The following is a 57,671-nucleotide window of genomic DNA, read 5'->3' as shown; positions in this document are numbered from 1 at the left end:
TACCGGAAGCACGACGCTGTCGGAAGATAATATCATTGCCGTTGTCGATCGCTTCTTGTTCGGCAATACACATATGTATCACGATTACCTGGCAGACGGAACGCGTATCTCGTTCGATCCGGAAGGATTTTTAAGTTGCCTGGGAAGTATCGGGCACGTCCTCCTGGGATTCTATGCCGGTAAAATCATTCTGGACAGCAAAAAAAATAACGAACTCATCATCCGTAACCTATTCCTGTTCGGATCGATTATCCTATTCCTGGGATTCCTGCTCAGTTACGGTTGTCCGATCAATAAAAAATTATGGAGCAGCACATTCGTATTAACCACCTGCGGATTCGGATCGCTGTTTCTTGCCTTGCTGATCTGGATTATCGATATCAACGGAAAAAAGAAATGGTCGTTATTTTTTGAATCTTTCGGGATCAATCCGTTATACCTTTATGTACAGGGAGATGTCTTTGCTGTCGTACTCGATAAATGCGGAGTGACTTCTTATGTTTATTCGGATGTACTGGCACCGTTGTTCGGTAACTTCGGAGGTTCATTGGCATGGGCAATCCTCTTTGTCATACTGAACTGGATACCGGGATATTGGTTATATAAAAAACGTATTTACATCAAACTATAATGAATCGGAACAAGCTATTCAGAGATTGCATTTATATATTTCTTTTTCTCTTCCTGCTGCATGCCGGTGAAGTGAAATCGCAGATAAGCGAAGGAGGAAAACCGGTCAGCTTCAACTATACAAACCGATTGAAAAGCGATCTGCCGGTTGTCCGGATACCTGTAAATTTCAGTGTGGAAGATTTGATTGCTGTCGACGAATGGCGGGTAAGTCAGGGAGCTCCTCTGACAGTTTCCACTTTGATAGATACGAATTTAGATATGGACAATGCCGGACAATGGGTAACCTTGCCCGACGACGGAAAAATATGGCAATTACGCCTGCAGGCAAAAGATGCTATTGCATTAATGTTATATTATGATGCGTTTTACATTCCGGAAGGTGGCAAACTGTTTATATACAATGCCGAAAAGACCCATTTGCTGGGAGCTTATACTTCACAGACCAATCCGAAAGGAGAAGCGTTTGCCACAGAATTTGTGGCAGGCGACGATATTACGCTTGAATACGAACCGGCTGCTTCCGGTGAAAAAGCCAGGATAACAATTAGCCAGGTGGGATACGGATATAATCATCTGACAGTATCCGGTAATTTGCGAAGCACAGGACCGGGAACTTCCAGTTCCTGTATGGTAAATATCAATTGTGAAGAAGGAGAGGAATGGCAGAATGAAAAGAACGGGGTCTGCCAAATGATTGAAAAGGTAGGTGATGCCGGACTTCTCTGTTCCGGTTCGCTGATAAACAATACGGCTAAGGATATGAAACCTTATATCTTATCCGCTTACCATTGCACGAAAGATTATGACAACGATCAAATAGCATCGGAAGAAGACTTCAAGCAATGGGTGTTTTATTTTCATTTTGAACAGATCGGATGCGAGACTTCTTCCCCCGTTGCCGGGTATAAAACGATGTCCGGTTGCAGCCGCATCGTCAGTATTCCGATAGAAGGTGGTTCCGACGGATTATTATTATTGCTGAACGATAAAATCCCGGAAAGCTATAACGTTTATTTTAACGGGTGGAACAGGAGTGAGGTCGCTCCCTCATCGGGAGTTAATATCCATCATCCTTCAGGCGATTACATGAAAATATCCACATACGGAGACCGTCCGGTAAGGACAACGACCTGGATAGACAATACGTTCACGACCGGAGCTGCCAACGGGCACTGGAATGTGATCTTCGACAAAACCTCAAATGGACATGGTGTCACGGAAGGCGGTTCCTCCGGTTCACCTCTTTTCAACGAGAATAAACAGATAGTCGGAACATTGAGCGGAGGCAATTCTACCTGTCGCCTGACAAATGGCAATAACTTGTACGGCAAGTTTTCTTATCACTGGAACCAATACAGCAAAGCCGATACCGGCCGTATGGATATCTGGCTGGATCCGTTGAATACTGGTACCACCGAGCTCCCCGGCTTGTCACAAACCGGAGAGGAGGGAAGTTTGATTACTTACAAATCGCCGACAGACGTTACCGCTGAAGTTTCTTCTTCCAACCATGTCCTGATACAATGGAATGCTCCTTTATATACAAAAACGATCGGATGGGGAACACAAAATGCCTATGCACATTTGGGATATCAGGGTACTCCTTTCTATTTCGGCCAGCGTTGGGAGCCTGAGGAGCTGATCAATATCCACAATAAGCTCCTGACGAATGTGAAATTCATTCCTGCTGTTAATGTAAATTATGCTATATATATCAAACAAGGAGAGCGTACTTATCAACAGGAGATTGGTTCTGTGACGGCTAACAGGTCGAATACGATTGAATTAAAAACTCCGTACGAAATCAATGCAGGTCAGGATCTGATCATTTCCATCTATGCAAGGAAATATAGCAGAAGCAACGGACCGGCTTACGTAGACAACGGACCGGCTGTTCATGGAAAAGGAAATCTAATATCGTTCGACGGAAATCAGTGGGAGTATTTGAAAGATGAAGAAAATGATAATAATTTTATCATATCTGCTACTGTCACTTCAAAGGATGGCAAATTAGCGGATCTCCGTTCTGCATCAACAGAACCCATTGCAGCTTTCCCTGTCATTACAGGATATAACATTTATAAAAATCAGAAAAAACTCGTTACCGTTTCAGCTTCTACACGCCAGTTTACAGACAGGGATGTCACTGCAGGCACACATAGTTATAGTGTTTCAGCGCTTTATGATTTAAATGAGAGTAATGCGACCAAGGCTGTATCAGAAGTAACAGTAAGTTCTGAAAACATATCGGTAGAAGAGGATATCAATGTTTATCCAACCCTATTCAAAGACCGGATACAGGTAAAGAACCATCGGAGAATAAAAAACATAGAGATTTATTCAGCCGATGGAAAAATGGTTCGGAAAGTAAATGATCCGACAGAATGGATAAATACTGGAACGATGCCACAAGGAGTTTATTTCTTTAAACTGATTACCGGCAAGGTTGTTAAAACGGTTCGGGGTATCAAGCAATAGTCTCAGTAAGAAACCGTTACGTCAAAGCCTTCTTTCCGTGCCCGGTCGGCTATTGCATCCAATGCTTCTTTGGAAACCTTCTGAAGACCTTTCAAAGGCGTTTCACGGTCGATGGTATAGATCATGACCTGTTTCGGCTTTATTTTCTTCAATGCTTCGAGCCAGCCGCTGATTTCTGCTTCCGTTGTGTTATCGACCGATTCACCATTCAGTTCACCCCTCAGAAACATGGTTTGGATAATCAGGTTTCCTTTGAAACGACATAACTGTTCCAGTAGTTTATCGAATGTAAAAGAAGGAGAATTCGGAACATTCAGTTGCCGGATCCGGCTATCGAGCACGGAATCGAGTTTCATTATATTATCCTCGATCTTATTCAATGCCCGGAACACACCCTCTTTATGGAGCATTGTCGAATTAGATAGGACAGCGATCTTGGCATTCGGGAAGAAACGGTTGCGGGTAGCGATCGTATCTTCAATGATACCTTCAAACTCCGGATGCATGGTCGGTTCACCGTTACCGGCAAAAGTGATTACATCAGGAGCAATACCTTCCTGTTGCATAGCCGATAACTTTTCTTCCAAGGCCTTTTTTACTTCTTCACGGACCGGTAGTTTGGTATGTGTACGACGTTCACCATTCAGACCGCATTCGCAATAAATACAGTCGAAAGAACAAAGTTTACCATCCACAGGAAGCAGGTTCATACCCAAAGAAACACCCAGACGCCGACTGTGTATCGGACCGAATACTATTTTATCAAAAAGAATTGTTGACATAGCTATATCTATTTTATCTGTTCGGTTTAATCCTAAAGAATATTGTTACAAAGCTACAAAAGCTCTTATAATAGCCCTATTTATTTCGACAGCTTTAGGACTATTTAGCACACTTAAAAGCATGACAGCCTATCACTATAATCTTGAGGTCGCAAACTATGACCTCAAGATTTAAAACTTATACCGCAAAAGTACATATATATCCGTTTTATTATGCCCTTCTATCTCTTCCTGCTCCGTACCGATTATATTCCGGTCAGCATAATAGGTATGTCCCAGTTTGGCGGAAAGGGATAATTTGTCCAGTATATTCCATCGGAAGGAAAGGGACAGGCGGATTCCTTTTCCGTAAAAAGAAGGCATACTGAATGCATAAAGGATATTTTTCTCGTACGAACTGATACGGCTGGAATAATCGTCCGTATGAAAATAAGCAATATAAATATCCGACTGAAAGGGAAAAGAAGATGGTTTCCAACCTGCTCCCTGAGATATCATCCAACCGAGGCTGTGATTTCCTTTTTGTTCATCATTATAAACACCGTCAGCTGCCGTTTTCAACATCCATGCCGATCCGATCCCATACAGTAGCTGTAGTCTGAGACGTTGCTGGGAGTAAGGCAGGATACTTACTGTCGACTCATTATCCACAGTTTGGTTCTTCTCTTTTTTCCTGTACTTGTAACGTATATATCCAGACAAATTCTTTCCCTGATTATAATCCAACCGAACCATATATTCCTGCCCCGAAGAAGGAGAATCGACACCATATTTCAACCAGGGGAAACGAAACAGATCGGCATACATGGATAGTTTGAAACGGGCAAAAGGTGTCCATTGCATACCGGCATAAACACCTTGTTCATTCTGTGCAGAAGAGTTCTGACCGAACGCATTTCCGAAAAATGCCTGATACCGCTTGTCATAATAACGGTGCAATAATAACAAAGACAGATAGGAAACAGGCGTTAACTGAAAAGCATTCAATGTGGCAATTGCTTTGTTGGAAGATATCGCCGTTTCGCCGTAAAACTTCACTTTCTTAGTTTTCAACATATAATCAACGCTCATGTTCATATTATTACTTCCACTGAAATAGAACAAGTTATAAGGTTTCGGGTCAGGCTGTATCCTGTATTTCCCGAAAGAGTAGGAGAGCGCTGTAATCCCGACTGAAAGATTGGAAGTCGCATAGCGCACATTTCCTCCAAACGTCTGCATAGAAACCGTATGTTTCTTTTCCCAATCACGTTCCAGCCGATGTAAACCATCTGTTTTAAATGAGCTTACTTCCCGGTTATTAACACCGGCATCCAACTTTCTGTAAGAATATAACATACTGATATTGAACTGTTTCAGAGCAATGGTCGATGCTATTCCACGAAAGTAATCCTGTTCGTTTGTTGAAAAGTGGCGACGAAAACCGTTCGTTCGCCTTTCCGCCTGTGCTACTATTGCACTGCGTCCCGGTGTAAAGTCATTACTGATAACCAAGCCCTGCCCAAAAGATACTTTATAATCGCCTATTGCCAGACTTTTCAACCATTTATTCATATCCCTGAAAAAGAGATGTACCGAATAGAAATCATATCCTTTATGATAAGCGTTCCAGAAAGGTTCACCGGCATCTTTCTCTGCTACAAGTCCCAATTGCAACCTGTCGTCGAAAGTATATGAATAACGCAATGAATGGTAGAACGGTTCGCCCCGATATTTCCGGTTAGGATATTGCTCCAGAATACTGTCCGGATATGAACGATATCCCTTTTTCTGTTGAAAACATCGATCATATCTGATTTGCAATTCATTAGAATTATACTTCAACAGGTTCTTAACAGTAAATGGACGTTTATCAACCGATATATCCCCGATATAAACAAATGGAAGTAGTAGGGAAATCGTCTCAAAATCCATTCCTTCCATATTCTTTAATTCATAAAGAGTAACCAGTTTTCCATATTTTACACGGTAAGTCAACAGGCTGTTTATTTGTTGATCGGAGAGGAAAGGCAGACGTTTCAGCTCGTTTTCAGTGACGGTATTCAATTCAAAAGGATGTTCCGCCAGGTAAGAAAGGTCAGAATACAGATTTTCGATCCGAGCCTCATCTTCCGTTTGTGAAGCCATTTCTTCCATATATTCCATCCACTTATCAACAGAATATATAGTCTGACTACTAAGGTTATAACTGCTTATTAACAGGTATACTAACAGGGTTGTCAACAATCTTTTCATAGTTACAATTTTATTAGAAACAATACTTTAAACCAATACCTGTACTTATTCCCAACACCGGATGATAATGGACAGCTACATCGACTACAAAACCGGATAACCGGTATCCGACTCCCAAAGTAGGTAGGAGAGGAGTTGTCCTTATTCCCGTGCGTACATAAAAATGATCGATCAATTGATACTCTATCCCGATACGTCCCGACACAGCAGTCTGTTTATCCGTTTCCGCATTTCCTACTATCAACAGGTTGTTAATTACTTCCCATTGAAAACCTATTTGCAATGAATAATAGATAATAGATTCTATATCAGCATTCTTTTTTAGAATTTCGACAGAGGGAAAATCCTGTATCAACATTCCAATCAACAGCTTTTCAACCGGAGTAAACAGGATACCGACATCGGCGGACAAGTACTGAGGACTTTCCTCCATCAGTTTTGTCTGCAGAAGTGTATACTGCAAACTGATACCGATACTCCATCTTTCACCAAGTGGTTTACCCAGGAACAACCGGAACATACTTTCACGATACTGGTCATAACCGAAAGAAGAGATATCAACACCGGCAGAAAGGAAGTCATTCGGATAGCTGAACGCCACATTTACAGTTCCCAGTTCTTTTAACCCATAATAATTAAAGTAATTGATATCAACCGATTTAGAATTTTCCCGACTAACCAGAGCCGGATTGAACAAGGAAGAATTCGTTACGCCGCACATTCCCATCCCCATGCAACGGATATCCGGCAAACGGAGATTATTAACAGCATGCAAACAGGGAGAAATCCCCAGCAGGAAGCAGACAAAAAAGAATTGTTTCATAGATAAGAATATTTGGTTGTTAATTAAAATGCTATTCTGATGCAAAAAGGATATACACTATTCACAGCTACCGGTTTTGTACCTATCAGAATCGAAGCAAATATAATGATTCTTATTGAGTTCACAACTTATTAACAACTAAATTATCATTTTAGCCTGATTAGTCAAATTCTGTAAAAGCAGCACAGGCTATTGGGAAATCACCTACTTTTGTAAACTATGACAAAGAAGAGATGGTATAAAATCCTCATTTTATTTCTCTTCTGTGCAATTGGAAGCCAGGCACAGAAGCTGAGAATAAATACACTTCCCGAAGGTGTGCAGCGGGCATACGTCGACGGGAAAGATACCATTCCTGTCGTTAACTTGCAGGAAGTCTTTGTCTTTCCGCAAATGCGTTTTAAAAATAAACGTGAACAGGAGAAATATAATAAACTAGTACGGGATGTCAAACGCACACTACCTTACGCCAAGATGGTGTATGAAACCTTGATCGAAACCTATGAATATATGGAAACGCTTCCCGATGACAAAGCCCGGCAAGCTCATTTGAAACGGATGGAAAAAGACCTGTTCAAAGAATATAAACCAGAGTTGAAAAAGCTGACTTTCTCGCAGGGCAAACTACTTATCAAACTGATCGACAGAGAATGTAATCAATCCAGTTATAATCTGCTGAAAGCTTACCTGGGAGGTTTCAGGGCAGGCTTCTGGAATTTGTTTGCCGGTATGTTCGGAGCCAGCCTGAAATCGGAATACGACCCGAAAGGGAAAGATGCCATGACGGAACGGGTCGTTATCCTGGTTGAAAGAGGATTACTCTGACAACTGTTTAAAGAAATCCCAGATAATAATACCGGTCGTTACCGACACGTTCAATGAATGTTTGGTACCGTATTGGGGGATTTCAATACACATATCACAGTTATCAACAATGGATTGTTGAACACCTTTCACTTCGTTTCCCATGATTATGGCATACTTTTTATCCTTGTTTAACAGCAGTTTATCCAACATTATACTACCTACTGTCTGTTCAACAGCACAAACGATATACCCTTGTTGCTTCAGTTTATCAACAGCTTCCTGTGTATCTTTAAAATATTCCCAATCTACAGTTTCTTCAGCCCCCAAAGCTGTCTTATGGATCTCCGCATGGGGAGGACAAGCCGTGATGCCACATAAATAAATAGCTTCTACCCGAAACGCATCGGACGTACGAAAAACAGAACCTACGTTGTTCAGACTCCTAACATGGTCAAGCACAACAATTAAAGGTATCTTCTTACTCTCTTTAAAAGCCTCCGGGGTGAGGCGGTTCATTTCTGTTATTTTCAGTTTACGCATAGCTCTTTTCTTTGTCTGCAAAAGTAGCTAATTAATGTGGATATGCCGTTGAAAAGGTATTGATAAGTAGTGAACACAAAATGAAAAAAAGTTCTTGCTTTATTCAAATACTTACTTATACTCCTCCCCATTTCAAACATGCAACATTTATAACCCATTATTTATTACGAGCTATTAACAGCAGTTATACACGTATCAACACCCATCAACAGGAACAAACTTTTTCACACAACCAGTTATCAACATAAAACTAATAAAGTCTATAAACAAAAGGAAAACAGAAGTAAAGCTATATTTTATACTGTTAGTATCGTCTTGATAAGCGGTTCATATACTTTAATAACTCCTCAAACAAATATTGTAACGAAAATGTATTAACTGTTTCAACAGGATATCATATACATCATATTTTATTTTTAAATTAAAGATTAATATTAATATAATATATAATTGTGGATAACTAAGAAGGGGGATTAGGGAAGGATACGGTTACAAAGGATTATCTTTGCAATAACGTTTCACCTGTCACAGCTTTCACCTACTTGAATATAATTCCTTTATGGTGACACGTCTTTACAAAGGTTCCATAAGCACCGGGCGGTAAACCGATAGGCACTGCTTTTAGATTCGGTAAGCACCGGCTGAAAAAGACAGGTCTTTTGTTTTTAAATCTCCTGTCTTTTAAAGACAAAAGTCCTGTCTTAACATTTGAAAAGACCTGTCTTTTAAATGTGAAACGTCTGCCGTCACAACAACTGTCTGTGTGCCAATGTGCTGCACGTCTGTGACAGGTGAAACGTATGTGTGTGAATCTCGTGTGGATATCCTGTGAACAGGTGGTTGGTAAGTGCTGATAAAAAACACTTGCTTTTTTCGATTGAGATATCGGATAGGAGAATTATTATGACGGCCAATAAATAGGGAAGCTTCTTTCCCCTTTCTTTTAAAGATTGTTTTGCACTGCTTTAGATGGCTGAAATAAATAAAGTTTTTACCTTTGCACATTATCAACATAGAGTTGATAAGTATAGTAAAATAAAGATTATCAGCTATAAAAGTAGATGATAACTTTGTTGATATACTATTTATATCCTCATAAGGAGGAAAGGACGATTAAAATATGAACCATTTTAACAGGATATTATATACATCCTATAATCTTTAGAATTAAAAAATAAGAATAATATAATAGATAAACTATGTTGACAAATCAATCGATCGGATATATGGATGCACCGGTACCTAAAGACATAGATCTGAAGGAAGCCATTGATAAACTCCGTAAGGAAAAGAATGCCGTTATCCTTGCGCATTATTATCAGACCGGCGATATACAGGATATAGCAGATTTCGTAGGAGACAGTCTGGCGTTGGCTCAATGGGCTGCTAAAACAACAGCGGATATTATTGTTCTCTGTGGTGTTCATTTTATGGGTGAAACGGCTAAGATCCTATGTCCGGACAAGAAAGTATTGGTTCCTGATCTGAATGCCGGTTGTTCACTGGCCGATAGTTGTCCGGCTCCTGAGTTTGCCGAATTTGTAAAACAACATCCGGATCATGTGGTTATTTCTTATGTCAATACAACAGCTGCGGTAAAAGCGGTAACAGATGTGGTGGTGACTTCCACCAATGCCCGTCAGATCGTTGAAAGTTTTCCGGAAGGAACAAAAATGATCTTCGGTCCGGACCGGAACCTGGGTAATTACATAAACAGTATTACCGGACGTAATATGTTACTCTGGAATGGTGCCTGCCACGTGCATGAACAATTTTCACTGGAAAAGATACTGGATTTAAAGAAACAGTATCCGGATGCGGAAGTGATCACTCACCCGGAGTGTAAACAACCCGTTATACAGGTATCAGACTTCGTAGGTTCGACTGCCGCTCTTTTGAAACACACTATCAAGTCAGACAAGAAACAGTTCATTGTAGCGACGGAAAGCGGCGTTATTCACGAAATGCGGAAAAAGAGCCCGGAGAAAGAGTTTATTCCGGCTCCTCCCAACGACAGTACATGTGCTTGCAACGAATGTAATTTCATGCGGCTGAATACGATGGAAAAGTTATATAACTGTTTGAAATTTGAAATGCCGGAGATATTTGTCGACGAGGAAGTACAGAAGAAGGCTATTAAACCGATTCGTAAGATGTTGGAAATATCTGAAAAGTTAGGTTTATAAAAATAAAAGAGGCTGCGATTACAGCCTCTTTTATTTTATTTCACTACCATGATTTTGGTTACAACACTTTCTTTGGCTTCCGGGGTAGCAGATAATACCAGATAGATTCCGGTTGCTACACGTCCTCCGCCTCTCTTGCGGCAATCCCAGGTGAATGTCCCGCCGGCGGATTTTCCCTGATAAACGATATTGCCTTTCATATCCGTTATTTTGACATTTGAATCGGCCATAAGTCCGACGATAGTTACACGGTCATTGTGTTCGGGACGGACGGGATTAGGATAGGCGTATATGTCCGAATAGTCTTCACTTCCTTCGGTAGCATCTCCCATATAAGATACCAGTCCTTTCTCTGTACCTATGAATACTTCTCCGGTGATCTGGTTAATAGCTAATGAATTAATCTGATTAGACGGAAGAGGGGAGTTGGCTGTTGTAAAGTTTGCTATTGTTTCCATGCCATCCTCACTGACCAGGAATACGCCGGAACTGTTTGTAGCAATCCATTTGCGGTTACCTCCGTCGACAGCGATAGCGTTGATTTGCTCTCCGTCCAACAGATAGTACGGTTCTCCGTCTTCGTTTGTCCGAATGATACGGGTACATCTTAGGTTATTGATATCCCGATAGTTTGTACAGATGATAGGTCCTCTGTTCGTACCGATCCAGACTTGTCCGTTTTTGTCCTCAGTTACACAGAAATAACCGCTAACATCTATATTGCCGTTTGAGTCGACAAATATATCATAGTAACGATATTCGTCATCACTAGTATCATCAATGGTGCCTTTGTCATCGAAAACTAAAATGCCTCGTATCGAACCGTAAGGACTATTGATCCATTTGTATCCGTTTGATGTAATGGTTACCTTATCGACCATAGATACGTTTTTATAATTATCGAATTGGAAACTTTTCCAGCTTCCATCTGCTTTTAGTACTTTTAGTACGGATTCAACTTCACAATTGGTCATCCATAAATTTCCTTCTTTATCAAAAGTTACACCGCCTACACGTATATAATCATAGGGATTAATATCTTTTTTTACATAATCCAGTAAACTATTTGTATGGTTATATAATTGTATAGGTTCTTTATTTTTCAGTTCGACTATACCTTCTCCATAAGATGAAATAAAATAACGATCAGGATCTTTAGGGTCGATAGCAATTCCTGTATAATCCCAGAAATACCTGAATTGATTTTCTTTATTTGCATTTTTGTTTTGGTTTATAGTATTCTCATCGAAGTTGAACCATTTATTGTCTTCATATTCCATAAATGTACCGGGTCTATTCCAACGATCTGCCCAACGTCCTCCTCCAATAACAAGTAATTTATTATTGTAGGTCGTCATATAATAGTTGAAATTCCGTTTGGGATATTCAGTATCGTTATTGGTATTTTCTAAAGTTGTTTCGTATTTATTATTTTTCTTCTGTATGCCTTTTATTCCGTTTATACCTGCAGCTATCCAATAAGCATTGGGATCTTTTAGTGAAGAAACATTATTAATGATTCCTACGTTAACAACGTCTTTATCAGTTAGAGATGAGTAAATATATAATTCAGAATCAGTATAAGGCATTAATTTATTGTTCTGAAGAACCATATTCTTTAATTTATTGTTTTTCAATAAATTTCTTATTGTTCCGTCTGTAGTTTGATAATAAATACCTTTTTCATCATTATTGACAAACAGGCAAAGATTCTGTTGGAAAAAACATATTTGAGTAATATTATCCGTATCAAATTCAGATGAAGATAACGAATAAGTTTCCCATTCGTTATAATCAAGTAAATTACTATCCAATGAGGCATATAGTAAACCGGTAGAAGTTGCAGCATAAATATATTCGTTATCCATGGTAACGGAATATACTTTTTTATTTAGTTTGTAGGTGTCTTTAATTTCTTTTTTATCCATATTCAGAAGGATAATGCCAAAGTCGGTAGATAAATAGGCAAACTCTTTATATAGATAAATATTATTAATAGTCTTATTCGTTATATTGGAATTGTCTAGCAGATAAGACAAATTATAAATACCATTTTCTCCTAATAAGTCAATATTTCCGTTACTATAAGTGATAAGTAATGTATTGACTTCCGGATTAAAGCTTATATAGCTTATATCACTGTCACTTAATCCGGTTTGCCTGGAATAATGAGTGATACTTTTATCTTCTTTATTATAACTGTAAAGAGAACCGTCGGCTACGGCATACACATGATTATTAGCTTCGGCTATCTGGCTTGTCGTATAATAAGCTAGATAACTACTCCATTCCCCTACACTTTTCTGTGCAGTCGTGTAGGATATTGCCATGCATAAAAACAGAAGAGTATATAGTATTCTTTTCATAATTTATTCTGATAATGTAGATAAGAAAGCACTCAATTTCTTTACAGCTTCAGCCCGGTGGCTGATCGTATTCTTTATATCATTACCCATTTCGGCGAATGTTTCCGCATAGTTATCCGGCATAAAGATTGGATCGTATCCGAATCCGCTGGCTCCGCGCTTTTCCTTCGTTATCTGACCGTTGACGATGCCTTCGAACAGATACTCCTTGCCGTTCAGGATAAGTGCTATGACGGTACGGAAACGGGCTTTCCGGTTTTCCTTATCGTTCATTTCCAAAAGAAGCTTTTGCATGTTTGCTTCCGAATTGTGTCCCGGACCGGCATAACGTGCAGAATATACACCGGGAGCATTGTTTAGGGCTTCCACTTCAAGACCGGTATCGTCGGCAAAACAGTCATAACCGAATTTTTCTTTGATATAGCGGGCTTTCTGAAGAGCATTTCCTTCCAGGGTATCGGCTGTTTCCGGTATATCGTCATGGCAATCGATGGCAGCCAGGCTTACTATCTCTGTATGACCGGCTGTTATTTTTTGTACTTCATCCAACTTATGTTGGTTATTTGTAGCGAATACGAGTTTCATATGCGTGAATATCTAAATAAAAAAGCACTTCTGTACGAAATATATAACGTATGGAAGTGCTTTTAATTGTTTGAATAATATTTTAAGTTTTTATCTGGTCAAATCCTTCTCCGTAAACTCCACGGACAATACTTTGGGAAATAAAAGCCTGGTGGTCTATCTGTTTTACCAGACGGAAGATGGATACTGATTCCGATTTTTTAGCCAGTAGTACAACCACTTTGACCGGTTTACGGGAATAACCTCCTACACCGTCCAGTATGGTACATCCTCTGTCCAGGTCGTGAATGATCCGCTCGGCTATTTCATCATACTTCTGCGAGAAGATGAGGAACTGCACCGATTGGCGGTTTCCGTTCAGCACCATGTCGAGGACATAGTTACTGATGATCATTTCAACAAAACCAAAGACGATCTTATCCACGTTATGGAAGAGGAAAAAAGAGGAACTGATAATGAAGAAGTCACAAAATAACAGTGCGCGTCCGATAGATATATTCTTATATTTATTGACAATCGCTCCGATAATATCTGTTCCACCCGTACTTCCGTTCGCTGAAAATACCAATCCTAACCCGGCTCCGCAAAGGAGTGCACCGATCATGATCGCCATAAATGGCTGATCGTGTAATATGGGATTACCTTTCAGCAGCCATTCAAAGAATGACAGGGATGCGGAAAGTGAGAATACTCCAAAGATTGTTTTTATAAGGAATTTGAATCCCAAAATCTTCAGAGCGGCTAATAGTAAGACTACATTGATAACAAAGTATGAAACCGACACCGGTATTGCACCGCCGGTGGCAAAGAATATCAGTGCGCAGATACCGCTTACACCACCGGTGACAATTTCATTAGACAGGATAAAAGCGTTGAACCCGAAACCATATAGTATGGTTCCCAGGAAAATCGTCAGATAATCCTTTATAAAATAATAAATAGCATAAGATTTACTTGTTTTCATCAGATTACGATATTAACGATCTTACCCGGAACGACAATGATCTTTTTAGGAGTCTTGCCTTCCGTCCACTTAGCAGAGCTTTCATGACTAAGAGCGGCTTTTTCAACCTCTTCACGGGGCATGTCAGCCGGAAACTCCATACTGAAACGGGCTTTTCCGTTGAATGAGATAGCGTAAGTAACTGAATTTTCTTTCAGGTACTCTTCGTTGTGCTGAGGCCATTGAGCATCGCAGACCGTAGTCGTATGACCACATTCATGCCATAACTCTTCTGCAGTATGAGGTGCGAACGGAGCCAACAGGATAACCAGTTGCTCCAGGATAGCACGCTTATTACATTTCAGGCTGCCTAATTCGTTAATACAGATCATGAAAGCACTGATAGAAGTATTAAAAGAGAAATGCTCGATATCGAATGTTACTTTCTTGATCAGTTTATGTAATGATTTTAATTCTTCAGCTGTAGGTTCAGCGTCTGTGATCTGCAAACTTTCAGTGTTACCATAGAACAAAGCCCACAGTTTCTTCAGGAAGCGATGAACACCGTCAATACCATTTGTATCCCAGGGTTTAGATTGTTCCAACGGGCCTAAGAACATTTCATACAGACGTAAAGTGTCCGCACCGTATTTGTCTACGATCATATCCGGATTTACAACGTTGAACATCGATTTAGACATCTTTTCAACAGCCCATCCGCAGATATATTTACCGTCTTCCAGTATAAATTCTGCATTATGATATTCCGGACGCCAGTTTTTGAAAGCTTCGATATCCAGTATATCATTGGATACGATGTTAACGTCTACGTGAATAGGAGTTACTTCATACTGGTCTTTCAGGTTCAGGGATACGAATGTATTTGTATCTTTAATACGATACACGAAGTTTGAACGTCCCTGAATCATACCTTGGTTGATCAGCTTGCGGAACGGTTCTTCTTCGCAGATTGTTCCCATATCATACAGGAATTTATTCCAGAAGCGGCTGTAAATGAGGTGACCGGTAGCATGTTCCGTTCCACCGATATACAGGTCTACATTACGCCAGTATTCATTCACTTGTTTATCTACCAGGCCTTCATTATTATGAGGATCCATGTAACGCAGATAATAAGCGGAAGAACCGGCAAAGCCAGGCATAGTACAAAGTTCCAGCGGGAAGATTGTTTTATTGTCTATTTTGGATGTTTCTACAACCTTTTTGTTTACAGAATCCCAAGCCCATTTAGTTGCATGTCCCAATGGAGGTTCGCCTGTGGCTGTCGGCAGGAATTTATCCACTTCCGGCAGTTGTAACGGTAATGCTTCGAATGGTAACATCTGAGGCATTCCGTCGGCATTGTAATAAACAGGGAACGGTTCGCCCCAATAACGTTGGCGGCTGAAGATGGCATCGCGCAGACGATAGTTAATCTTTACACGTCCCAGTTGATGTTCGGATACATATTTTTTGGTAGCAGCGATTGCTTCTTTTACAGTTAAGCCGTTTAATGACAAGTCGCAATAAGGAGTTACATCCGGTCTCGGTGAATTGCAGACAATACCTTCTTTGGCATCGAAGCTTTCTTCGCTTATATCGCAGCCTTCGATCAACGGAATGATAGGCAGGTTGAAATGTTTTGCAAATGCATAGTCGCGACTATCGTGTGCCGGAACTGCCATGATAGCACCTGTTCCATAGCCGGCCAATACATAGTCGCTGATCCAAACGGGTACTGCATCACCCGTGAACGGATTGATAGCATACGAACCACTGAATACACCGGTTACAGAACGATCGGCAATACGTTCACGTTCCGTACGTTTCTTGGTACGATCCAGATAAGCATCTACTTCCTGCTTTTGTTCAGCTGTCGTCAACTGAGCAACCAGTTCGCTTTCGGGAGCCAATACCATGAAAGTTACACCGAACATAGTATCTGCACGGGTTGTAAAGATGGTAAATTCTATATCACTATCTTTCACTTTGAATTGGATTTCGGCACCTTCGCTACGACCTATCCAGTTACGCTGTGTTTCTTTCAGTGAATCCGTCCAGTCGATCGTATCCAGTCCGTCCAGCAAACGTTGTGCATAAGCAGATACACGCAAACACCACTGGCGCATCATTTTCTGTTCAACAGGGAAACCACCGCGTTCGGAAACACCATTCACGACTTCATCGTTAGCCAGTACGGTTCCTAGTTCGGAACACCAGTTAACCATTGTATCACCCAGGTAAGCGATACGGTAGTTCAGCAATATAGCTTGTTTTTCTTTATCGCTTTTAGATTTCCATTCTTCAGCGGTAAATTGCATTTCTTCACCACAAGCAACATTCAGGCCTTCCGTACCTACTGTTTCAAATGCTTTGATCAGGCTTTCGATAGGTAATGCTTTCTTTGCGTCGTTACAGTAATAGCTGTTGAACATTTTAATAAATGCCCATTGTGTCCAGTGATAATACTCCTTATCACATGTGCGGATTTCACGGCTCCAGTCGTAGCTGAAACCTATTTTGTCCATTTGCTCGCGATAACGGGCAATGTTTTGTTTGGTTGTTACTTCGGGATGTTGTCCGGTTTGGATAGCATATTGTTCTGCAGGCAGACCGTAAGCATCATATCCCATTGGGTGTAATACGTTAAATCCCTGTAACCGTTTGAAACGGGAATAAATATCAGAAGCGATATAACCGAGCGGATGTCCAACATGTAGTCCTGCACCGGATGGGTAAGGGAACATATCCAACACGTAGTATTTGGGTTTATCTTTGTTTTCTTTCACTTTATAAACCCCGTTGGCAATCCAGTATTCTTGCCATTTTTTCTCGATTTCTCTGAAATTGTACTCCATAATATCTAATCGTTTTTTATCGTTTTCAGTTTAAAGCCACAAAGTTAGTCAATTTATTTTGTTTTACTTCACATAACCTATTTTCGGTCTGGAGTTACCAGGCTTTTCTTTATTTTTAGAGGCAAGTTCTGCCAGGGCAAGATAGATATCGTCAAAATGTTGCTCATAGTTTTCATGATCTTTACTGAGACTTTCAATGTCTTCCTGAAGAAATTTGACTTGCTGCTCCAGTTCTGATAGCTTCTTATTAGTAGACAGTTTATCACAATTTGAGATAAACTGTTTTCTCATTTGAACAAAGGCACGCATGATGTTAATATTTACTTCAATAGCAATGTCACTATTAAGTATTCCGGAAAGCATGGCAAGTCCGGGTTCAGAAAAAGCGTAAGGAAGTAGTCTCCTTCCACCTCTACCATTTTTTGGTATCACAAATTGTGATACCAAAGAAAATTCTTCTTCATTAAGTTGGAACATGAAATCTGGAGGAAAACGTTTTATATTACGTTTGACAGACTGATTAAGTATTCTGGTTTCTACTTGATAAAGTTCAGCTAAGTCAAAATCCAACATAACTTGTATACCTCTGATCTCATAAATCTTGTTTTGTATTACCTGTAAATTCATAGTTTATAAATTTTGGTGATTAATAAGTGGCTAAATGTATGAATAATATTTATTTGTCAGAAGATTTCGATATACTTATTTTAATGATCTATGCATTCTCACTCAAATAAAGTGGCAAGTGAAACTATTTTTCTCCTTTCTTTGTTATAAGAACATCTTTATTAATGAATTAAGTAAAAACGCCATTAATACCCTTCAACCAAACCTCTGATAAGCGCAAACTAAGTTTAAACTAAAAAATGACGAGTATGAGAAGATGTACTTTTATTTTCTTTATCGCCTTGTTGACAATGTCGATAAGTGCTGCACCTATTGATGTAAAACAGGCAAAGAGCGTAGCCCTCAGTTTCCTGAAAAGTAATTCTCCGCAGACAAAAGCTTCGGAGTCGGGAGTGACACTGGTCTGGTCGGATGCCGGAGCGGCTACCAAATCAGCCGGTTCCGTACAGGATGCTACCTTTTACGTATTTAACCGCGAAGATACCGACGGCTTTGTCGTTGTGGCCGGTGATGATGCCGTATATCCTATTCTAGGTTACGGTATGCAGCAACTGTTTGAAAAAGACTCCATGCCGTCCAACCTGCGTGGATGGTTTGAAAGTTACCAGCGCCAGATCAACTGGATACGTGAAAACAAACCGGAGGTTTCGAAGGATGTCACAGCCGCCTGGAACGAAGTTCGCCAGGGCAAGATGCAGTTGAAATCGACCGGAACGTTGTTAAAAACTGTCCTTTGGGATCAGATGACACCTTATAATAACTTGTGCCCGGTAGTAAACAGCCAGCGTACGCCGACCGGATGTGTTGCCACCTCGACAGCTATCGCCATGCAATATCATAAATGGCCGGACGTAGGACAGGGGAGTCATTCTTATACTTCGCAGACTTATAATCTGTCTCTTTCCGCTACTTTCGACACTCCATACCAGTGGGATAACATGCCTTCTACCTACACGGCAGGGCAATATACTACTGAGCAGGCCCAAAACATAGCCACTCTGATGTACGATTGCGGTGTTTTCTCAGAAATGAATTATGCTCCCGGTAACAGCGGTGCCTTAACATTGACAGCAGCCCAGGGGCTTGTCAATTATATGAAATACGATAAATCTCTCCATGTCCTGCAACGCGATAATTATCAGAAAGACGAATGGGAAGCTATTATCAAAGGTGAACTGGATGATAACCGTCCTGTTGTCTATGGTGGTGAGAATGATCAGAAAGAAGGTCATCAATTTATCATCGACGGTTACAACGATGCCGATTATTATCATGTGAACTGGGGATGGAGCGGACTGGCTAACGGGTATTACCTGTTATCTGTCCTCGAACCCGAAGTGCAGGGAACCGGTGGTAATAGCGGAGGTGGTTTCTCGCTTGGTCAGGATGCTATTATCAGTATGAAAAAGCCGGTGGAAGGTTCTACCTATCAGGATGTATTAGCCTTTTTCTATGGGGAAAATCAGGGAACAGTCTTTGCCGGCCTTGAAGCCACCACAGAAGATTTTGAAGAAAATCAGCTTTTCGGTGTTCAGTATGGTTATGTAGGCAACATGAGTATCCGTGATTTTTCAGGTAACCTGGTTGTCGCTCTTGTAGACAAAAACGGGAATACAAAAGAATTTATCTCCAGTGAAGAGCCTGTTACTATCCAGATCGAACGTGGAGTAGGACAGGAAGTTCCTTGTACGATCACAAAAACGATTGCTCCCGGTGACCGTATCCGTTTGTTATATAAAAGTAGTGACGGGAGTGAATGGAAATGGGTGAGAGGCAATAATAATACGACCGGTGAGATCGTGGTAGCTGCCGATCCTTCTACTTCAACGGAAAATATAACAGCCGAAACAGGTGTTTCCGTTTCTTATGACGTAGCCGGAACGGTTCAGATAACTGCCCCTATTGCAATTAAAGAAGTGGTCTTGTATGATATGAACGGACGATTGATGAAAAAACAATCAGCCAGTAATAATACTCAATTATCACTTTCTTATGATAGCTATCCGGACGGAGTTTATGTATTGGAAGTTATGACTGTGGAAGGACGAAGTAGCCATAAACTGGTAAAGAAATAATTAGGTATTATAAATAAAAGCAGGCTGGATTATTTTATTAATTAATCCAGCCTGCTTTTATATTTATCTTCAATCATATCGTTGAAGCCAACGAAATGGTTTTTACTTTTTCAGCAATGGCCAGTTAGGATCTTCAATATGTTCGCGTACCATGATCTCTTTCAGCTCGGCCACCTTTTCCGGATATTTATCCAACAGGTTGTATTTTTCCGAAGGATCGGCTGCTAAGTTATAAAGTTCATAATACGGTTTATCTCCACGGATATTCATGTGTACCAGTTTCCATGAACCCTGGCGTACAGCCTGACGGCCATTCATTTCCTGAAATTCGAAGTACAGAAATTCATGTTCCTTCTGTCCTTTGCGGTTTTGCAACAACGGCAGCATGCTTACGCCGTCCATTTCTTTCTGTTTCGCTTTCGGATGGATGATCTCTTCGAAAGTAGGCAATACGTCCCAGAAAGAACACATGAAATTCGTTTCTGTTCCCGGCTGTATGTGTCCCGGCCATGAAATGATCATCGGCACACGGATACCGCCTTCATACAGGTCACGTTTGTAACCACGGTAGATGCCATTGCTGTTGAAGAAATCAGGATCGGCGCCACCTTCCATGTGAGGGCCGTTATCGCTGGCGAATATAATAATCGTGTTATCATATAATCCTTTGTCTTTCAGTTTCTGTACGATCTGTCCCACATATACGTCCAGGCGATAGATCATCGCTGCGAATGTAGCATGCGGATAAAGCTGTGTGCAGTAACCCCCTTTACGGAATCCCGGATTGCCCGGTTCTGTTCCTTTATAAGCTTTTTCCGGATACATACCACGGAACTTTTTGATGATGCTGTCTTCCGGCACGATCAGTTCGGCGTGAGGTAGAATAGTCGGATACCACATGAAGAACGGTTCGTCTTCTTTTAGATTATCCAGGTAATCGAGTGCTTTGGAGTGGATCAGGTCTTGCGAATAGGTTCCTTTTCCATATTCAACATCCAATACGTTATCTTTCAGTTCGACACGTTGGTCGTTATCCCACAGATGGTCAGGATAATAGCTGTGAGCCAATAGCTGGCAGTTATATCCGAAGAATGTTTCGCAACCCTGGTTTTTAGGATCACCGGTAGTGCCAATGTAACCTAATCCCCATTTACCGAAGGCAGAAGTCTTGTATCCTGCATCCTGCATGACATGGAAGATAGTACGTGCATCAGCAGGTAATGGGAATTGTCCTTCCGGATCCAGTTCCTTGTTTCCACGGATAGGAGTATGTCCGCTGTGTGTACCTGTCAACAGGCAGGAGCGGGAAGGGGCACTGACAGTTGTTCCTGAGTAACACTGGGTGAAACGCATACCGTTTTGTGCCAGTTGGTCGATGTTGGGAGTGCTGAACTTTTCCTGTCCGTAACAACTCAAATCGCCGTATCCCAGGTCATCTGCCAGGATGAATACGACATTCGGTTTTTTGTCTTTGTTTTTTTGTGCATGCACAAAAGGGATGGCCGCAATCAGGCCGGAAGCGAGTAAAATAGTTTTTTTCATGAATCTAAGATGTTTCTTATCAGACATGCTGGCAAAGTTATATTTTTTTTCTGAAATAAATAGAGAAGGGGACACGTTTCAAATATAACTTTGACGTATCCCCTCTGACTAGTAAACTCTATCGGTTTTGGCTATTTTTTTATCCCTTTGACTAAGGAAGCATTATTTACTAAATAATTACTTTAAACTGTTCATTATTAATACGAATTATGTAGAATCCTTCCGGTAGCGGGATGGTTACCGTTTCGCCTGTTATAACAGGTTGCTTCTTTTGCAGTTTGCCCTCAACCGTATAGATGTACAGTTGTCCGGTGGTTGCAGATATAATATGTAGACATCCTCCCTCCGTCCATACTTTCGATTGGTCGGTTTTAATCGTTTCATTAGCTACCGGGTCGGGGTTCTTAACGATATTATCTATATAGATTTCAACCGGCTGGCGAATGTATTTTATTATATATGCTCCGTCGCTATTTCGGGGAGTGATGGTTTCACCGCGATCGGTGGTCACAACAGGTTCGGACAGATCATATTCTTTATCAAGCGTAAGATAGAAACGGAAACTACTCCATGCCTCCACTTCATAAATACCGGCTATCGGATCGGTTGTTGCACCTTCCACTTGTGGTAGTGTAACCGAATGGAAAACCGTGGGTGTAGGATCTGGATCAGGTATTACAGGGTCGGGATCGGGTGGAGTCGGTTTGACATCGAAAGAGGCACTGATTTTAACATCACCAGTTACAATATAAGTATCGCCGGATTTAAAAGGGTTATCGTTTACATTGAGACTGGTCAGTTCATACCCATCGTTAGGTGTTGCGGAAATGATTAATTCGGTTCCTCCGGCAATAGGTGCACCGGATTGTATGGAATTTTCGGTAGAAGAGGATACAGTTATCGTACCGTTCTGTGGTATGTCATACTTGACGGTAAAAGTAAGGAAGTCGGACTTCGGAATGTTCGGTTGTACTGGTTTACCTGCAGAATTTTCACCAAATACTTTTAATATTGGCAGATTTATACCGTCAGGGTCGAACGACCAGACATCCGTGTCGTCCCATCCGTCAAAGGCGTTTCCGTTACCTTGTGTGAAATTAGTGGAAGTAAGGTCGTCACCGTCTTTGCCGGAGGCTTCATCTGTCCAATCTCCGGGAATAAGTGGACTGGCAAAATTCGAGGTGAGCGTACCCTGTTTATCTGCTGTTATGCGACCCAAGGATACTTCGGGAGAGGCTTTCAGAGAAAGTTTGTCTTTAGCAATTTCGCTTATTCCCTCTATGTTTAGTGCAACGCAATGGGTTATACTTCCAGCATCACTCCGGTTTAGGCCGGCGATACCTCCTGCTGCGTAATTTGAACTTATTTTGCCTGTAGCATAACAGTTTTGGATGGATGTTCCTTGGTAACTGCTATATTTGAGACCCACTCCGACAATCCCTCCGGCAAAAGAGTCTTCCTCTTCTTCGCTTTCTGCTACTACATTTGCCGTCGAAGAACAATTTTTGATGATTTCTGATCCAGCATATGCGGCAATTCCTCCGGCATAATTTCCCGTTATATTTCCGGATGTATAGCATTCTTCAATAGAGCCAAAACCTATATAGCCAGCTATGCCACCAACTACGGGAGCAGTAATGTCACCTGAACTCCAGCATTTTGATATAGTAAAAAGAGAAGTGGTATATTCATATCCGACAATTCCTCCGGCAGCCTCTGAAGCAGTAACAGAAGCCCAATTATAACATTCTGTAACTTTTCCTCCATATTTATTGTGTCCTACGATACCCCCAGCCTGACCTTCAGTTTCTTTTGTAGAGATAACACCTTTGACCCAGCACTTTTCTATAGTCCCTTCTGAAAAATCTCCTACAATGCCTCCGGCATAAGCACCTGCAGATATATTTACACAGGCGGTACATTGGGATATTGTACTGGCTTTAGACTCAAGACCAACAGGTGATAAATCGCTTGTACCGGTAATTCCTCCGGCATAACTGTTAGGAGAAGCATCCTTTCGTTCATCGACTGCCATAACAGAACCCGAATAGTGGCAGTTTGTGAAAGATGAATGTGCATTGATTCCGGTAATACCTCCAACCATAAGGCCTGATCCACCTGTAAGAGTAGCTTTCACGTTCACAGAACTACGGCAATCAGTTATGTAGCTAGTTATTATGTGTCTGATCAAGCCACCTACGGTTAGTTGGCTAGAGAGTTTAATGTCTACTTCGCTTGTTATATCTCCTCCTTTTACACTGCAATTTGTTATTGGGCTATCCTCAACATAACCAGCTAGTGCTCCAACATATCCTGCACTAGTTGTATGCAGCCCTGCTTCTGCGATTTCAATATGTAAATTCTGTATGGAACCGTTCTCTATGTATCCGAATAAACCTGCATAATTAATATCATCAGATTCAGTTATATTAGCCAGGTTGCTTATCGTTTTATTATTGCCATCAAAATAGCCTTTGAATGGAACATCGGCACTGCAACCTATCAGTACTTTTTATTATTCAAATCTATATCCTCTGTTAGCTGGAAATACAGGTCTTGAAAGTTTGTATATTCACTTATTTTATCTCCGTTTGTCAACTCTAGTTCCTTTCCGCCGGCATTTGTTTGTTGCGCTAGATAAGCCAGTTCTTCAGCCGTAGCTATTAGAATAGGTTGATTGACATCCTGTCCATTCCCCCCTTCTTCATTAGCGATGGCTTTGGCTATTCCTCCATCCCAGGGAGTATTTTCTGCATGAACTAGCCCACAAATAAGACAGAAAAACACGAATATAGGCAGTCTCTTAATTGATAGATGTAGTGAATTATTTATTTCCATGTTCATTAATGTAATTTTTAAGTATTTCGACGATGATCATCGATGATAAGGTTATTCGATTACTGGGCGATCTACGGTAGAAACTGAGTATAATTCTTCCTTGGCTACCTCCTTTAAATCGGTATAAGCACTCAATAATTCGGATGCCGAGAATTTACTTTTTCCATTTGCTGCGATTTTACACAGGTCTTCAATCGATCGGTTTGCTACGTAAGTTACATTAAAAGTGAAGTCGTCTTCACGCTCTGTCAGCATGTTAGCAACAAGATTGCCGGTAATGCTGCGCTTTTTGGGTTCATTTGAGGCCATAGTGAGTAGATTTTAATTTAGTTCAGTAAGAACTTTGTCTGATATGCTGATTTATAGCTACTCTCTTTTGCGAATGCTTTTATTAATTAGGATAAATCATTTTTTTGAGGGGATGATATCATGACGGTTAATTCCCGTATTGGTACTTAATCAGTATTTTTTTATTGGCATAAATAATATCAAATACAGTTGTATTTAGGAGAAGCATTGATTATTAAACTTAGATATAAGGTGTGGAAAGTAATATTTACTATATTTGCATCCAGTATTAACAAAGTTCTTACTGGACTATGTTATTTTTCCTACCTTCATACTTTCGTAAAAAATTGTACCTTTGTACGGTTTAAATTTAATGACAAAAGCATATATCCCGTGGCAAAAATAGTTGAAACCCCATTGATGAAGCAGTATTTCGATATTAAAGCGAAACATCCGGATGCTGTTCTTCTGTTCCGTGTAGGAGACTTTTACGAAATGTATGGCGAAGATGCCGTAGTAGGTGCCGAAATACTGGGGATCGTACAGACTAAGAAAGCCAACGGACCGGGACAGTTTATCGAAATGGCAGGTTTTCCGCATCATGCACTCGATACTTACTTGCCAAAACTGGTCCGTGCCGGTAAGCGTGTTGCCATCTGTGATCAGCTGGAAGATCCGAAAATGACCAAGAAACTGGTGAAGCGTGGGGTTACGGAGTTGGTCACACCGGGAGTTTCCATCAATGACAATATTCTGAATCATAAGGAAAATAACTTCCTCGCTGCCGTTCATTTCGGGAAGGAGGTTTGCGGTGTCGCTTTCCTGGATATTTCGACCGGTGAGTTTCTGACTGCTGAGGGAACGATCGACTATATCGACAAGCTGCTCAATAATTTCTCTCCGAAAGAGGTACTTATCGAACGTAATAATCGCAAGAAATTTGAGGAAGTGTTCGGTCCCCGTTTCTTTACTTTCGAGATGGAAGACTGGGTTTTTTCGGCTGATGCCGCCAACGACCGCCTGCTGAGACATTTTGAGACAAAGAACCTGAAAGGTTTCGGTGTGGAACATCTGAAGCTGGGAGTGGTTGCTTCGGGTGCTATCCTGTATTATCTGGATCAGACACAACATACACATATTTCACATATCACGGCACTGTCACGTATCGAGGAAGACCGTTATGTACGACTCGATAAATTTACGGTACGCAGCCTGGAGCTGGTCGGTACGATGAACGATGAGGGCACCAGCCTGCTGGACGTAATCGACAAAACCGTTTCTCCTATGGGATCGCGCATGTTGCGCCGCTGGGTTCTGTTCCCCTTGAAAGATGTCAAACCGATTCAGGAACGCCAGAATGTGGTGGATTATTTCTTCCGTCATCCGGAAGTAAAAGAGATACTGGACGAACAGATCGAACAGATCGGTGACCTGGAACGTATTATTTCCAAAGTGGCTGTGGGACGTGTTTCTCCTCGTGAGGTGGTACAGTTGAAAGTCGCTCTCCGGGCGATCGAGCCTATTAAAGAGGCTTGTATGGCAAGTGACGAGCCGAGCCTTTCCCGTATCGGTGAACAGTTGAATGCCTGTACGGAGATACGCGACCGGATCGAGAAAGAGATCAATAACGATCCGCCCGCTTTACTGAATAAGGGCGGTGTCATAGCCAAAGGAGTCAATGCGGAATTGGATGAATTGCGTGCTATTGCTTATTCCGGTAAGGATTACCTGATACAGGTACAACAACGGGAAAGTGAGAAGACCGGGATTCCGAGCTTGAAGATTGCGTTTAATAATGTGTTCGGTTATTATATAGAAGTGCGCAACGCACATAAAGATAAAGTTCCGGCTGAATGGATACGCAAGCAGACACTGGTGAATGCCGAACGTTATATTACGGAGGAGCTGAAAGAGTACGAAGAAAAGATATTGGGAGCGGAGGAAAAGATACTTTCCCTTGAAGGCCGCCTGTTTACCGAGCTGGTAACCTGTCTTGCCGAATTTATACCTCCTATCCAGGTGGATGCTAACCTGATCGGTCGCCTGGACTGCCTGTTATCGTTTGCTAAGGTAGCGGAGGGTAACCGTTATATCCGTCCGAATGTAGATGATTCGGATGTGATCGATATAAAGTCGGGCCGCCATCCGGTGATTGAGAAGCAGTTGCCGTTGGGTGAGGCCTATATTGCCAACGATGTGTATCTAGATAGCGAGCAGCAGCAGATCATTATTATCACAGGTCCGAATATGGCGGGTAAATCAGCATTGCTGCGCCAGACGGCATTGATCACGCTGATGGCACAGATCGGTTGTTTCGTTCCTGCCGAGTCTGCCCGTATCGGTATGGTAGATAAGATATTTACCCGTGTCGGGGCTTCCGATAATATATCCGTCGGTGAATCTACTTTTATGGTGGAGATGAACGAGGCTTCGAACATCTTGAATAATATGTCTTCACGCAGTTTGGTTCTTTTCGATGAACTGGGGCGGGGAACAAGTACCTACGACGGTATTTCGATTGCCTGGGCGATTGTCGAATATATCCATGAGCATCCGAATGCCCGTGCCAAGACGCTTTTCGCTACCCATTATCATGAACTGAACGAGATGGAACGTTCTTTCAAACGAATCAAGAATTATAATGTATCGGTAAAAGAGGTTTCCAATAAGGTGATATTCCTGCGTAAACTGGTTCCCGGTGGTAGTGAACATAGCTTCGGTATCCATGTGGCGAAGATGGCGGGTATGCCGAAAAGTATCGTGAAACGTTCCAACGAGATATTGAAACAACTGGAAACGGATAATCGACAGGAAAGTATCGATTGTAAAGAGAAAGCAAAAGGTAAAGGAAAAGTAAAAGCAAAGCCCGTCCGGGAAATCGCTTCTGCTGCCGAAGGTTATCAACTCAGCTTCTTCCAACTGGATGATCCCGTACTAAGCCAGGTACGCGACGAAATCAAGAATCTCGATGTCAACAATCTTACTCCGATAGAAGCTCTCAACAAACTAAGCGAGATAAGGAAGATTATAACAGGGAAGTAAGACAGTTTCATGCTGAGAAAACAAAAGTTTCTTCCCTGTCTCCTTCGGTGGAGAAAAGGCAATTTAAATTTACTTTCAGGGATATGACAAATTATTTTTATCGGTGGAATGTCGGATACTTGTTATGGAACCGGTATCCGATACCTAGCATTAAGTAATTGGGAGTATGGAAGTTTTGCAGGTTGTATCCGATATGTATAAATGAACTACGGGTAACTTCGATTTTAAGTGCTAGAACCTGATATAAACCTTTCAGATCCCCTCCGCGGTGTATTACATTTCCTCCCAAGCCTATTCCGACTGTAAAGTAAGGCATCACATATTCGGCACGGGCAGAAAGTCCCAGTGCCAGTTGGTAGCTGAGCGGCGGACGGTAAAACTGTTCGGTAGAAGAAGAGGAGTAGGGATCGGCATAGATATTGGCACTCTCGTCATAAACTCCATCCACCGATACACCTGCCCGAAAATTATATCCGAAGTTATACATCGGGTTAATGTTGAATCCTGCTACCGCAAATGCTCCCGGGGCAGCAACCTGTCCTTCTCCCACATAGACACCTTTCCGACGCCATGAACCGAACAGGACGACATCATAGCTGATATGGCGAGGGAAACGGGGTACAGGAGGCTGGAAGAACGGTTTGGAAAATAAATCGCCGTTCCTGTTAAAGTTATATACCAGTCCCACTTTCAGTCCGACCGTATTCAGTCCCGCATTCGGAAACCGGGTATTCCCATTCGAGAAATGCGTTAAATCCACTCCGGCTGTCAGATCCAGTTCTTTTGAAAGAATATAGTTCAGGTAGAAATTAGCATTGATATAAGCGTTGATTTTCGAACCGATCACTTTGTTGTACGGATTATCATATTCTTCATAAGGCTTCCAGCCGAAAGAAGCTCCGAAGTTCCATTCATAGTTGAACGACAGACGGGGATTGAGCTGGGCAATACGTGCACCCTGAAAGAGGTAAAGGGCAAAGGGAGTTCCTATTTCCTCTTTATTATCAAACGAATACATAGCCAGTCCAAGTCCTTGGTAGGAACCTCTGTAAATTCGGTCCGTGTAACTGTTCGGATAATATTGAAAGGAATATTTCAAATGGGCAGAGATGGATTTACGGATAGGTTTCATATCCATATTGTCTCCTCGCAGGAAAGAGTTGGTTGGGAAAATATAAGTAGGCCGTCCGTCGATACCTAACCTATGGATCAAATGACGTGAATAGGATATGGAATCTGTCATATCCCTCGGTACGTTTTTATATGTCCCATCATCAGCAAAAGCAATGCCGGATAAAAAGCACATTGCAATCAGGATAATCAGGACATTCAACCTCTCTGTTCCACTTTTCATACGTTGCTCTACTCGTTTGTTATTTGATAGATAATCAGGGTCAAATACCTAATGTCTCGCAAATATAACATTTTAGAGCGTTTACTATAGCTTATAATGGTTTCATTTTTACTCTTGTACCCTAAAGTTATAGATTTATGATCTTATTTCTATTTCAGATTCGTTCGTTTGTCGGGATATAAAGCAGTATTCCCGATATCAAAGATTGTTGAAAACCGGGATACTTTCTGCTTCTATTTATTCATTTCTTTTGTAATTTCCTGGATGTCCTGCAAGGTGAAGTTACCCAATAGCTGGATCACATTGAAACTATTGTCGGCATTGGCGAGCATAATCAGTTCGCTGATCAGGTCTCCTTTCTGCTTTACGTAGAAAGTGGCACGCGTCTTACCGTCCTTCACCCTCATCAGTTCTTCGTGATTTTTACCGATCAGACTTTCGAAATCGTTACGCATAGTTTCTTTTATACTATTGTTTTGGGTGGTAAGAATCTGCAGGCCTTCTATCTTCCCTTTCAGATTCGTCAGGTTGAGACCGTTTGTCTTCATGTCGGGTATCATCTGGAACATGGCTTTCGAAATATATACGGAAGTGACGTTGTCCATTTCGGAATATTTGTCGAACAGTTTGTTCTGTGCAAAGCAAATGCTCGTGCAGCACAGGAAGAGGATGAGTAGTATATTTTTAGTTTTCATCTTGTCAGTCATTTAAATGTTTATTCAAAATACGGTTTACATTATTTATTTCCTGTTGGGCATCGTTCATCTGATCGATTCCCTTGTTGAGGTTAGAAGACATGAAAGCCAGCGCTTTTCCAGCGGCTATGGCGGCTTCCTGCGGATTGGTGTAGGTATCTGCCAAATGCTGTTTACCTGTCTCCAGGTCTTTCAGTCCGGCAATACCGACGCAAAGCAGTAAGATTGCTGCGGCAGTTCCGCTAATCCAGTAGAGTGAACGGCGGCGGAAAGATGAACGGAGCGTCTTTTTCTTTTCAGCGGCAGCCCAGGTGTCGATCTGTTGCTCCAGCCGTTCGGAAAGCCCTTCCGGCAACATCTGATCCTCCCGGAGGACTTTGTTGATTAATTCATCTATCTGTTTATCGTTCATATTCGTATATTTTATCAAATTGTTCCCGGATTACTTTGCGTGCCCGGGAGAGTAACACGCGTATGTTTACGGCATTGAGGCCGGTGATCTGTTCTATCTCGTCCATCGAGCAATCGTCTATTCCCCGAAGGCGGATGACTTGCCGCTGGTTTTCGGGCAGACGGCTGATCAGTTGCCGGATTTGCCGTTCCTTATCCTTCGTTTCCAGCTCTTTTTCCGGAGAAGAGTCGGTCGCCAGCATGAAAACTTCTTCTATCTTTTCTTCCCGGCGATTGGCACGGGGGGAACGGAGGAAGTCGAGACAGAGGTTTTTGACCAGCGTGACGCAGAATGCTTCAGGATTGTCGATGTCGGGCAGATCATCCCGTTTATTCCATAGTTTGAAGTAAGCATCCTGGAGGATATCTTCTGCGTCTGCTTTGTTTTCAACAAGGGCGTATGCGATCCGGAAGAGCTTGGGGTGGAAGGGGAGGAACTTTCGTTTAAAGTTCTCAGCATCCATTCCCATGATCTTTCACTACTTTATCTATGTCGGACGGTTTGATCTTACCTTTGATGCGGATCAGCGCGTTGCTGTTGCCGGTCGTGAGAACTACCAGTTCGCGGATCATATCTTTTTCAATGCGTACCATTACTTTTGTACGGCTGCCCTTATCGTTGGAAGTGACCATTGTTTCGAAGTCAGGGTCTTTCAATTCCTTGATCGCTTTGGTAAAGCGTTCTTTTATCTCGTTCTTGCAGCTGCTAAATTCAATGACTTCTATACCGTTCACTCCCATGGTTTCTGTAAACATGCTGGCAAGCTTCATGGTGATATTGCCTATCTTGACATGGTTGATCTGTTCTATTTTAGAAAATTCTTTGAACAGGTCGTTCATTGTCTGGCTATTTCCTGCCTGGCAGATCAAAATCAGTGCCAGGATAACAAAGTATCGTTTCATCTTTCTGTTGTATTAAATGATTACTAATCCGGTTTGTTTCCGTCTTCCTTTTGCGCGCTTTGGAAGAGCTTCATAAGAGAGACGGGATCAACGGATAAGTTGTTACAAAGAAAGAGAAAAAAATAATATGCCAATGGGGTAATGTGCCAATATGCCAATTATTTTGAAGCAGTGGCTTTGTCTTTACTTTCCGCTATTTCAACAAAATAGACACTGGAGCAGATCAGTGCAATGGCGATCATCTGGTACCAGCTGAAGCGGTCCTGACCGATGGAAAGGGAGACGATGGTGGCAACGATCAGTATCAGGTAGCCGTAGAGAGCGACCAGTGTCGTGCTCAGGTATTTCAGTCCGATTGGGATCAGCAGGTAACTGATCGTTGTGGGGAAGATGAGGACGAACATCAGGACCAGGAAAGGAGTCCATTCGAAATGGCTGAAAAGATGTGCATCGAAGCCGGTGAATGCCATGACAACCAGCGAAGAAAAAGCGGCTCCAAGAAAACTGTAACGCAACATATTGAGCGAACTGACCCTGCCCAGTACGACATTGCTTATGATCAGGTAAGCAGCATAAGCAATTGAGCTGAGCATACAAAGCATATTTCCGGTAAAGGCATCCGAGGCCAGGTCATCGCTTTTCTGTGTCAGGATACAGAGTAGTGCGCCCCCCAATCCGATGGTAATACCGATGATCTTCATTGCCGTGATCCGTTCTTTCAGGAAGAGAACGGACAGGATGAATACCCAGATCGGTTGGAGGCTGCTGAACAGCGAACTGGAAACCGGGGTCGTTTTGCTGACACCTATCAGATAAAAGAACATGAAGCCGAACAGCCCGATCGCCCCCAAAAGAAACAGGGTGACTTTTTCCCTCAGGGTTGTCTTGTCCTGTTTCCAAAACAGGCTGATGATCCAAAACATAAGGGCTCCGAAAACACATCGGAACATGACACCCGTCAGTGGTGCGATCCATAAAGGGAGTAAATACCGAAGTGCATTCGCATTCAAACCGCTGAAGGTTTTCGATACGATCATACTCAGGTTGGCTTCTGTCTTTTTATTCTTCATAAGCTTAGCGTTTATATGCACCTTTAATTACTTTTGAAACTGTCGTTGAACAGGAACGAATCCTGTTTGATATAAGCCCAGACGGCGGCAGCCAGGGCAATAATCATGTTGAACAGGAAAGCAAACTGTTGTGTTTCTATATGGAGCATATCTTTGAATACATTTATAATGAACGGGCATAGCAGGATTGCCAGATAATTCATAGCCATGACGAAAGCCAGTGCCAGCGTCACTTTCGACGGGATAGCCGTGCGGGTGGTCTTGTCGTAAGCGATCGGCTGGATAACGCCATAGGCTAGCCCGGTGAAGATACAGCCCAGTCCGATCAGCCATTCCGTTCTTGAAACCAGGATCAGCAGCATCCCCAGTGCGATCGAGAGCAGGCAATAGAATTTCGTTTTCTTACCCAGGAAGTCTACAATCTGGTTCAGTACGAATCCCGGAGCCATGATAGCCAGGAAAAACAGGGAGATCATGATACCCGAATTGCCGCTGGTGAAATGATATTCTTTCATCAGGAAGGGGAGGTTGAAGCTGACAATGATAACGAGGTAAGTCGCCAGCCCGTAAAACCCCATGATCTGTACGAGGTGTCTGACCTGTATGCCGAACTTACCGAATGCCGGGTCGCTTTCTTTCCCTTTCTCTTGGGTTGAAACGGTAGCGGAAGCGGGCAGGGGACTGATATTCTTTTTCAGGTAGAACGACAGGACGATTGAAATAAGCGGGAAGAGATAGACCAGGAACGGCAGATGCCAGTTGATCTCCGCCAGGTATCCTGTCAGCACGGTTGCCAGTACCAGTGTCACATTGGTAATGGCCGAACTCAGACCGAATTGCTTTGTCCGGTAGGCGCCGATGAAGAATCGTGAAATAAGTCCGGTAGAAAGAGGAACGATCAGTCCTGAACCGATTCCCAGCAGGGCGCTGACAGCGATCAGTTGCCACATCTTGGTCGAGAGCAGATACAGGATACCGCTTACGGCAAAGATGCTTAACCCTATCTGTAATAACCAGATATTATTGATCTTCTCAGTCAGTTTTCCGGACAGGATAATAAACGGTATGATCAACAGGGAAGGCAGCGACGACAACATCTGTATATCCAGTTCCGTCGAATGCGGAAATATCGCCGAAAGCTTCCCCAGGATAGGAGAAACAGCCAGTCCCGGCAGCGCGTTCAGTGCCGAGATCGACCATATACCTATTAATGTGATGAGGGGAATCGTCCCCTGTCCTGTCTGTATTCTCATACTTAAATAGCTGTTTTATAAGACAGGAAACAATTCTTATGACTGAATGTTCATTTGAAAGGTTATTTCCGTTACTAAAAAACTATCGGTATCGGCAATCCTTAGAGGAAGCAGAGCTTCCTTGGAAAGGCCTCAGCGGGCGAGCGTTAAGCGCAGCAGCCGGAGTGAGCGCCCGGAGGCTGCGTTGTTTGAGCGAAGCGAGTTTCGCAGACGACAGCGAACGTAGGATGCGGAGTAGCGAGATCAAGCCAAAAGTAATTAAATATTGCAGGATTAACCAAAATCGAAGAACAATTGCCGTTGGAGGCTGTTTTTGCACTACAAATCGACGCACGAATGTCGGTTGCGCCAATTCTTAAATAATTAAAAACAAAAAGACATGAAAGATTCAAGTTTTAGAGAAGGTGATGCCAAAACTGCGATTTTTGGCTCGAATGCGATGTTGCATCCAGCTCCAGTAGACGTAATTCCTGATGGTCCTACCACTCCGGAGATTGCGTATCAGATGGTAAAAGACGAAACTTTCGCCCAGACACAACCCCGTTTGAACCTGGCTACGTTCGTCACTACCTGGATGGATGATTATGCAACGAAGTTGATGAACGAAGCAATCAACATCAACTATATCGACGAAACTGAGTATCCGCGTATCGCTGTGATGAATGCAAAATGTATCAATATCATGGCTAACCTGTGGAACAGCCCCGAACAGGCACAGTGGAAATCCGGTGCATTGGCGATCGGTTCTTCCGAAGCATGTATGTTGGGTGGTGTTGCCGCCTGGTTGCGTTGGCGTGAAAGAAGATTGGCTCAGGGTAAACCGGTCGACAAACCTAACTTCGTCATCTCTGCCGGTTTCCAGGTTGTATGGGAAAAGTTCGCTCAGTTGTGGCAGATCGAAATGCGTCAGGTACCGTTGACGCAGGAACATATCACACTCGACCCGCAGGATGCCCTGAATATGTGTGATGAAAATACAATCTGTATTGTTCCTATCCAGGGTGTTACATGGACAGGATTGAACGACGATGTGGAAGCGTTGGATACCGCTCTCGATGCATACAATGCAAAGACCGGTTATGATATTCCTATCCATGTGGATGCAGCTTCCGGTGGTTTCATCCTGCCGTTCCTGAAACCGGAGGTTAAATGGGACTTCCGCCTGAAATGGGTACTTTCCATCAGTACTTCCGGACATAAGTTCGGATTGGTATATCCGGGTTTAGGCTGGGTAGTATGGAAAGACAAGAAATACCTGCCGGGTTCCATGTCTTTCAGTGTAAATTATTTAGGTGCAAACATCACTCAGGTCGGTTTGAACTTCTCTCGTCCTGCAGCTCAGATCCTGGGACAATACTATCAGTTCATCCGTTTAGGATTCCAGGGTTACAAGGAAGTACAGCAGAACAGTATGGCTGTAGCCGATTACCTGCATGCTGAAATCGGCAAGATGGCTCCGTTCCAGAACTACAGCAAAGAAGTGGTGAACCCATTGTTTATCTGGTATCTGAAACCGGAATATGCTAAATCTGCTAAATGGACATTATACGATTTGCAGGATAAACTGAAACAGAGCGGTTGGATGGTTCCGGCATATACATTGCCTGAAAACCTTGAAAACTGGGTTGTTATGCGTATCGTTGTCCGTCAGGGATTCAGCCGCGATATGGCAGATCAATTACTGGGCGATATCAGCAATGCTATTGCCGACCTGGAAAAACTGGAATATCCTACTCCAACCCGTATTGCACAGGACAGAAACCAGAAAGTAAAAGGTTCTGTATTCACTCACACAGGTATTCCCAAATCAACAAAGTAAACTATTTGAGTATGGATAAAAAGATTTCCGTTTCACAAATAAAGGAAGCGGCTCAGGAAGCCTACCAGATGTTTAAGAACAACACAGACGGAAAGAATGCCGATTACATACCTTATCTGGCCAATATCGATAAGAACCTGTTCGGTATAAGTGTCTGTCTGATGGACGGGACGATCATCCAGCTAGGCGATTCCGAATACCGCTTCGGTATAGAATCCGTATCGAAAGTACACACAGCCGTGTTGGCTCTGCGTCAGTACGGAGCACAGAAATTGCTTGAAATGATCGGTGCTGATGCAACCGGACTGCCTTTCAACTCTATCATGGCTATCTTGCTGGAGAAGGATCATCCTTCTACTCCGCTGGTCAATGCCGGTGCGATCACTGCTTGTAGTATGGTACAGCCGATAGGTGATTCTGCTAAAAAATGGGATGCCATTGTTTCTAACATTACCGATCTTTGCGGTAGCGCTCCCCAGTTGATCGACGAACTGTATAAGTCGGAATCGGCCACCAACTTCAACAACCGCTCTATTGCCTGGTTATTGAAGAACTACAACCGTATCTACGACGATCCGGATATGTCGCTCGACCTCTATACCCGTCAGTGTTCATTGGGAATCACAGCAGCTCAATTATCTGTCTGCGGAGCTACTATTGCCAATGACGGTCTGAACCCGGTATCTAAAAAGCAGATATTCGACAGTTCATTGTCACCGAAGATCACATCCCTGATCGCAACCGTAGGTTTCTACGAACATACCGGTGACTGGTTATATACCTCCGGTATCCCAGCAAAAACGGGTGTAGGTGGTGGTGTAATGGGTGTAATGCCCGGCCTGTTCGGTATCGCTGCTTTCGCTCCACCAATTGACAGCGCAGGAAACTCTGTGAAAGCTCAGTTGGCGATCAAATATATAATGAATAAACTGGGTCTGTCCATTTTTAATGGCGACCGGGTAACAATTACTGAATAGAACAGTTTATTCTTTTAATTGGCAAGCCTCTTTGTTCCTCGTTCAGAGGACGGGAGGCTTGTTTTGTTTATTTCTAAATTATATATAGTATGACAACCTTTTTCTTCACTTATGCCGACACTTTGGTGAAGCGTAAACGTAAGGCCGGGCATTTTTCGACTGCCGACCTTTACCGAGCTTCCTCCAACTGGCTCCGGCAGTTTTGGGGTGATGATCGTCTGTCGTTTGACGATATCACTTCCGGTTTGATCGATCGCTTCCGTGACTGGCTTCAGTCATTGGGACATCTGAAAACAAATTCGATAAACAGCTATCTGAGTAGCTTTCGTGCCATCTTTCATAGGGCTGTGCGCGAAGGGTTGGCACCGTCGAACTGCCTTTCGCCTTTTGCACACCTTAACTTACGGCAAGGAGAAACTGCCAAACGTGCCCTTCGTAGGGAAACGATCGAAGAGATTGTGCAGATGGATTTGTCGGATAGTCATGAGCTGGAGATGGCAAAAGACTTTGCCCTTTTCTCCTTTTTGGCTTGCGGATTGCCTTTTGTCGACCTGGCGCATCTGACAGCCGACAATATTATCGCCGGTGAATTAGTCTACAACCGCTGTAAGACTGGTACCCTGGTACGTGTCTGCATCACCCCCGGCATGCAACGACTGCTCGATAAATACATGCAACCCGGTAGCTGTTATCTCTTCCCCGTTCTGTCCGAAGACAGTAACGGGGAACAGCAATATGAAGCCTATAAGAAAGCCCTTCATCATTACAACAGTTGTTTGAAAGAAATCGGTCAACGTCTGGTCATCCCTATCCATCTAACTTCGTATGTTTTCCGTCACACCTGGGCGACAGAGGCATTGCGTAACGACACTCCGATAGCTGTTATCAGCCAGGCACTCGGCCATACGTCGGAAAGGACAACACGCCTCTATCTGAAAGCACTCGACCAGTCGAGGCTCAATGCTGCCAACAAGATTATTATAAAGGGACTGGATAGTTTGGTAGGAGTGAGGGCTTAAGAGACCTTATTTGTGAAATAAGGGTGTTTGTCCCATTTGATGCAGGCCATGATAAAAAGGACCTGTACTAGTGTGGAAACGGGGCAAAGATATATATTTTATTTAAACAAGAACAAACTTATCTGCTTATAATTAGATGGGTAGGGGATGATTTGTGCTTTTATGAAAAATTTAGGAGGCTTAGGTTAATGTATGGGCATAGAGGTACTAAGGGTAACCTTTTCCCTCTTGAAAAGGAGTAGGGAGTGTATCATTAGCAGCCTGTTTTACTCACATTGATACACACACTATTCTTCTCAAAAGGAGAAAAGACTACTCTCAGCCGCAAAAAATCCAATATAAAGAACTACCCTTATTTCACAAATAAGGTCAAAACAAGGAAACGCCTGGTTAACCGCGGGCACTAAACATTCATTATCATGGCTGAAAAGATCATTCTAACTGCCGACCTCTACGACAACGCCGTCACAGAGAAAAAAGGAGACTACACTGCAAAAGCCGCCATCACAGGGACTTTACGTAACGAACAAATCGCTGACCGCATCGTGGCCAAACGAACCGAGTATCGCAAGGAAACCATCGTCAACATCCTTGACATGGCCGATCAGGAAAAGATAGAGGCTATTGCCGAAAACAAAAGCGTTATCGATGGTGTAGGACAGTATTTGTTAAATATTTTGGGAGCTTTCGATGGAGAAAAGGCTCCGTTCGATCCCGTAAAACATAAACTTTCAGCCACTTTCATCCCCAGTAAAAAACTGCGTGACAGATTGTCTGACGTACAGGTACAGACACGACCGGCTATCACCGGTCCGGTTATTAACTCGATTACGGATTCTACGACCGGCGAATTAAACGGACTATTGACTTCAGGCAGTGCTGCAGTGATTAATGGCTCGAATATCAAGGTTGCAGGAGATGCTGAAAATGTAGGCGTATTCTTGGTTCCGACCGGCGGCGATCCGCTGAAATGCCCGTTACTTATTCATAACAATCCTTCGCAACTGACCGTTATGCTTCCGACATTGACCGACGGAGAGTATACATTAAGTATTACCACCCAGTCCGGTGCAGGTAATAAACTGGTCAAAGATCCGCGAACTTATACATTCCCTGTTTTACTGTATGTAGGTGAAAAACCAGGTGGAGACGATGAGGATGATCGTCCGGTAATCGAATAATCCCTCCCTGGTTAGCCTCTCTGACCAACTGTTGGTTAATGAAGCTGAGAGCCGTTGGTTACACCATCAAACCAATGTTGGTTAAGCAAGCTGACCAATGGCTCTTATTCGAACTAACCAACGTTGGTTAGACGGTGCGCCTAAAAAATGTTAACGCTGAAAATATATCTAACTTTAATAATTAGTCTAACTTAAATTAAAATGAGTATGAAGAAAATTTTTACTTTGGCAGTAGCCTTTATGGCTGTTGCGTGTGGTGTGCAAGCACAAGTGGATGCGAGTGTATCAGCATCGATGAAGATTGATAAACCGATCGAGTCGTTCGATTATGTCGCACCGATTCAAACCAAAGCGGATGCTGCCACGTTTGTCGGTGGTACGGGTACAGAAGCTGATCCATATCAGATTGCGACAAAGGAAGATTTGCAGAAATTAGCTGAGTTGACTTCAAAAGCAGAGAATGAGTCTTTAGAAAACTTGAAAGGGGTATTCTTTAAGCAGACAGCTGATATTGTATTTGAAGAAGGTGATAAAATGCCTGTAATTGGAGCTGGAGCCTATTTTTGCGGGACATATGATGGCGACGGATATATGATCAAGAACTTTACAATAACAGGAAAAAAACAAGATTCTAAAAGTCAAGTTCGAGCTCTTTTTATATATTGCAAAGGTGCAACTCTCAAAAATATACATATGGTCGGCACTAAAGTTGAGTATGATTTGGAAGGTGCCGATTATAGTGTACTGATAGGTGGGCTAGCTTTTCAGGTTGTAGAAGGAAAAATGATCAATTGTACGACAGAAGGTACCTATACGGTGCGTGCTAAAGGGGAAGTAAGCAGTTCTGCCATTGGTGGGTTAGCTGTTAGTTTAACTAATAGTACGGTTGAGAATTGCCGCACGTATGGAACATATCTGAATGAAGTCGCAGTAAATGGTGGAGAACAATGTTACGTTCAGATCGGAGGTATTGCAGCTGAGATGTATAATTCAAATATTATTGATTGTTTTACTGGTAGTACCATGGAGGATAAAGCTACTGGGAATGTTGCAGATTTGATACTTCGTACAGCAGGAATAGCTGCTTTTGCTCAATCTTGTCAGGTTGAGCATGTGGCAAGCGTAGGAGAATCTTTCACATCTATCGCAGACAATAAGCAGGAAGGTGGTAAAACAACTATATATACAGCAGGTCTTGTAGCCGTTGCGAATTATAAAAGCATGCTGTCAAACTCTTGGAGCGCTGTAACCACGTTAAAGAGTGAAGAGGCTACTGGTTCTATCGAGCCTGCTTATACAGCTTTCTTATTTGGAGACTCTAAATCAGAAAACACTTTCTATGCAAATAGTGCTGAAGTAATAAAAGAAGAGGAGTTCATCAACGAAATTAATGGAAAATTCCCTGCAAGTGCTAAACCTTGGTTATTCAGAGAAAACGATTATCCATCTCTCTTACCTTTGTATACTGTAACCCTACCTACTTTGACAGGTGCAACAACCACTCCGGGCGAAGGTGTTGCCCAGATAGAAGAAGGCGAACGTTTCCGTTTCTCTTTGGTATTGGAAGAAGAATATAATCAATCCAAACCGGTTGTAACCGTTGGTGATAAAACACTGGAACCGGATGCCAACATGAATTACGTGACAGAACCGGTAACAGCTGATATGGTTGTTAAAATCGATGGTATTGTCAAGAATACGGAAACAGCCAATGAAGAGATCAACGCTTCTGTTCAGAAAGTATATGTAGCAGACGGTATTCTGTATATCCAGCCGGAAGCAACTGCCCAGGTGAACGTATTCAATATGCAAGGCCAGCTGGTGAAATCAACCCTGGTTTCCAGCGAAGCCCAAATACAATTGCCGCAAGGTCTTTACATTGTCCGTTTGAATGACCAAAGCTATAAAGTTCGCATAAGCGAATAAACAGCTGTCATGGCATAAATAAGGCTGTGCTATCCCTTTCATGGGGAATTAGGCACAGCCTTTTTTTATTAGAAATCATGCCATTTCTTTAACATGATCTTTGCGCAGTTTGAGTATACCTGATCGAACAGTTCTTTGCACTTTTTACGGGGAAGGCGGATTCGGGTACCGGCTTCGATCATATCGTTGTAGTCGGGGAGACCTTTTCCGTTGATCAAGGTGGTATGTTCGCCGCCATAACCTTCGTCTGAGCGGGTGAGGTCGTAGGCTGGCGATAATTGCCAACCGTTATTGATATATAAAAAGGCAAAGTTCTTGGCATGGTCGTCTTTATTGCCGGTCAATACGTTGAATACCATCCGGCGAAACATTTCTTCCACCTGCGGTTGCTGCTTGGTTAAATAGCCGGTTGCCTGCATTAAAGCGATATAATCGAGAGAAGGGTAACGAAAGTCTACGTCCAGTAATCCGGCTGCGGTGATAGTGTGAATACGTTGTCCGTTGTCGATGTCGAAGCGTTTTACACCAAAGTATTTCCCTTCGAACAATCTTGTTTCCGGCATATTGATACCGCAGGCTTTGGCTGTAAGTGAATATTGATATTCTTTCTGTCCCATATCCGACGGATCATAGGTATGCCTGAATTTGATTAGCCAGGATTCACCATCTACATTGAGCAAGCATTTGGGACGACATCCACCTGAGTTTCCGCTGTTGTGATATAAAATGTCGATGTTATCCAACGACTTTTCATTTAAGACATCATCAGCCAGTTGCTGTAAGGAGTCGAGGCTGGGAAGCTCCTTGGATATACCGACTGCTGTTTCCGGCAAATAACATAAGGCTCCCATACCACTTGAGCCTACAATACTCAGGCGTTGTAGTGGATTTAAAGTAAAATCGTCAATGCCTTCTTTCAAAAGCATCTTATGGAGTAAATATCTACCGTAGCCATCCGGCAGGCTGTCGGCAAATACACCGAAGTTGCCGTAGAACGGTGTTGAAGGCGCTTCAAATAATTGGTTTGTGAGAGGTAGTTTTAGAGGAGATATTGAGAAACCGTCAGTAAGCCATTCTTTGTCATATTGAAATACACAGTTACCTTTGGGAGAAATGGCTATCATACCTACAAGTCTGTCATGGTAATATACGCTTAGTTTGGATATTTCACGTATCATATTCTCCCTCTCTTTCTGGATTTATTGGTATTGATGTCATTCAGTTCCTCGATAGTTGTATACCGGGGTGTTTCCATTAATTTAAGCAACTCTTCGGAGTATCCGAGGGCGACAGCAATAGCAATGAAAGATTCTAGAGATATCTTACCTTCATCTTCGAATTTACGCAATGTGGCAGCGCTGACTCCGGATAACTCTGCCAGTTTATTTCTGGAAAGATTCTTTTCGAGCCTGCGCTGTTTAATGCGGGCGGCATATTCTGTTATTATATCTTCGCTACGGGTAATTCCCGGTATGAATTTAATATACATCATTGTATCAAATAAGTTGCTATATATGATATTAATGCTATAATGATATCAATAATATGCAAATATAGGCAACTTATCTGAAACAATACCGGATTTGGTATCATTTTCCTTATTTATTCTTTCTCTTCAGCAGGTTTTGATGCCACTGCCTGTTGTGGGGCAGGTGTATCATCTATCTTGTAAAAGTCTGCTTTCCTTTTGTTTGCATTTTGGACCAGGCTGGTTACATAAACAGTGAATATCGGGAACATCATCATCCCTAATGCTGCCAGGAGGACCGATAATATCCTTCCTGTCGGAGTAACGGCATATATATTCGAACCGACCGTTGTCACGTCCATAAAAGCCCACCATAACGCATCATCGTAGCCGGTTACCTGCGGGTTGACCTTATGTTCGATCACGAAGAATATCAGGCTGGAGAAATAGACTGTTGCCAACAGCATCGTCAGATAGGAGACGAACAGGCCGGATGCTTTGTTTGATGACAGCCATCCCACTACGATAGCCAGTGCGTAACCGCTGCGTGCCAACGGGATAAAACGGAGGAAATAGGTGATCTCCGGAGAGAATTCGATTCCGTAATAATTAATAATATTCAGATAAGGAATAGATACGATCAGGAAGATAAAATGGGTTTGCAGATAATATAATTTACGTTTTGATAAGAAAAACTCCAAAACGAAATCGGCAATGAAGAACATACATATCCAGAACTGTATTTTCAGATACGAGCCCTGCGTCATGAAAGGAATGTTCTTAAATGTATCAATTGAAATGACTACAATAAGGAATAGCGAAAGTAACAAAATGATAACATGCAATACCCCGTATATTCCTCTTTTCTCATAAATAATATCGCTAAAAGCAGACTTCATTGTGTTTAATATTTAGGCGTTTAGATAAAAATATTTTAGGCTATCTAACAGTGGAAAGCCCCATTTTGTTTTTAACACTATTCTGTTAATTAACCTAGTTTGACATCTTGTTGACAAACTAACACAATACCGATTTGTTTTACTGACATATTTAAAGCGAAACTAAACAAAACAAAATTCACATTTAAACAGTAAATTCATGGCAAATGTAGGAAAAGCAGTAAAACTAGGAGTTTTTACTCTTGCAATTATGAATGTTACGGCGGTAGTGTCTCTCCGCGGACTACCAGCCGAGGCTGTATACGGATTAAGTTCAGCCTTTTATTATCTATTTGCGGCAATTGTCTTTTTGATCCCTACGTCGTTGGTGGCAGCCGAACTGGCAGCGATGTTTCAGGACAAACAAGGTGGGGTTTTCCGATGGGTAGGGGAAGCCTACGGAAAGAAATGGGGTTTTCTCGCTATCTGGGTACAATGGATTGAAAGTACGATCTGGTATCCTACCGTATTGACTTTCGGTGCCGTTTCCATCGCCTTTATCGGGATGAATGACGTACACGACATGACATTGGCTTCCAATAAAATGTATACGCTGGCAGTGGTGTTGATCATTTACTGGTTGGCTACCTTTATTTCACTGAAGGGAATGAGCTGGGTAGGTAAGGTTGCTAAAGTCGGTGGTATTGTGGGAACTATTCTTCCGGCCGGTCTACTGATTCTTCTTGGTATTGTTTACCTGGCTATGGGTGGTCATTCAAACATGGACTTCCATGGCGATTTCTTTCCTGACTTTTCTAAGTTCGATAACCTGGTGCTTGCTTCCAGTATCTTCCTGTTTTATGCCGGTATGGAAATGGGCGGTATCCACGTGAAAGATGTGGAAAATCCATCCAAGAACTATCCGAAGGCTGTATTTATCGGTGCGTTGATCACTGTTCTTATCTTCGTGCTCGGTACTTTCTCTTTGGGTGTTATCATTCCGCAGAAAGACATTAACCTGACACAGAGTTTGCTGGTAGGTTTCGATAACTACTTTAAATTTATCCATGCTTCCTGGTTATCTCCGATCATTGCTATTGCATTGGCATTCGGTGTGCTGGCAGGTGTATTGACATGGGTTGCCGGTCCGTCAAAAGGTATCTTTACGGTTGGTAAAGCCGGTTACCTGCCTCCTTTCTTCCAGAAAACAAACAAGATAGGTGTTCAGAAAAATATTCTGTTGATTCAGGGATGTGCTGTTACTTTATTGAGCTTGCTGTTCGTAGTAATGCCTTCCGTACAGAGTTTCTACCAGATTTTGTCACAGCTGACCGTGATTCTTTATCTGATCATGTACCTGTTGATGTTCTCAGGAGCTATCGCATTACGTTACCGGATGAAGAAAGCCAACCGTCCGTTCCGTATCGGTAAACACGGTAACGGTTTGATGTGGTTTATCGGTGGTCTTGGCTTCTGTGGTTCATTACTGGCATTTATCTTGAGTTTTATTCCGCCTAGCCAGATCTCAGTCGGTAGTAATACCGTTTGGTTTGCTGTATTGATCATCGGTGCAATAATTGTAGTTGCCGCCCCGTTCATTATCTATGCTTCCAAAAAGGCATCCTGGGTCGATCCGAATGCACAGTTCGAACCGTTCCATTGGGAAACAGTTAAAGTACAGGCTCCTGCTGCAGGAACTGCTGCTACTCAGACTGCCAATACAAATAGCACAAGCGGAACAACGAATACGACCAGTACTACAAATACACCCACATAATCATACTTATGTAATTTCTATTCTACGTACTAAAGAGAAGAGGGACGGAACCTGGGAAGGTTTCGCCCCTTTATTAATTTCTGTACAAGGTTGGATTAACGGACTATTTCGATTGTTTTGCGTCAGCTATCCGTCCGTTGAGTATGGATTGTTTACTATTGTCCCAGTATTTACAATCAAGCTCGAAGAAGGTAGAGGTGTAGGGTTTTGTCAATCCTGTTTTTATAATAACGACTTCGAACAGATTACTAATGCTGTCCAGCCGGGCAATCAGCTGATCGTGTTCGATATTGATTATTTCGGAGGATGATAAAACCTGCTTCATTTCTGCTTTCAGACCGGCTATTCCCGGACAGAAGTCTTCTTCCAGGAAAGACAGTTCTTTATCCTGATAGGTATGGGCATAGACATGCATGGAGTTATCCAGCATGTTTTTGACTGTACCCAGCACTTCCGTATAAGGCTCGCTGGCGTATAAGGTCGTAATACCTTCCTTTGCTTGCAACGGATAGGCCATATCTGTTATGACTATCCAGTTGCGGTGGCCTAATAGCGGGAGCTTTTCTTGCAGGACGGTTTGCCAGTTGTCAGGACGGGAAGCCTGTCCTGTTACTACCGGATCTTTCTGAAGACAACTGCTTAGAAATAAGTTAGCAAACAAGCAGTATAGTACAATCAGTTTATTCATAACCCTTACAGTTTTATTGTTTGTTTATTTCCTTCTTTCAGATCGAAGTGTTTTAGTTTCATTTCTTTTTTATTGCCGACGGTAAGCGATTTCAATAGGAGTGAGCCGTTGATGACTTCGATGGTTACATCATTATCGGTGACCTGGATAGTTCCCCATGCGTAACCGTTACTCCAGAAATAGTTGCCGGGACGATCTGTAATTTTCATGCTTTTATCGACACCCGAGTATTGGAAATCGCTTAAAGCGATGATAGCAGACCAGCTTGCCATCGAACGGGCATAATGGTGTCCGCATTCCGGTTCGCTGAAAGGATTCCGTTTAGCACCGTCGTGACGGTCGCGTACGGATTGGATACAGGTGAGGGCTTCTTTTTCCATACCTTCGTAGATCATACCAACGGCCGCACAGTATTCGAATCCGGTCATCACTTCGGCAAAATAGGGGAATGGAACTTCCAGGCGGCCTTTAGGCCAGGAGGCCATAAGCAGTCCGGATTCATTGCCCATTACATAAGAACGCATATTGTTGAAATGGCGGCTGAAGTCCGTGACATAGTTGTATTTCATGATGCTGTTCATGCTTGTCCGGATGTGATCTTTATTACCCAAATAACCTAATCCACATAAATGGGACATATATTGGCCGACTAACTGGTCTACCAGGCAGCCAGGACCTAATTGGAAAGCGGGGATTTTGACATTCGGGTCATTCATGTCCAGGTATTCAAATGTTTTCGGATCAGTGATTTTATGTTCATAATATTCACCGTTGAACAGGTTTTTGTCCATCCAGCTACTTCCTTTTTCGAACAGAGTATGACATTTCTTTGCAAAATCTTTATCTTTCATGGCTGTAGCCATCTTTTCCGCAGCCTTTAATGCTCCCATATACCAGAAGCCCATTTGCGGGTTGGGCCCGTAATAATCCACATCCATAGTATTATGCTGGGCGCCTTCCATAACACCGTCCTGGTTACCATCCCATCCTTTGTCTGCCCAGGCGTAGGCGAGGACTTTCTTTACCTGTTCCCAGTTGTTTCTCAGGAAATCAGTATCTCCGGAAAGCTGCCATTCGCGGTATATTTTCATGATGCAACCCATTTGTCCGTCAGCTGCAGCACTGTTACCTTTATTTGCTTCCGAGAGTGGGAGAGAGGCTCTGAAGTTCATCAAACCGTTTTCTTTAGTAGCATAATTGAATTCTACGTCACGCATGGTTTTTGCCAGTTCCCCGAAAAGGTAAGGAGTTGCTACTTCATAGTTCCATACATGAGTACATGAACCTGCACATGAGCCGAAACGGTCCATGACACCTTCCCAACCCATCATATGCCCGCTAGGTAAACGGAATACGGTCTGTGAACGTAAAGTGGCAAGGTTAAACAGGGCAGCTTCTTTTACGACATCCGGATAAGAAGTATTGAGCAAGGCATTTACGAAAGATAATGTCTTCTTTTCCAGTTCGGGTATTTGTGGGATAATCATTTCTGCAGCTTTCCAGGCATCCGGATATTGATTGCTGTAATAGTTTCCGACTACAGTGGAAGACCAGGCTTTTCGATTCGGGAAATTCCAGGTGATATAGAATGTAAATGTTTCTGTGCTTTGAGGAGCTACCATTTTTTTTACGGATAGGGAAGCCATCGGGTCTTCGTCTTCCTGTTTGTTCCGTTCTGTCAGCAGGCCGTCTGCACTGAAATCGTCCCAGAAATTTAGTATGCCGTTGTTCCAACTGTCGGCTTTGGATGAGGTACGATAGGTTACTTTTCCGGCTGCCCGGGTCGTAAGGGCAACGGTTCCCCATGCCGGGTCGTTTTTGTCTACACCGTCCGAGTAAAGGTAGATCCCCTTTATTCCGTTACTTTCGATGTATTTGTTTTTGTTGTCTTTTACTCCGGTAGGAATGTAATCTCCTTTCCAGTCCGTACGAAATTTGTTTCCGTCTTTACCTATGAAATTGCGCATAGAACCACAGATAGCAACGTCCATCGGTTGGTCGGTCGTGTTGGTCACCTCATAAGAGAGGACAGCGACAGGCAATCCGCTGGCATCGGCATCGCTCGGAATAAATGGATTAAAACCTTTTATTTTGACTTTTACGGGTAAATCTTTATCTGATAAAGAGACTTGTCCGAAAGGATAGGCTGCGTCGAATGAGGCTTCGGCAAAACGCGGAAGTCCGTGATGATTGACAGGTCGTCCTTCATAATGGAGATATTCCTGTGGATATAAAGGACCGGCCAGTAGGGTTGTGGTAGCTTCCTGGTTTTGCGGTTTGGCATAGATTGCAAAGAAGGGAGCATTGTTTCCGGTTGTTACCGTACTGTATTTCTTTGCCGGGACATTCATGATTTCCCAGTCCCGGAGTTCTCCGCGACCACCTAGTGATACAGTACCTGTCCCGATCCCTCCCAACGGCAATGCTATCTGATAAAGATGTTCTTGATCGTATTTTTTTAGTACCGGCCACTGTTGTGGCTTCCATTCCTGGGCTTGGACCGCTATGATACTGGAAAGTACTGTTCCGGCCACGATTAAATATAGTTTATTCATGTGTAAAATATAGTTTATTTGAAAGACCGGCTCTATAACCGGTCTTTCAGTTTCACTTAGATTACCAATTCGGGTTTTGTCCTAAATTGGGATTATTGTCTCGTACAGATTGTGGAACAGGCCACAAATAGTGTTTTGCAGGATCAAAGGTACGGTTTTGTCCTAAGAATTGTTTCACCGTATAGTCTCCGATAGGTGCATTTTCATCTTCATTAATACCATATCCCGGTTCGTTCAATACTTTTTCGGCAATTTTCCAACGTAGGATATCGAAATAGCGTTTATGCTCGGTAACAAATTCATGCCGTCTTTCTTCCCGAATCTTTTCACGCATGGCTTCTTGATTGCCGACTAACTGATCTACACCCGGCAGTTCAGCACGTTTTCGTACTTGATTGACTGCCCATGCTATTTGTGAATTATTCGGATCATATTCATTGAGTGCTTCTGCATAAATCAGAAGAACTTCCGCATATCTGTACAAGCTGAAGTTAGTCCATGAGGCATCCGGTTTAATTAACTCCTGATCATTATATTTCAAATACATATAGCCTGTGATACCACCACCTTCATGGTTGATTCTTTCGTCTTTGTTATAAGCCGGATGAGGCATGTAAGGTTCATGAGATCCATTTGGGCGCAAGCATTCATAACCTGGTAAGAAGAAAGTCTTTTTTAAACGAGCATCTCTGTTTTCCCAGGGGTTGTTTTTGTCATAAGAATCTGACTCATAAATACTCTTTCCATCTGTCATTTCGTATGAATCTACTAACTGACGAGTCGGGCAGAAACTGGCCCATCCCTGTCCGGTTATTCCTGTCCCGGCCGGAGAAGCCAGGATTGGTAACATGTGAGTGATTTCATTTTCTTTGTACTGGTAGGCCAATATAACTTCTTTATTGTTATTATTGGCTTCAGCTTTGAAAATATACGCGAAATCGTCTTCCAGATCGTACAGATTTAAGTCTATAACCTGCTTGGCTGCATTGGCCGCTTCTTTCCATAAATCGGTCGCTTCTTGTCCATTGTGAAATTTGGCATAGCTAGCCATATCCAAATACATATCTGCTTTTAATGTGAGGGCAGCTCCTTTGGTGATACGGCCAATGTTGTCACCTGAATATGTTTCCGGCAGATATTCGATTGCTTTGTTGATATTTTCCAGTGCATAATCCAAAACGTCCTGCTTAGGTGAACGTGGTAGTGCTGCTTCCTCCAGGTCTATCGGTTTTTCCTTGATTAAAGGGATGTCGCCGAAATGACGTGTCATGCGGTAGTAGCGCAGAGCCAGGATAAAGCGGGCTTCTCCTTCATACTGTTGCTTTTTAGCTTCATCTATATCCATGCCTTCCAGGCGGTCCAGGAAATACAATATTCTGCGGATATGATCGTATTTCCATTCCTCTGTCAGATAACCGGTACCGGCATTGTGGGATCCTTGGCAAATGTATCCTAAACCACTTTCTCCCCAAGCATTTGTCATTAATGAGTTGTCGCTTTGGCAATCTCTCCAGAAGTCGCGTGAATTGGGTAATAATGGATACAGAGCGTTTACCCCGGCCAAAGCATCCGCTTCGGTTTGCCAGAATGTATTTTCGGATGCCTGTGAAAGAGGATCACGATCCAGAAAATCAGAACAACTGCCCAATGTCATAGCCGATGCTAATAAAAATACTAAACTATATTTTTTCATGATTCTTAAAATTGAAGATTAAAACCAAATGAGAATGTTCTTGCCAGCGGATACCAGCCGCCTTCCGGGTCGAAACCGTCATAACCGGTGATGGTTGCCAGGTTTTGTCCGGAAAGATACAATCTCAGATATTGAATATTGACATGTTCCAATGCGCTTTTCGGGACTGTATAGCCGATCTGTATATTTTGTATTTTCAGGTAATCGGCTGTACGCAACCAGAAACTATTGTATCTGGAATCGTAGTCGTTGGCTGTATTCGACAAAGTCAGACGCGGATAGGAAGCATCCCTGTTTGTTTCACTCCATGCATCCAGATGCATAGGACGTGCGTTGTCCGTCAGGTAGAAAGCCCAGCCTTCATAACCTTGAAGATATTTTTTGAAGTTCAATTTTCCATACATATTCATAGAGAAGTCAAAATCTTTATAGCCGAACGAAAGATTCATACCGAAGTTTACAGGAATCTTACGGTTTAGTACGACACGGTCTTTTTCGTCGATTACATTGTCATTGTTTTGATCTTTGAACTTGATGTTACCGGGTAACACATTTCCTTGATCGGGTGAGCTGGCAATCTCTTCTTCGCTTTGAAACAGACCAATAGCCTCGTATCCGTATGGTAGCTGATAGCGGTCGTTCAGATAAGTTACTTTGTTGTTGTCTTCAATCCATCTTTCCGAGTCACCCATTTCCAGTACTTTGTTTTTAGAATAACTGAGGTTTACATCGACACCCCAGCGGAAATCCCCCTTCGAATCCTGATAACTGGCCATGATATCCATACCCTGATTCTTCATCTTCAACATATTTGAATAAGGGGCATTCAAACCGAACTCGCTTGGTACGGGTGGACGATATAGAATATTGTCTCTTAGGTTGATAAAATAGTCGGCTGACAGTTTTATACGCTGATCCAATATTCCGAAATCTAAACCGAAGTTTGTATATTTGGATTCTTCCCAAGTGATGTTAGGGTTTACGGCTATATTATTATAGGCACCACCTACAAGTTTGTCGTTGAAAGCGTAGATTTTAGGATCGTAAGATAAAATCTGTGCAGTTGGATAATAACCAACCTTTTCTGCATCTCCCAATATACCCCAGGAAGCTCTCACCTTCAACTCAGACAACCAATTGCTTGCAGACATCATAAAAGCCTCACGATGCATATTCCAACCTCCGGAAAAAGATGGGAATATACCCCAGCGATGTCCTTTGGCAAAACGAGAGGAACCGTCAGCACGCAAACTGGCTTCAAACAGATATTTACCTTGATAGTCATAGTTTATACGACCAAACCAGGACTGTACGGCTACATCGTTGCTATATTCGTTACCGTCGCTGTCAGCGCTACCGTTCTGTTTATTGTCGCTACCGGTGTTCAGTACATCTATGCCGTCAAACGGCAATTTGTCACGAGAAGCCCAGAAACCGTCAGACTTGTAATATTCTTGTGAATAACCAGCCAATACTTTAAAGTTGTGATCAGTTGCGATTTTGAAAGAATAGTCACTTGTAAACTGTAATTGCGTACGGAAATTGTAAGTATTTGTTTCTTTCAATGAGGAAACCTGATTTTCTGTTTTTGCTATGTTCCCATCATTATCATACAGATAATAAGTATTTTTACGGTCTTTGTATGTTGTGTTATGGGAGTAAGTTGCAATATTTCCTTTGATATTCCAGTCTTTTAACGGAGAATAGCTTACGTCGAAAATAGCCATCATCTCTTTATGTCTTTCTTTGGAATATCCGGATTCATTGACGCCGGCAATAGGATTGCCCCCCATAGCACCGCCTGTGGCATACGAACCGTCTGTCGTATAGATAGGAGTGACCGGTGAGATACGTGCTGCCTGTGTCTGCCAAATCGTGGTTCCGCCATTCGGATTCTTGATGTTGGTTTGTGTATATTGCAGGCTGGCACGGGCCTCCAGGTTCTTTAAAATCTGAAAACGCATATCGGGTTTGAAGATCAATCGGTTATAGTTATTGTTCGGTAAGTTGCCGTCTTGATAGTCATTAGATATAGAGAAACGGTAAGAGATTGATTTTTCTTTTCCGGATAATGCCACATGGGTATTGTTAATAACGGTATTCTTCTTGTAGATTTCTTTATACCATTTATTATCTACGTATTTGCCCGTATGCAAATCCTGGATACCTTGTTCGCCGTAGACAGCCTGTTTTCCGTCGTTTATCATGGCTTGGTCATACAAGCGCATAAAATCTTCAGCACCTACGAAGTCGAGTTTAAACTGTGGATTCTGTATACCGATATTACTTGAAAATTCAACGGTAGGGCGTTCTGTTGCTTTCGCTCCCTTGGTTGTTACCAAAATGACACCGTTGGCAGCACGTGAACCGTAGATAGCTGCAGAAGCGGCATCCTTCAAGATGGATACACTTTCTATATCGTTAGGATTCAGTGTATAAATATTGCCAGGTATACCGTCAATAAGTACCAGTACACCGGAGCTACTGCCGATAGTAGATGTTCCACGAATATTGATACTTGCCCCTGAACCGGCTGCACCACTTCCCTTAGTGACTACCATACCCGGTACAGATCCTGCCAGCAACTCTTGTACATTTGTTACAGGGCGGGCTTTTAAAACCTCGTCTGCTTTTACAGTTCCGATCGATCCGGTCAGGTTTACTTTCTTTTGTGTACCGAATCCGACAACGACAACTTCATCAATAGCTTGTGTATCTTCTTTTAGAATGACTTTTATGCTGGTTTGTTTTCCGGCTCTGATCTCTTGTGGAGTATAACCGATGTATGAAATGACAATAATGTCATTATCCGATATATTTTCCAGGCTGAAATTACCGTCGACGTCAGTGATCGTTCCGTTAGTAGTACCTTTTATGGAAACATTTGCACCGATCACAGGCTCTCCGTTATTATCTTTCACTGAACCTGTAATCTTTTTATTTGACTGCAGGCTGTTGTTTACGGCATCCGAATGACTGTTTTTAGATAACAAAATGTATTTGTTGGTGAATTCGTAACTGATGTCTGTACCTTCGAATGCATCCTTTAGATACGAGATAACTTTTCCTGACTTATTTTGGACTTTTATTGTTCGTTCAGTATCTACTTCCCGGTTACGAAATACCACCAGATAGTCTGTTTGTTTCTCTATCTGATTGATGAGTTGCCCAATGGATATCACATTTGTTTCCAGTTTCATAATGGCATTTTGTGCTTCTGTATTTGTTGCCATAAGTTGAAAAATACAGACGAATAGCATGAATAACGATATTCTCATGATTCTAAAATATTCTTTAAAGTGTTGATCATGTACAATAAAGAGTGGTAACAAAGTTTTTATTTTCATATCTTTGCTAATAATTAAGTGAATACTAAAAATTTTTGACTTGATGTGTTTACTTGATTGCCAACGGCGGATGTTACAGCATCTGCCGTTTTCGCTTCTAAAAGTGTTTCTTCATAGGCATATTGTTTTAATGATTAGACATATTATCTGCTTAATGTGAAAATATTATTTTCATCATCTCTGCTGATTTTGAATTTGTGTATTCGTTGTATCATATGTAGGATTTCATCGATACCATCCCTCTGACGAAATTTACCGGTGTATTCCCAGCTGTATATCGATTGATCCTTAACGATGATCTTTACATCATAATAGAGTTCCAGCTTCTTCAATATATCGATAAGCGGCTCATTGATGAAGCTATATATTCCGTCTCTCCATAAAAAATAATCTGCATGGGGTAAGGAACCTATTTTCATTTGATTTCCTTTTATCGTCACTTGCTCTTCAGGTTTAAGGGTAACTCCTTTGGATTCTGCATCCGGAAAATATACTTTTAATCCTCCTTCGAGGAGGCTTGTTTGAATAGTCTCTTTTCCCGGATAACTGTAAACATTGAATTTTGTACCCAAAACTTTCATTTCTACTCCCTGCGAAGATACAATAAACGGCTTTTCCGGATTTTTAGCGACATCGAAAAAGGCTTCTCCTTCTACGGTTACTCTTCTTTCTTTTCCGGAGAATAGAGCAGGGTAAGTCAATTTGGTCTGAGAATTTAACCAAACTTCCGTACCGTCCTGTAGCGTCAATCGTACTCGTTGTCCGGCGGGTACATAAAGGGTATTCTCGATACTCGCCACAGGTTGCTGGATATCGGAATGACTGGAAGCAACCCAGTAAGTCGATAAAATCAGCAATGCAGCAGCTGCTGCATAACCAGTTGCATGCGATATGATTCTGCGTATCTTTTTTGTCCGGATGATTTTGTTAAACAGTATATAACCTTGCCTGTTCTCCTCTTTATCATTAGCCTGGTCGGAAAAATGCAATAGAGCATGCATGTTTTTATATTCGATGAATTGTCTTTTTAATTCATCATCAGCTTCTACCTGTCTTAAAAACTGCAATCTTTCTGTAGCATTAAGCTCTCCCTGAAAATATTTTATTATTTGTTCATCCATAATTTTGTCCTTGTATATAGTAGACACCTGAACAAAAGAAAATCGTTAAACAAAAAAGTAATTTTTTTCTGATTTCCTATAAAGAGAGGAGAAACAGCATTATCGGAAGGTAGTCTTTGAGCTCAGTTCTTAGTTTTTTATAGGCGATACCTATTTGAGTTCCAACGGTATTGATAGAAATATTCAGCTCCTGGGCTATCTCTTTCTGTTTTTTGCCTTCAATTTTACTCATGAAGAATATTGTCCTGCATTTTTCAGGAAGGGAGTCTAGTGCACGATTTATAATTTTTTCAATATCCTGATCAGAAAAAAGTTTATTGTCAAATGCTTCTAATGAGTCTAAATTCATTCGTAAAGAAATAAGGTATTCTTCCTGCATTTTTGTAGCTGTGTTCTGCACAACTATTTTATGGCGCATATGATTCAGGCATTTGTTTTTGATGGTAGTAAACAGATAAGCAATAAGATTCATATGCATATTGAGCATTTCTTTATTTTCCCAAAGTTCAACGAAGACATCCTGTACAATATTTTCGGCATCTTCATCCGAAATAACGTACTCTGTAGCAAAATGCTTCATTTTTGAGAAATAAGAGAGATAAATATCTTCGAATTTGATATTCTCCCTTTGTTCACCCAATGCCTTTATTTCCATTGATTAATAACTTTGTTCTAGAAGAACTGACTCTATTTTTTTAATGCAAATATAAGTCATTTATGAGATAAGTTCCTAATAGTGTGAGATAAATCATTTTATTCACGTAATAAAATACAAAGCCTTTTTTATTTTGGACCAATATACATATTTCAGGATATCAATAATATAGCTACTTTTATGGATATAGTTCTTCTAGAACTAAGTCCGTTTTTGAATGTATAGTAGGATAGTTATATTTTGATAAATAGAAAATATCCGATTCATGTGAAAAATGAACCGGATATTGAATTATAGGAATAATATCTATTATCTTTAGAAGGATAGTTGTATAATACTATGTATACGAACCGGAGGAACAGATATAACATATTTTCCGTTTGCCTCTTTTACAGAAAGTTTCTTTCCTTCTGGCTGTAATGTTGCTTTTTTTATATTTTTATCCGTATTTATTGTTAGTTCAACAGGGCCTGTAGGAAGAACAGAATCATAAACAGATACCTGGCTATTGTTATGTTCTCCATCGATATTGATGATATTCACTATCCAGTCATTCTTTTTTTGATTTAAGACAAGGTGCATGCGACCGTTACCGCTGATTGTTGCCAATGGTTTGGAATGGAGCGTAGTTACAAGAGAATTAAATATTTGAGCCATATTTGCGGAACGGTTCTGTTGATAAGGATCAGACAGATCACAGTATATGGCGGCTATTTTTCCTCTCCCATAAGGACTGATAGTAGCCATTGGATAAGTCTCTTCCTGATTGTAGTAAGGATCATCACATGTTTTCATTATGCCGAAAGTTTTGGTCTGATTGCCGGGAATGACTTTTTGCCACCTGGTATTTAATGCTGCTTTCTGACCATCTGCAAACAAGAATACATGACCGTTTTGTGTGAATTCTTCAGGCCTTACATCTGTTTCATTGCTGAAAGCCAAACTGGCATCTACTCCGGTAATCAGAAGATTGCCGCCGTTTTTCACATAATTCAAAACGATTTCTTTCATTTCTGCCCCGACATCCGACCATTCAGGTAAGACAACCAGTGAATAATCGGTAATGTGATCTTTTAGATAATGATCCATTAATACTTCGACAGTCTGACGTCCGTCGAGTAACATATTGAGTGTTTCTGCCATCCGTTTGCTTTCTCCGCTGGTATATAAGCTCTTTTGTGCCTTTTTCCATGCGTGGGTGGAATACCACAGGGCTATTTGCGGAATGGCTTTACTGTGATGACAATATGCTTGTCTTGCACGGCACCAGGCAGCCAGTTCTTTCATCTGGTCGAAATAAATTGTTTTTAAAGAACCATCCCTGTTCTGTTGATAGTAAGTTTGAAAACCTCCTCCCATGGCAATTACTTCGGCGGCTTCTTGCTGTAGCATGACCAATGATTTATTGGAAGGAAGAGTTTGGTTAAAATTAAATCCCCATGACATTAAATCCCATGGTTTTCCCTGTAATGCCAGGCAACGGGCTTCCCAAGCTGCGCTATAGACACCATTTTTTCCGGCGACATCACCCGAAAGAAAGTCGACAGGTGTGTCTATCTTCTCGGGCATCATAGAAGAATAAGACCAGTTGCTTGTTATCTGAAATCCGGGATAGGCTTCATGAATGGCATCCATGTATTTTTTCATATACAAACGGAATGCTTTCCGGTTGAGTTCCAGAAATTCAGGATAACCCTCTTCTCCGTTTTTGGGCATTATCTTTTTGCCGGTTTCTTTTGTGTAGAACTGCTGCATATAGAGGGAATAGTCGGGTATGGCACTCCAGCAATCTCCGTCAATCCATGCCCCGTCAATACCTTTGGCTGCTATCTCTTTTAGTTGAGGAATTAGTAATTTGTCGGAATAAGGACCAAAATAAGCTGCTTTGTCCTGGTCATATGTGCCATCTTGATGTACAATGCCCCATTCCGGGTGTATTTGCATGGCGCGTGTGTCCCAAATCCCCGAGTAATGTACATACAAAGCAACGTTATGTTTCCGGGTTACTTTCCTGAATATGTCCAAAATGTCTTTTTCAAAACCAGGGGCCTGATTCCCTACTTGCGTTGGATAGCTGGAATAGCCTGCATGACCTTTACAGTCAACTTGGATATAATCAGGTTTGGTGAGTAAAAGCAGAGAATCGATCATTTCTTCCGTGAGTCTTTTACCTATCTCATTGCAATCCATACCTGCATGAAAATCAAAATGAAAACCCAGAAAACTTTCGCTTCTTTTTAATGTTTTCGAGGAACTATCCGGATGCTTTTCCGGTGAAAGGTCACGTGCCGACGTATTTATTCCTGCCGAAGACAGAATAAAGATACATAATAGAAAGAATAATTTTGTCTTCATGATATTCTGTTTTAAGGAGTTCTTTTATTCTTATTTCGTATATCCAGATAAAAAATTACCTGCCCTATACGAAGAAAAGGCAGGTAATTCAGATCTTTTTATTCAATTATGAATGTGAGATAGAGTACATCTTTATCTTTCAAAATATTGAAAGGAGATGAGTTTGTCAATTTTAAAGGCAATACATATTTGCCTGCACTGAGAGTAGAAGTCTGAATAGGGATATTGAATGTTCCTAACTGTTCCTTTTTAGGTATATCTATTACCCAGGAAGAAGCAGTATAAAAACTTTCAGGAACCAATTGGTATTCACTTTTCTGTTCAAAAGAATCGTATAATAACCTGTCTATTTCGGCTGAGACAGAAACTGCTGCTCTGTCCGGATTACCACTACAATAGACGGATACCGGAATTTCACTACCAGATATATTGGTTTCCTGAATACCGGCTCTTGAGAAATATACGACCGGGTCTTTATACCCGTAACCTGGTTCCTCATTGTTACAGCCTGTCAGCATAAGCAGGCATACAAATATAGCATATATAAAATGTTTCATCGTCGTTTAATTTTATTATTCTGTGAAATCGATTACCAACCCGTGTTTTGCTCCAGATTCGGATTTGTTTCCATGTCATTACGCGGTATAGGCATAAAATACATCTTTTCGTCGAAAACATAAGGTGCTTCGTCAACTATATAGCGTTCGTAGGTCCATGTTTTTCTTAACATATCCAGCTGCTCGCTGAAAGATGCCTTTTTGTAAGCATCCGAAGCTATGATATCCGAATTGTTCAGCAGGTTTAAATATATTTTCATACCGGAGAACTTCTGCCCCCCC

At 42.0% G+C, this 57,671-nt stretch carries 44 protein-coding genes and 1 pseudogene (2 of these 45 cut by a window edge); 12 read left to right on the top strand and 33 right to left on the bottom strand.

Annotated elements, in window-relative coordinates; genetic code table 11:
• Nucleotides 1-631, top strand: partial view of an acyltransferase family protein gene (locus DXD68_RS13340; protein ID WP_122362049.1) — the 3' portion only. The gene continues 473 nt to the left of window position 1, outside the view; the window shows 631 of its 1,104 coding nt (coding positions 474-1,104); its start codon lies off the left edge, out of view; it ends in the stop codon at nucleotides 629-631.
• A complete protein-coding gene (locus DXD68_RS13335) occupies nucleotides 631-3,111 on the top strand; it encodes a T9SS type A sorting domain-containing protein (RefSeq protein WP_122362048.1) in 2,481 nt (826 codons plus the stop codon). The genes DXD68_RS13340 and DXD68_RS13335 overlap by 1 nt, the downstream gene beginning before the upstream one ends.
• A gap of 2 nt (nucleotides 3,112-3,113) precedes the next feature.
• Here DXD68_RS13335 and DXD68_RS13330 read toward each other — a convergent pair whose 3' ends face one another.
• From DXD68_RS13330 to DXD68_RS13320, 3 genes are all read right to left on the bottom strand, one after another.
• Nucleotides 3,114-3,893 carry a radical SAM protein gene (locus tag DXD68_RS13330; RefSeq protein ID WP_122362047.1) on the bottom strand — a complete coding sequence of 260 codons (780 nt, stop codon included), beginning with the start codon at nucleotides 3,891-3,893 and terminating at the stop codon, nucleotides 3,114-3,116.
• Nucleotides 3,894-4,064: 171 nt separating this feature from the next.
• Nucleotides 4,065-6,128 carry a helix-hairpin-helix domain-containing protein gene (locus DXD68_RS13325; protein WP_122362046.1) on the bottom strand — a complete coding sequence of 688 codons (2,064 nt, stop codon included), beginning with the start codon at nucleotides 6,126-6,128 and terminating at the stop codon, nucleotides 4,065-4,067.
• A 13-nt stretch (nucleotides 6,129-6,141) separates the two neighbouring features.
• Nucleotides 6,142-6,951: a hypothetical protein gene (locus DXD68_RS13320; protein WP_122362045.1), complete on the bottom strand. Its 810-nt coding sequence runs from the start codon at nucleotides 6,949-6,951 to the stop codon at nucleotides 6,142-6,144.
• 219 nt (nucleotides 6,952-7,170) lie between these two features.
• Here DXD68_RS13320 and DXD68_RS13315 point away from each other — a divergent pair, with 219 nt between their 5' ends.
• Nucleotides 7,171-7,776 (top strand): DUF4294 domain-containing protein, encoded by a 606-nt coding sequence (locus tag DXD68_RS13315; protein ID WP_122362044.1) that lies wholly within the window; start codon nucleotides 7,171-7,173, stop codon nucleotides 7,774-7,776.
• On the opposite strand, the gene DXD68_RS13310 is transcribed toward DXD68_RS13315, so the two are convergent.
• Nucleotides 7,768-8,298, bottom strand: a complete 531-nt coding sequence (locus DXD68_RS13310) for an RNA methyltransferase (RefSeq protein WP_122362043.1) — start codon at nucleotides 8,296-8,298, stop codon at nucleotides 7,768-7,770. The genes DXD68_RS13315 and DXD68_RS13310 overlap by 9 nt on opposite strands.
• Nucleotides 8,299-9,497: 1,199 nt before the next feature.
• Between DXD68_RS13310 and nadA the strand changes: the two genes are divergently transcribed.
• Nucleotides 9,498-10,484, top strand: a complete 987-nt coding sequence (gene nadA / locus DXD68_RS13305; RefSeq protein WP_122362042.1) for a quinolinate synthase NadA — start codon at nucleotides 9,498-9,500, stop codon at nucleotides 10,482-10,484.
• Nucleotides 10,485-10,519: 35 nt separating this feature from the next.
• Here nadA and DXD68_RS13300 read toward each other — a convergent pair whose 3' ends face one another.
• From DXD68_RS13300 to DXD68_RS13280, 5 genes are all read right to left on the bottom strand, one after another.
• Complete coding sequence (locus DXD68_RS13300; protein ID WP_122362041.1) at nucleotides 10,520-12,850, bottom strand: two-component regulator propeller domain-containing protein; 2,331 nt, start codon at nucleotides 12,848-12,850, stop codon at nucleotides 10,520-10,522.
• A gap of 3 nt (nucleotides 12,851-12,853) precedes the next feature.
• Nucleotides 12,854-13,435, bottom strand: coding sequence for a non-canonical purine NTP diphosphatase (locus DXD68_RS13295; protein WP_122362040.1), 582 nt, complete (start codon nucleotides 13,433-13,435; stop codon nucleotides 12,854-12,856).
• A gap of 82 nt (nucleotides 13,436-13,517) precedes the next feature.
• A complete protein-coding gene (locus tag DXD68_RS13290; protein ID WP_122362039.1) occupies nucleotides 13,518-14,399 on the bottom strand; it encodes a YitT family protein in 882 nt (293 codons plus the stop codon).
• Complete coding sequence (gene leuS / locus DXD68_RS13285; protein ID WP_122362038.1) at nucleotides 14,399-17,236, bottom strand: leucine--tRNA ligase; 2,838 nt, start codon at nucleotides 17,234-17,236, stop codon at nucleotides 14,399-14,401. Before leuS ends, DXD68_RS13290 begins: the two co-directional genes overlap by 1 nt.
• Before the next feature lie 63 nt (nucleotides 17,237-17,299).
• Nucleotides 17,300-17,863, bottom strand: a complete 564-nt coding sequence (locus tag DXD68_RS13280; protein ID WP_122362037.1) for an ORF6N domain-containing protein — start codon at nucleotides 17,861-17,863, stop codon at nucleotides 17,300-17,302.
• A gap of 248 nt (nucleotides 17,864-18,111) precedes the next feature.
• On the opposite strand from DXD68_RS13280, the gene DXD68_RS13275 reads away from it, so the two are divergent.
• Nucleotides 18,112-19,938, top strand: coding sequence for a thiol protease/hemagglutinin PrtT (locus DXD68_RS13275; RefSeq protein ID WP_122362036.1), 1,827 nt, complete (start codon nucleotides 18,112-18,114; stop codon nucleotides 19,936-19,938).
• Nucleotides 19,939-20,040: 102 nt separating this feature from the next.
• On the opposite strand, the gene DXD68_RS13270 is transcribed toward DXD68_RS13275, so the two are convergent.
• From DXD68_RS13270 to DXD68_RS13250, 5 genes and pseudogenes are all read right to left on the bottom strand, one after another.
• Entirely contained in the window at nucleotides 20,041-21,480 is a 1,440-nt protein-coding gene (locus tag DXD68_RS13270; protein WP_122362082.1) for an arylsulfatase, read from the bottom strand.
• 169 nt (nucleotides 21,481-21,649) lie between these two features.
• Nucleotides 21,650-23,617 (bottom strand): T9SS type A sorting domain-containing protein, encoded by a 1,968-nt coding sequence (locus DXD68_RS13265; RefSeq protein WP_158585882.1) that lies wholly within the window; start codon nucleotides 23,615-23,617, stop codon nucleotides 21,650-21,652.
• A 111-nt stretch (nucleotides 23,618-23,728) separates the two neighbouring features.
• Nucleotides 23,729-23,812: pseudogene (locus DXD68_RS24850) on the bottom strand (GLUG motif-containing protein); the annotation flags it as partial.
• A 170-nt stretch (nucleotides 23,813-23,982) separates the two neighbouring features.
• Complete coding sequence (locus DXD68_RS13255; protein ID WP_122362034.1) at nucleotides 23,983-24,324, bottom strand: hypothetical protein; 342 nt, start codon at nucleotides 24,322-24,324, stop codon at nucleotides 23,983-23,985.
• A gap of 45 nt (nucleotides 24,325-24,369) precedes the next feature.
• Nucleotides 24,370-24,627, bottom strand: a complete 258-nt coding sequence (locus DXD68_RS13250; protein ID WP_233577141.1) for a hypothetical protein — start codon at nucleotides 24,625-24,627, stop codon at nucleotides 24,370-24,372.
• Nucleotides 24,628-25,026: 399 nt separating this feature from the next.
• Here DXD68_RS13250 and mutS point away from each other — a divergent pair, with 399 nt between their 5' ends.
• Nucleotides 25,027-27,648 carry a DNA mismatch repair protein MutS gene (gene mutS, locus DXD68_RS13245; RefSeq protein ID WP_410510723.1) on the top strand — a complete coding sequence of 874 codons (2,622 nt, stop codon included), beginning with the start codon at nucleotides 25,027-25,029 and terminating at the stop codon, nucleotides 27,646-27,648.
• A 97-nt stretch (nucleotides 27,649-27,745) separates the two neighbouring features.
• On the opposite strand, the gene DXD68_RS13240 is transcribed toward mutS, so the two are convergent.
• From DXD68_RS13240 to DXD68_RS13210, 7 genes are all read right to left on the bottom strand, one after another.
• Entirely contained in the window at nucleotides 27,746-29,002 is a 1,257-nt protein-coding gene (locus DXD68_RS13240; RefSeq protein ID WP_122362033.1) for an acyloxyacyl hydrolase, read from the bottom strand.
• Nucleotides 29,003-29,235: 233 nt separating this feature from the next.
• Nucleotides 29,236-29,697, bottom strand: a complete 462-nt coding sequence (locus DXD68_RS13235) for a DUF4252 domain-containing protein (protein WP_122362080.1) — start codon at nucleotides 29,695-29,697, stop codon at nucleotides 29,236-29,238.
• Nucleotides 29,698-29,701: 4 nt separating this feature from the next.
• Entirely contained in the window at nucleotides 29,702-30,109 is a 408-nt protein-coding gene (locus DXD68_RS13230; RefSeq protein WP_122362032.1) for a hypothetical protein, read from the bottom strand.
• Complete coding sequence (locus DXD68_RS13225; protein ID WP_122362031.1) at nucleotides 30,099-30,611, bottom strand: RNA polymerase sigma factor; 513 nt, start codon at nucleotides 30,609-30,611, stop codon at nucleotides 30,099-30,101. The genes DXD68_RS13230 and DXD68_RS13225 overlap by 11 nt, the downstream gene beginning before the upstream one ends.
• On the bottom strand, nucleotides 30,601-31,050 hold the full coding sequence (locus DXD68_RS13220) for a DUF4252 domain-containing protein (RefSeq protein WP_075559637.1): 450 nt from the start codon (nucleotides 31,048-31,050) through the stop codon (nucleotides 30,601-30,603). Before DXD68_RS13220 ends, DXD68_RS13225 begins: the two co-directional genes overlap by 11 nt.
• A 158-nt stretch (nucleotides 31,051-31,208) precedes the next feature.
• Nucleotides 31,209-32,120, bottom strand: coding sequence for a DMT family transporter (locus tag DXD68_RS13215; protein ID WP_122362030.1), 912 nt, complete (start codon nucleotides 32,118-32,120; stop codon nucleotides 31,209-31,211).
• 23 nt (nucleotides 32,121-32,143) lie between these two features.
• Nucleotides 32,144-33,373, bottom strand: coding sequence for an MFS transporter (locus DXD68_RS13210; RefSeq protein WP_122362029.1), 1,230 nt, complete (start codon nucleotides 33,371-33,373; stop codon nucleotides 32,144-32,146).
• Between the two features lie 379 nt (nucleotides 33,374-33,752).
• Between DXD68_RS13210 and DXD68_RS13205 the strand changes: the two genes are divergently transcribed.
• The 5 genes from DXD68_RS13205 to DXD68_RS13185 all read left to right on the top strand — a co-directional run bounded on the left by DXD68_RS13205 (nucleotide 33,753) and on the right by DXD68_RS13185 (nucleotide 40,295).
• The gene (locus tag DXD68_RS13205) at nucleotides 33,753-35,192 is read left to right on the top strand and encodes a glutamate decarboxylase (RefSeq protein WP_122362028.1); all 1,440 of its coding nucleotides are present in this window, start codon (nucleotides 33,753-33,755) and stop codon (nucleotides 35,190-35,192) included.
• Nucleotides 35,193-35,203: 11 nt separating this feature from the next.
• Nucleotides 35,204-36,169, top strand: coding sequence for a glutaminase A (gene glsA / locus DXD68_RS13200; RefSeq protein WP_122362027.1), 966 nt, complete (start codon nucleotides 35,204-35,206; stop codon nucleotides 36,167-36,169).
• A gap of 89 nt (nucleotides 36,170-36,258) precedes the next feature.
• A complete protein-coding gene (locus DXD68_RS13195) occupies nucleotides 36,259-37,188 on the top strand; it encodes a tyrosine-type recombinase/integrase (protein WP_122362026.1) in 930 nt (309 codons plus the stop codon).
• Nucleotides 37,189-37,607: 419 nt separating this feature from the next.
• Nucleotides 37,608-38,369, top strand: a complete 762-nt coding sequence (locus DXD68_RS13190) for a DNA-binding domain-containing protein (protein WP_122362025.1) — start codon at nucleotides 37,608-37,610, stop codon at nucleotides 38,367-38,369.
• Between the two features lie 207 nt (nucleotides 38,370-38,576).
• Nucleotides 38,577-40,295, top strand: coding sequence for a T9SS type A sorting domain-containing protein (locus tag DXD68_RS13185; RefSeq protein WP_158585881.1), 1,719 nt, complete (start codon nucleotides 38,577-38,579; stop codon nucleotides 40,293-40,295).
• A 68-nt stretch (nucleotides 40,296-40,363) separates the two neighbouring features.
• Here DXD68_RS13185 and DXD68_RS13180 read toward each other — a convergent pair whose 3' ends face one another.
• The 3 genes from DXD68_RS13180 to DXD68_RS13170 all read right to left on the bottom strand — a co-directional run bounded on the left by DXD68_RS13180 (nucleotide 40,364) and on the right by DXD68_RS13170 (nucleotide 42,662).
• Nucleotides 40,364-41,470, bottom strand: coding sequence for a type II toxin-antitoxin system HipA family toxin (locus DXD68_RS13180; protein WP_199715671.1), 1,107 nt, complete (start codon nucleotides 41,468-41,470; stop codon nucleotides 40,364-40,366).
• On the bottom strand, nucleotides 41,470-41,787 hold the full coding sequence (locus DXD68_RS13175; protein WP_233577140.1) for a helix-turn-helix domain-containing protein: 318 nt from the start codon (nucleotides 41,785-41,787) through the stop codon (nucleotides 41,470-41,472). Before DXD68_RS13175 ends, DXD68_RS13180 begins: the two co-directional genes overlap by 1 nt.
• 110 nt (nucleotides 41,788-41,897) lie before the next feature.
• Nucleotides 41,898-42,662: a potassium channel family protein gene (locus DXD68_RS13170; RefSeq protein ID WP_122362021.1), complete on the bottom strand. Its 765-nt coding sequence runs from the start codon at nucleotides 42,660-42,662 to the stop codon at nucleotides 41,898-41,900.
• A 199-nt stretch (nucleotides 42,663-42,861) separates the two neighbouring features.
• Here DXD68_RS13170 and gadC point away from each other — a divergent pair, with 199 nt between their 5' ends.
• Nucleotides 42,862-44,418: a putative glutamine/gamma-aminobutyrate antiporter GadC gene (gene gadC / locus DXD68_RS13165; protein WP_122362020.1), complete on the top strand. Its 1,557-nt coding sequence runs from the start codon at nucleotides 42,862-42,864 to the stop codon at nucleotides 44,416-44,418.
• Nucleotides 44,419-44,521: 103 nt separating this feature from the next.
• On the opposite strand, the gene DXD68_RS13160 is transcribed toward gadC, so the two are convergent.
• From DXD68_RS13160 to DXD68_RS13115, 9 genes are all read right to left on the bottom strand, one after another.
• Entirely contained in the window at nucleotides 44,522-45,106 is a 585-nt protein-coding gene (locus DXD68_RS13160) for an RbsD/FucU domain-containing protein (RefSeq protein WP_122362019.1), read from the bottom strand.
• A 5-nt stretch (nucleotides 45,107-45,111) separates the two neighbouring features.
• Nucleotides 45,112-47,661 (bottom strand): GH116 family glycosyl-hydrolase, encoded by a 2,550-nt coding sequence (locus DXD68_RS13155; RefSeq protein ID WP_122362018.1) that lies wholly within the window; start codon nucleotides 47,659-47,661, stop codon nucleotides 45,112-45,114.
• Between the two features lie 61 nt (nucleotides 47,662-47,722).
• Nucleotides 47,723-49,354 (bottom strand): RagB/SusD family nutrient uptake outer membrane protein, encoded by a 1,632-nt coding sequence (locus DXD68_RS13150; protein ID WP_122362017.1) that lies wholly within the window; start codon nucleotides 49,352-49,354, stop codon nucleotides 47,723-47,725.
• 5 nt (nucleotides 49,355-49,359) lie between these two features.
• The gene (locus DXD68_RS13145) at nucleotides 49,360-52,587 is read right to left on the bottom strand and encodes a SusC/RagA family TonB-linked outer membrane protein (RefSeq protein WP_233577139.1); all 3,228 of its coding nucleotides are present in this window, start codon (nucleotides 52,585-52,587) and stop codon (nucleotides 49,360-49,362) included.
• A 257-nt stretch (nucleotides 52,588-52,844) separates the two neighbouring features.
• Nucleotides 52,845-53,822: a FecR family protein gene (locus DXD68_RS13135; protein WP_122362015.1), complete on the bottom strand. Its 978-nt coding sequence runs from the start codon at nucleotides 53,820-53,822 to the stop codon at nucleotides 52,845-52,847.
• 76 nt (nucleotides 53,823-53,898) lie between these two features.
• On the bottom strand, nucleotides 53,899-54,477 hold the full coding sequence (locus DXD68_RS13130; protein ID WP_122362014.1) for an RNA polymerase sigma-70 factor: 579 nt from the start codon (nucleotides 54,475-54,477) through the stop codon (nucleotides 53,899-53,901).
• 315 nt (nucleotides 54,478-54,792) lie between these two features.
• On the bottom strand, nucleotides 54,793-56,832 hold the full coding sequence (locus DXD68_RS13125; RefSeq protein WP_122362013.1) for a hypothetical protein: 2,040 nt from the start codon (nucleotides 56,830-56,832) through the stop codon (nucleotides 54,793-54,795).
• Nucleotides 56,833-56,930: 98 nt separating this feature from the next.
• A complete protein-coding gene (locus DXD68_RS13120) occupies nucleotides 56,931-57,389 on the bottom strand; it encodes a DUF1735 domain-containing protein (protein WP_122362012.1) in 459 nt (152 codons plus the stop codon).
• Between the two features lie 32 nt (nucleotides 57,390-57,421).
• Nucleotides 57,422-57,671 carry the 3' portion of a RagB/SusD family nutrient uptake outer membrane protein gene (locus DXD68_RS13115; protein WP_122362011.1) on the bottom strand. 1,496 nt of this gene lie beyond the right edge of the window, so 250 of the gene's 1,746 nt are visible here — the last part of the coding sequence; the start codon falls outside the window, past its right edge; it ends in the stop codon at nucleotides 57,422-57,424.

It is taken from the genome of Parabacteroides sp. TM07-1AC (genome assembly GCF_003480915.1).
GTDB lineage: Bacteria > Bacteroidota > Bacteroidia > Bacteroidales > Tannerellaceae > Parabacteroides > Parabacteroides chongii.
This window is presented reverse-complemented; position numbering and strand designations above follow the sequence as displayed.

Bases quoted from the DNA above. Each gene is read 5' to 3' on its own strand.
- DXD68_RS13335 (WP_122362048.1), top strand. From the start codon at position 631: ATGAATCGGAACAAGCTATTCAGAGATTGCATTTATATATTTCTTTTT.
- DXD68_RS13330 (WP_122362047.1), bottom strand. From the start codon at position 3,893: ATGTCAACAATTCTTTTTGATAAAATAGTATTCGGTCCGATACACAGT.
- DXD68_RS13325 (WP_122362046.1), bottom strand. From the start codon at position 6,128: ATGAAAAGATTGTTGACAACCCTGTTAGTATACCTGTTAATAAGCAGT.
- DXD68_RS13320 (WP_122362045.1), bottom strand. From the start codon at position 6,951: ATGAAACAATTCTTTTTTGTCTGCTTCCTGCTGGGGATTTCTCCCTGT.
- DXD68_RS13315 (WP_122362044.1), top strand. From the start codon at position 7,171: ATGACAAAGAAGAGATGGTATAAAATCCTCATTTTATTTCTCTTCTGT.
- DXD68_RS13310 (WP_122362043.1), bottom strand. From the start codon at position 8,298: ATGCGTAAACTGAAAATAACAGAAATGAACCGCCTCACCCCGGAGGCT.
- nadA (WP_122362042.1), top strand. From the start codon at position 9,498: ATGTTGACAAATCAATCGATCGGATATATGGATGCACCGGTACCTAAA.
- DXD68_RS13300 (WP_122362041.1), bottom strand. From the start codon at position 12,850: ATGAAAAGAATACTATATACTCTTCTGTTTTTATGCATGGCAATATCC.
- DXD68_RS13295 (WP_122362040.1), bottom strand. From the start codon at position 13,435: ATGAAACTCGTATTCGCTACAAATAACCAACATAAGTTGGATGAAGTA.
- DXD68_RS13290 (WP_122362039.1), bottom strand. From the start codon at position 14,399: ATGAAAACAAGTAAATCTTATGCTATTTATTATTTTATAAAGGATTAT.
- leuS (WP_122362038.1), bottom strand. From the start codon at position 17,236: ATGGAGTACAATTTCAGAGAAATCGAGAAAAAATGGCAAGAATACTGG.
- DXD68_RS13280 (WP_122362037.1), bottom strand. From the start codon at position 17,863: ATGAATTTACAGGTAATACAAAACAAGATTTATGAGATCAGAGGTATA.
- DXD68_RS13275 (WP_122362036.1), top strand. From the start codon at position 18,112: ATGAGAAGATGTACTTTTATTTTCTTTATCGCCTTGTTGACAATGTCG.
- DXD68_RS13270 (WP_122362082.1), bottom strand. From the start codon at position 21,480: ATGAAAAAAACTATTTTACTCGCTTCCGGCCTGATTGCGGCCATCCCT.
- DXD68_RS13255 (WP_122362034.1), bottom strand. From the start codon at position 24,324: ATGAACATGGAAATAAATAATTCACTACATCTATCAATTAAGAGACTG.
- DXD68_RS13250 (WP_233577141.1), bottom strand. From the start codon at position 24,627: ATGGCCTCAAATGAACCCAAAAAGCGCAGCATTACCGGCAATCTTGTT.
- mutS (WP_410510723.1), top strand. From the start codon at position 25,027: ATGAAGCAGTATTTCGATATTAAAGCGAAACATCCGGATGCTGTTCTT.
- DXD68_RS13240 (WP_122362033.1), bottom strand. From the start codon at position 29,002: ATGAAAAGTGGAACAGAGAGGTTGAATGTCCTGATTATCCTGATTGCA.
- DXD68_RS13235 (WP_122362080.1), bottom strand. From the start codon at position 29,697: ATGAAAACTAAAAATATACTACTCATCCTCTTCCTGTGCTGCACGAGC.
- DXD68_RS13230 (WP_122362032.1), bottom strand. From the start codon at position 30,109: ATGAACGATAAACAGATAGATGAATTAATCAACAAAGTCCTCCGGGAG.
- DXD68_RS13225 (WP_122362031.1), bottom strand. From the start codon at position 30,611: ATGGATGCTGAGAACTTTAAACGAAAGTTCCTCCCCTTCCACCCCAAG.
- DXD68_RS13220 (WP_075559637.1), bottom strand. From the start codon at position 31,050: ATGAAACGATACTTTGTTATCCTGGCACTGATTTTGATCTGCCAGGCA.
- DXD68_RS13215 (WP_122362030.1), bottom strand. From the start codon at position 32,120: ATGAAGAATAAAAAGACAGAAGCCAACCTGAGTATGATCGTATCGAAA.
- DXD68_RS13210 (WP_122362029.1), bottom strand. From the start codon at position 33,373: ATGAGAATACAGACAGGACAGGGGACGATTCCCCTCATCACATTAATA.
- DXD68_RS13205 (WP_122362028.1), top strand. From the start codon at position 33,753: ATGAAAGATTCAAGTTTTAGAGAAGGTGATGCCAAAACTGCGATTTTT.
- glsA (WP_122362027.1), top strand. From the start codon at position 35,204: ATGGATAAAAAGATTTCCGTTTCACAAATAAAGGAAGCGGCTCAGGAA.
- DXD68_RS13195 (WP_122362026.1), top strand. From the start codon at position 36,259: ATGACAACCTTTTTCTTCACTTATGCCGACACTTTGGTGAAGCGTAAA.
- DXD68_RS13190 (WP_122362025.1), top strand. From the start codon at position 37,608: ATGGCTGAAAAGATCATTCTAACTGCCGACCTCTACGACAACGCCGTC.
- DXD68_RS13185 (WP_158585881.1), top strand. From the start codon at position 38,577: ATGAAGAAAATTTTTACTTTGGCAGTAGCCTTTATGGCTGTTGCGTGT.
- DXD68_RS13175 (WP_233577140.1), bottom strand. From the start codon at position 41,787: ATGATGTATATTAAATTCATACCGGGAATTACCCGTAGCGAAGATATA.
- DXD68_RS13170 (WP_122362021.1), bottom strand. From the start codon at position 42,662: ATGAAGTCTGCTTTTAGCGATATTATTTATGAGAAAAGAGGAATATAC.
- gadC (WP_122362020.1), top strand. From the start codon at position 42,862: ATGGCAAATGTAGGAAAAGCAGTAAAACTAGGAGTTTTTACTCTTGCA.
- DXD68_RS13160 (WP_122362019.1), bottom strand. From the start codon at position 45,106: ATGAATAAACTGATTGTACTATACTGCTTGTTTGCTAACTTATTTCTA.
- DXD68_RS13155 (WP_122362018.1), bottom strand. From the start codon at position 47,661: ATGAATAAACTATATTTAATCGTGGCCGGAACAGTACTTTCCAGTATC.
- DXD68_RS13150 (WP_122362017.1), bottom strand. From the start codon at position 49,354: ATGAAAAAATATAGTTTAGTATTTTTATTAGCATCGGCTATGACATTG.
- DXD68_RS13145 (WP_233577139.1), bottom strand. From the start codon at position 52,587: ATGGCAACAAATACAGAAGCACAAAATGCCATTATGAAACTGGAAACA.
- DXD68_RS13135 (WP_122362015.1), bottom strand. From the start codon at position 53,822: ATGGATGAACAAATAATAAAATATTTTCAGGGAGAGCTTAATGCTACA.
- DXD68_RS13130 (WP_122362014.1), bottom strand. From the start codon at position 54,477: ATGGAAATAAAGGCATTGGGTGAACAAAGGGAGAATATCAAATTCGAA.
- DXD68_RS13125 (WP_122362013.1), bottom strand. From the start codon at position 56,832: ATGAAGACAAAATTATTCTTTCTATTATGTATCTTTATTCTGTCTTCG.
- DXD68_RS13120 (WP_122362012.1), bottom strand. From the start codon at position 57,389: ATGAAACATTTTATATATGCTATATTTGTATGCCTGCTTATGCTGACA.